This window comes from Aureibaculum marinum, assembly GCF_003813905.1.
Classification (GTDB): domain Bacteria; phylum Bacteroidota; class Bacteroidia; order Flavobacteriales; family Flavobacteriaceae; genus Aureibaculum; species Aureibaculum marinum.
In genome coordinates this window covers 1-57,671 of sequence record NZ_RPFJ01000098.1, presented here as the reverse complement: position 1 = coordinate 57,671, position 57,671 = coordinate 1, and the positions used below count along the sequence as shown (strand labels likewise).

The 57,671-nt window shown below is 29.5% G+C and carries 52 protein-coding genes, 1 tRNA gene and 1 riboswitch (1 of these 54 running past the window's edge); of the genes, 9 read left to right on the top strand and 44 right to left on the bottom strand.

Annotated features, from left to right (window positions below; genetic code table 11):
* Together EGM88_RS15325 and EGM88_RS15320 are read right to left on the bottom strand one after the other, a co-directional pair.
* Nucleotides 1-392 carry the 5' end (the start) of a phytoene desaturase family protein gene (locus tag EGM88_RS15325; RefSeq protein WP_123899292.1) on the bottom strand. It extends 1,105 nt beyond the left edge of the window, so 392 of the gene's 1,497 nt are visible here — the first part of the coding sequence; the start codon lies at nt 390-392; the stop codon falls past the left edge of the window.
* A gap of 48 nt (nt 393-440) precedes the next feature.
* Entirely contained in the window at nt 441-1,343 is a 903-nt protein-coding gene (locus EGM88_RS15320) for a MerR family transcriptional regulator (RefSeq protein WP_123899291.1), read from the bottom strand.
* A 104-nt stretch (nt 1,344-1,447) separates the two neighbouring features.
* Here EGM88_RS15320 and EGM88_RS15315 point away from each other — a divergent pair, with 104 nt between their 5' ends.
* Nucleotides 1,448-1,942: an RNA polymerase sigma factor gene (locus EGM88_RS15315; RefSeq protein WP_123899290.1), complete on the top strand. Its 495-nt coding sequence runs from the start codon at nt 1,448-1,450 to the stop codon at nt 1,940-1,942.
* Between the two features lie 4 nt (nt 1,943-1,946).
* Entirely contained in the window at nt 1,947-2,579 is a 633-nt protein-coding gene (locus tag EGM88_RS15310; protein ID WP_123899289.1) for a hypothetical protein, read from the top strand.
* On the opposite strand, the gene EGM88_RS15305 is transcribed toward EGM88_RS15310, so the two are convergent.
* Nucleotides 2,565-3,185 (bottom strand): L-threonylcarbamoyladenylate synthase, encoded by a 621-nt coding sequence (locus EGM88_RS15305; RefSeq protein ID WP_123899288.1) that lies wholly within the window; start codon nt 3,183-3,185, stop codon nt 2,565-2,567. The two genes, EGM88_RS15310 and EGM88_RS15305, sit on opposite strands and share 15 nt — an antisense overlap.
* A 30-nt stretch (nt 3,186-3,215) precedes the next feature.
* On the opposite strand from EGM88_RS15305, the gene EGM88_RS15300 reads away from it, so the two are divergent.
* The gene (locus EGM88_RS15300) at nt 3,216-4,106 is read left to right on the top strand and encodes an alpha/beta hydrolase (RefSeq protein WP_123899287.1); all 891 of its coding nucleotides are present in this window, start codon (nt 3,216-3,218) and stop codon (nt 4,104-4,106) included.
* Nucleotides 4,107-4,137: 31 nt separating this feature from the next.
* Here the strand turns inward: EGM88_RS15300 and EGM88_RS16120 are convergent, their stop codons facing one another.
* From EGM88_RS16120 to EGM88_RS15280, 5 genes are all read right to left on the bottom strand, one after another.
* Complete coding sequence (locus EGM88_RS16120; protein WP_262696521.1) at nt 4,138-4,263, bottom strand: hypothetical protein; 126 nt, start codon at nt 4,261-4,263, stop codon at nt 4,138-4,140.
* Nucleotides 4,264-4,287: 24 nt separating this feature from the next.
* Nucleotides 4,288-4,998 (bottom strand): hypothetical protein, encoded by a 711-nt coding sequence (locus EGM88_RS15295; protein ID WP_123899286.1) that lies wholly within the window; start codon nt 4,996-4,998, stop codon nt 4,288-4,290.
* 3 nt (nt 4,999-5,001) lie between these two features.
* Nucleotides 5,002-5,751, bottom strand: a complete 750-nt coding sequence (gene lptB, locus EGM88_RS15290; protein WP_123899285.1) for an LPS export ABC transporter ATP-binding protein — start codon at nt 5,749-5,751, stop codon at nt 5,002-5,004.
* Nucleotides 5,752-5,925: 174 nt separating this feature from the next.
* Nucleotides 5,926-6,753: a twin-arginine translocase subunit TatC gene (gene tatC, locus EGM88_RS15285; RefSeq protein WP_123899284.1), complete on the bottom strand. Its 828-nt coding sequence runs from the start codon at nt 6,751-6,753 to the stop codon at nt 5,926-5,928.
* Between the two features lies 1 nt (nt 6,754).
* Complete coding sequence (locus EGM88_RS15280; protein ID WP_123899283.1) at nt 6,755-7,720, bottom strand: KpsF/GutQ family sugar-phosphate isomerase; 966 nt, start codon at nt 7,718-7,720, stop codon at nt 6,755-6,757.
* An 82-nt stretch (nt 7,721-7,802) separates the two neighbouring features.
* Here EGM88_RS15280 and EGM88_RS15275 point away from each other — a divergent pair, with 82 nt between their 5' ends.
* A complete protein-coding gene (locus EGM88_RS15275) occupies nt 7,803-9,995 on the top strand; it encodes a RecQ family ATP-dependent DNA helicase (protein ID WP_394336881.1) in 2,193 nt (730 codons plus the stop codon).
* Nucleotides 9,996-10,222: 227 nt separating this feature from the next.
* Here the strand turns inward: EGM88_RS15275 and EGM88_RS15270 are convergent, their stop codons facing one another.
* The 4 genes from EGM88_RS15270 to EGM88_RS15255 form a co-directional block, all read right to left on the bottom strand.
* Nucleotides 10,223-10,924 (bottom strand): ZIP family metal transporter, encoded by a 702-nt coding sequence (locus tag EGM88_RS15270; protein WP_123899281.1) that lies wholly within the window; start codon nt 10,922-10,924, stop codon nt 10,223-10,225.
* Nucleotides 10,921-11,646 (bottom strand): class I SAM-dependent methyltransferase, encoded by a 726-nt coding sequence (locus EGM88_RS15265; RefSeq protein WP_123899280.1) that lies wholly within the window; start codon nt 11,644-11,646, stop codon nt 10,921-10,923. Before EGM88_RS15265 ends, EGM88_RS15270 begins: the two co-directional genes overlap by 4 nt.
* Nucleotides 11,647-11,770: 124 nt before the next feature.
* Nucleotides 11,771-12,685, bottom strand: a complete 915-nt coding sequence (locus EGM88_RS15260; protein WP_123899279.1) for a bifunctional metallophosphatase/5'-nucleotidase — start codon at nt 12,683-12,685, stop codon at nt 11,771-11,773.
* Nucleotides 12,685-13,434: a 5'-nucleotidase C-terminal domain-containing protein gene (locus EGM88_RS15255; RefSeq protein WP_123899278.1), complete on the bottom strand. Its 750-nt coding sequence runs from the start codon at nt 13,432-13,434 to the stop codon at nt 12,685-12,687. Before EGM88_RS15255 ends, EGM88_RS15260 begins: the two co-directional genes overlap by 1 nt.
* Before the next feature lie 235 nt (nt 13,435-13,669).
* Between EGM88_RS15255 and EGM88_RS15250 the strand changes: the two genes are divergently transcribed.
* On the top strand, nt 13,670-14,050 hold the full coding sequence (locus EGM88_RS15250; RefSeq protein ID WP_123899277.1) for a Fur family transcriptional regulator: 381 nt from the start codon (nt 13,670-13,672) through the stop codon (nt 14,048-14,050).
* Nucleotides 14,051-14,076: 26 nt separating this feature from the next.
* On the opposite strand, the gene EGM88_RS15245 is transcribed toward EGM88_RS15250, so the two are convergent.
* From EGM88_RS15245 to proC, 4 genes are all read right to left on the bottom strand, one after another.
* A complete protein-coding gene (locus EGM88_RS15245; protein WP_123899276.1) occupies nt 14,077-14,268 on the bottom strand; it encodes a hypothetical protein in 192 nt (63 codons plus the stop codon).
* An 80-nt stretch (nt 14,269-14,348) separates the two neighbouring features.
* Nucleotides 14,349-15,548: a glutamate-5-semialdehyde dehydrogenase gene (locus tag EGM88_RS15240; RefSeq protein ID WP_123899275.1), complete on the bottom strand. Its 1,200-nt coding sequence runs from the start codon at nt 15,546-15,548 to the stop codon at nt 14,349-14,351.
* A 29-nt stretch (nt 15,549-15,577) separates the two neighbouring features.
* Nucleotides 15,578-16,363, bottom strand: a complete 786-nt coding sequence (gene proB / locus EGM88_RS15235) for a glutamate 5-kinase (protein ID WP_123899274.1) — start codon at nt 16,361-16,363, stop codon at nt 15,578-15,580.
* Nucleotides 16,356-17,210 (bottom strand): pyrroline-5-carboxylate reductase, encoded by an 855-nt coding sequence (gene proC, locus EGM88_RS15230; RefSeq protein WP_262696523.1) that lies wholly within the window; start codon nt 17,208-17,210, stop codon nt 16,356-16,358. The genes proB and proC overlap by 8 nt, the downstream gene beginning before the upstream one ends.
* Nucleotides 17,211-17,389: 179 nt before the next feature.
* Here proC and EGM88_RS15225 point away from each other — a divergent pair, with 179 nt between their 5' ends.
* On the top strand, nt 17,390-18,553 hold the full coding sequence (locus tag EGM88_RS15225) for a THUMP domain-containing class I SAM-dependent RNA methyltransferase (RefSeq protein ID WP_123899272.1): 1,164 nt from the start codon (nt 17,390-17,392) through the stop codon (nt 18,551-18,553).
* Nucleotides 18,554-18,606: 53 nt separating this feature from the next.
* Here the strand turns inward: EGM88_RS15225 and EGM88_RS15220 are convergent, their stop codons facing one another.
* Nucleotides 18,607-20,103 (bottom strand): MDR family MFS transporter, encoded by a 1,497-nt coding sequence (locus EGM88_RS15220; protein WP_123899271.1) that lies wholly within the window; start codon nt 20,101-20,103, stop codon nt 18,607-18,609.
* Between the two features lie 215 nt (nt 20,104-20,318).
* A riboswitch (PreQ1 riboswitch) is annotated at nt 20,319-20,363 on the top strand.
* Between the two features lie 4 nt (nt 20,364-20,367).
* On the opposite strand from EGM88_RS15220, the gene EGM88_RS15215 reads away from it, so the two are divergent.
* The gene (locus EGM88_RS15215) at nt 20,368-21,003 is read left to right on the top strand and encodes a 7-cyano-7-deazaguanine/7-aminomethyl-7-deazaguanine transporter (protein ID WP_123899270.1); all 636 of its coding nucleotides are present in this window, start codon (nt 20,368-20,370) and stop codon (nt 21,001-21,003) included.
* Nucleotides 21,004-21,071: 68 nt separating this feature from the next.
* Here the strand turns inward: EGM88_RS15215 and EGM88_RS15210 are convergent, their stop codons facing one another.
* From EGM88_RS15210 to EGM88_RS15180, 7 genes are all read right to left on the bottom strand, one after another.
* On the bottom strand, nt 21,072-21,689 hold the full coding sequence (locus EGM88_RS15210; RefSeq protein ID WP_123899269.1) for a MarC family protein: 618 nt from the start codon (nt 21,687-21,689) through the stop codon (nt 21,072-21,074).
* 27 nt (nt 21,690-21,716) lie between these two features.
* On the bottom strand, nt 21,717-22,478 hold the full coding sequence (locus EGM88_RS15205) for an exodeoxyribonuclease III (RefSeq protein WP_123899268.1): 762 nt from the start codon (nt 22,476-22,478) through the stop codon (nt 21,717-21,719).
* A 196-nt stretch (nt 22,479-22,674) separates the two neighbouring features.
* Nucleotides 22,675-24,435 carry an APC family permease gene (locus EGM88_RS15200; protein WP_123899267.1) on the bottom strand — a complete coding sequence of 587 codons (1,761 nt, stop codon included), beginning with the start codon at nt 24,433-24,435 and terminating at the stop codon, nt 22,675-22,677.
* A 58-nt stretch (nt 24,436-24,493) separates the two neighbouring features.
* Complete coding sequence (locus tag EGM88_RS15195; RefSeq protein ID WP_123899266.1) at nt 24,494-25,390, bottom strand: 3-hydroxyacyl-CoA dehydrogenase; 897 nt, start codon at nt 25,388-25,390, stop codon at nt 24,494-24,496.
* Nucleotides 25,391-25,407: 17 nt separating this feature from the next.
* On the bottom strand, nt 25,408-25,623 hold the full coding sequence (locus tag EGM88_RS15190; RefSeq protein ID WP_123899265.1) for a hypothetical protein: 216 nt from the start codon (nt 25,621-25,623) through the stop codon (nt 25,408-25,410).
* A gap of 40 nt (nt 25,624-25,663) precedes the next feature.
* Nucleotides 25,664-26,122 (bottom strand): hypothetical protein, encoded by a 459-nt coding sequence (locus EGM88_RS15185; protein WP_123899264.1) that lies wholly within the window; start codon nt 26,120-26,122, stop codon nt 25,664-25,666.
* A 185-nt stretch (nt 26,123-26,307) separates the two neighbouring features.
* Nucleotides 26,308-26,381, bottom strand: a tRNA-Met gene (locus EGM88_RS15180).
* 177 nt (nt 26,382-26,558) lie between these two features.
* Between EGM88_RS15180 and EGM88_RS15175 the strand changes: the two genes are divergently transcribed.
* On the top strand, nt 26,559-26,945 hold the full coding sequence (locus EGM88_RS15175; protein ID WP_123899263.1) for an START-like domain-containing protein: 387 nt from the start codon (nt 26,559-26,561) through the stop codon (nt 26,943-26,945).
* Nucleotides 26,946-27,005: 60 nt separating this feature from the next.
* Complete coding sequence (locus tag EGM88_RS15170; RefSeq protein WP_123899262.1) at nt 27,006-27,815, top strand: aminotransferase class IV; 810 nt, start codon at nt 27,006-27,008, stop codon at nt 27,813-27,815.
* A gap of 29 nt (nt 27,816-27,844) precedes the next feature.
* On the opposite strand, the gene EGM88_RS15165 is transcribed toward EGM88_RS15170, so the two are convergent.
* From EGM88_RS15165 to EGM88_RS15070, 20 genes are all read right to left on the bottom strand, one after another.
* Complete coding sequence (locus EGM88_RS15165; protein WP_123899261.1) at nt 27,845-28,384, bottom strand: SIMPL domain-containing protein; 540 nt, start codon at nt 28,382-28,384, stop codon at nt 27,845-27,847.
* A gap of 532 nt (nt 28,385-28,916) precedes the next feature.
* The gene (locus EGM88_RS15160) at nt 28,917-30,173 is read right to left on the bottom strand and encodes a DKNYY domain-containing protein (RefSeq protein ID WP_123899260.1); all 1,257 of its coding nucleotides are present in this window, start codon (nt 30,171-30,173) and stop codon (nt 28,917-28,919) included.
* Nucleotides 30,174-30,191: 18 nt separating this feature from the next.
* Complete coding sequence (locus tag EGM88_RS15155; protein WP_123899259.1) at nt 30,192-31,103, bottom strand: DUF6892 domain-containing protein; 912 nt, start codon at nt 31,101-31,103, stop codon at nt 30,192-30,194.
* Between the two features lie 372 nt (nt 31,104-31,475).
* On the bottom strand, nt 31,476-32,195 hold the full coding sequence (locus tag EGM88_RS15150; RefSeq protein ID WP_123899258.1) for a DUF1266 domain-containing protein: 720 nt from the start codon (nt 32,193-32,195) through the stop codon (nt 31,476-31,478).
* 5 nt (nt 32,196-32,200) lie between these two features.
* Entirely contained in the window at nt 32,201-32,458 is a 258-nt protein-coding gene (locus tag EGM88_RS15145; RefSeq protein WP_123899257.1) for a hypothetical protein, read from the bottom strand.
* A 52-nt stretch (nt 32,459-32,510) separates the two neighbouring features.
* Nucleotides 32,511-33,320, bottom strand: coding sequence for a hypothetical protein (locus EGM88_RS15140; protein WP_123899256.1), 810 nt, complete (start codon nt 33,318-33,320; stop codon nt 32,511-32,513).
* Nucleotides 33,321-33,656: 336 nt separating this feature from the next.
* A complete protein-coding gene (locus tag EGM88_RS15135) occupies nt 33,657-34,076 on the bottom strand; it encodes a hypothetical protein (RefSeq protein WP_123899255.1) in 420 nt (139 codons plus the stop codon).
* A 274-nt stretch (nt 34,077-34,350) separates the two neighbouring features.
* Nucleotides 34,351-35,004: a response regulator gene (locus EGM88_RS15130; RefSeq protein ID WP_123899254.1), complete on the bottom strand. Its 654-nt coding sequence runs from the start codon at nt 35,002-35,004 to the stop codon at nt 34,351-34,353.
* Nucleotide 35,005: 1 nt separating this feature from the next.
* The gene (locus tag EGM88_RS15125; protein WP_123899253.1) at nt 35,006-36,907 is read right to left on the bottom strand and encodes a tetratricopeptide repeat-containing sensor histidine kinase; all 1,902 of its coding nucleotides are present in this window, start codon (nt 36,905-36,907) and stop codon (nt 35,006-35,008) included.
* A gap of 80 nt (nt 36,908-36,987) precedes the next feature.
* On the bottom strand, nt 36,988-38,370 hold the full coding sequence (locus EGM88_RS15120) for a TlpA family protein disulfide reductase (protein ID WP_123899252.1): 1,383 nt from the start codon (nt 38,368-38,370) through the stop codon (nt 36,988-36,990).
* Between the two features lie 445 nt (nt 38,371-38,815).
* Nucleotides 38,816-40,675 carry a SusD/RagB family nutrient-binding outer membrane lipoprotein gene (locus EGM88_RS15115; protein ID WP_123899251.1) on the bottom strand — a complete coding sequence of 620 codons (1,860 nt, stop codon included), beginning with the start codon at nt 40,673-40,675 and terminating at the stop codon, nt 38,816-38,818.
* Between the two features lie 17 nt (nt 40,676-40,692).
* Entirely contained in the window at nt 40,693-44,103 is a 3,411-nt protein-coding gene (locus EGM88_RS15110) for a SusC/RagA family TonB-linked outer membrane protein (RefSeq protein WP_123899250.1), read from the bottom strand.
* A gap of 344 nt (nt 44,104-44,447) precedes the next feature.
* On the bottom strand, nt 44,448-46,691 hold the full coding sequence (locus EGM88_RS15105) for a GH92 family glycosyl hydrolase (protein ID WP_123899249.1): 2,244 nt from the start codon (nt 46,689-46,691) through the stop codon (nt 44,448-44,450).
* A 133-nt stretch (nt 46,692-46,824) separates the two neighbouring features.
* A complete protein-coding gene (locus EGM88_RS15100) occupies nt 46,825-48,417 on the bottom strand; it encodes an NAD(P)H-hydrate dehydratase (RefSeq protein WP_123899248.1) in 1,593 nt (530 codons plus the stop codon).
* A 101-nt stretch (nt 48,418-48,518) separates the two neighbouring features.
* On the bottom strand, nt 48,519-50,171 hold the full coding sequence (locus EGM88_RS15095; RefSeq protein WP_123899247.1) for a sodium/sugar symporter: 1,653 nt from the start codon (nt 50,169-50,171) through the stop codon (nt 48,519-48,521).
* 145 nt (nt 50,172-50,316) lie between these two features.
* A complete protein-coding gene (locus tag EGM88_RS15090) occupies nt 50,317-51,201 on the bottom strand; it encodes a carboxylesterase family protein (RefSeq protein WP_123899246.1) in 885 nt (294 codons plus the stop codon).
* Between the two features lie 58 nt (nt 51,202-51,259).
* Nucleotides 51,260-53,572 (bottom strand): beta-glucosidase BglX, encoded by a 2,313-nt coding sequence (gene bglX / locus EGM88_RS15085; RefSeq protein ID WP_123899245.1) that lies wholly within the window; start codon nt 53,570-53,572, stop codon nt 51,260-51,262.
* A gap of 56 nt (nt 53,573-53,628) precedes the next feature.
* Complete coding sequence (locus EGM88_RS15080; protein WP_123899244.1) at nt 53,629-54,408, bottom strand: carboxylesterase family protein; 780 nt, start codon at nt 54,406-54,408, stop codon at nt 53,629-53,631.
* Between the two features lie 71 nt (nt 54,409-54,479).
* A complete protein-coding gene (locus tag EGM88_RS15075; RefSeq protein WP_123899243.1) occupies nt 54,480-55,838 on the bottom strand; it encodes a glucoamylase family protein in 1,359 nt (452 codons plus the stop codon).
* Between the two features lie 30 nt (nt 55,839-55,868).
* Complete coding sequence (locus tag EGM88_RS15070; RefSeq protein ID WP_123899242.1) at nt 55,869-57,245, bottom strand: glucoamylase family protein; 1,377 nt, start codon at nt 57,243-57,245, stop codon at nt 55,869-55,871.
* Nucleotides 57,246-57,671: the final 426 nt, after the last annotated feature.

Below are 57,671 nucleotides of genomic sequence, written 5' to 3'. Positions count from 1 at the left end.
TATTTTGCAACGTCAATAAAATCTTGAAGATACTTAGAACTACCTGATTCAATAGTTTCGAATGTATTTTTTATATCAGAAAGATTATCTGATATTTTTACACTATCATTTTCTCCAAAATAGACTTGATAAGCAGGATTTAATTTTGTTAAGGTGTAGTAATCAGAAACTTTCTTATCAAAATCATTAAAAAAGTTTTCAAAAACATCAGGCATCCAATACCATGATGGCCCCATATCAAAAGTAAAATTATCTTTTTTAAATACCCTAGCCCTACCTCCTACGGTATCATTCTTTTCCAATATGGTAACTGAATATCCGGCCTTGGCGAGATAACATGAAGCGGCTAACGAAGAAAAGCCAGAACCAATAATAAGTATAGTGTTTTTCATTTTGTTTAACAAATATATTAAAAATATTAAACAAAATAACCTTTTATACTAAAATATTTTCAATATTTCTTTTAATGAGGTAACAGCATAAACATTTGAATAAGGTATTTCTTTGTTAAACTGAGAGGCTTTTAATCCTAAAAACCAAAATTTATTAGATGTACTTTTAATAAGATGATTATAAATTTTCTCCAAATATTCATCTATATTATTTTCATTTGGCTCAACTGTAAAATAAGATATAAATTGAATATCTCCAAAAAGTTGTTTAATATCTTCGACAGCTTCAATATTAATATTAGCTCCTAAATAAATAGAATGATACCCTCGTAAAATCAATTCATAGTGCAAAAACAAAAGTCCTAATTCATGAATTTCACCTATTGGTAAAAAAAGCACAAAAGTTTTGTCTTTTTTAGAAAAATTAGAAATTTGACTACGTTCAATATTAGCGTGTAGCTTTTGCATAACTAGGTTAGAAACAAAATGCTCATGCATTGGTTTTATAGTTTTACTTTGCCAAAGAAGACCAATATGATCTAACAAAGGAATTAAAACATCTAAAAATATCTCACTAAAAGATTTATATGACAACAGTTTATTATAGGCGTTATTAAATGCTGCAACATCAAAATTAAGCATAGCAACTTTAAATTCATTTTGTACACCTTGCTCTAACGCCTTATCTGAAGTTAACTCCTTTACTTTTCTTAATAAAAGATCTTCTGAAAATTCAGCAATTTTAGAAATTTTATATCCATTATTATAAAGTAAATTAATATTTAATAACTTAATAAAGTTATCACCATCATAATATCTAATGTTAGTATCGGTTCGTGAAGGTTTTAAAAGATGATATCTTTTTTCCCAAATTCTAATAGTATGTGGTTTTATTCCTGTAAAATTCTCTAAATCTTTAATGGAGAATTTAGTCTTTATATTGTTTAACATAATTTATTAAATGTAAAACAAAGTTACATTATTTTTTTAATATCTTGTAAATTTTGTAACAAAACTTAATTTTACACTACTTATAAAAAGTAATTAGCAACATAGTGAATAAAACTTTAGAGCATAAATTTATTTCAGATTTAGAAGAAAATCAAAATATAGTACATAAGGTATGTCGTATATACACGAATAATAAAGAGGCTCATAACGATTTATTTCAAGAAATCAGTATTCAACTATGGAAAGCTTACCCTAAATTTAGAGGTGACTCTAAATTTAGTACTTGGATGTATAGAGTAGCTCTTAATACAGCTATTACTTTATATAGAAAATCAAAAAGAACTATCAAAACTCAAGATTTTGAATCAGTTTTATATCGGATTGAATCTATTGATTATGATGATTCTGAAGAGAAACAACTTAAATTATTATATAAAGCAATTCATCAATTATCAGATATTGACAAAGCATTAGTATTGCTTTATTTGGAAGATAAAAGTTACAAAGATATATCTGAAATGATGGGTATTACTGAAGTAAATGCTCGTGTAAAGATGAATAGAGTTAAAACAAAATTGAAAAATATTTTAAATCCGTAACTGTATGGATCAATTAGAATTGTTAAAGAAAGATTGGAAAAATCAAGATAAAATAATTCCTAAATTATCTAAGGAAGAATTATCTAAAATTATTCATAGAAAATCTTCATCCATTGTTAAATGGATATTTATTATTAGTATTTTAGAATTATTAATACCAATTACATTGTCTCTTTGTAGTAGAAAATTAAGAGCTACAGATGAAATTGAAAAATTAGGATTAACCAATTTTATGAATATTTTTTACGGAATGGTTTTTTTAGTTGTTCTGTTTTTTATAGTTAAGTTTTACAAAAACTACAAAGCTATTTCTGCAAATTCTAGCACTAAAATTTTGATTCAAAAAATTATAAAAACTCGTAAAACAGTAAAATATTATATTTGGTTCAATCTCGCCTTAATACCAATAATAACTGTGGTTTTAGTATACCAAACACTACATTCTCCAGAAATAATTGCAAAAAATTTAGATAACTTATCTATCCTAACAATTTGGGTATTATCACTAATAATAATGGCAATTGTTGTAGGTGTTTTTTGGTTATTTTACCAATTAATTTATGGTATTTTATTAAAAAGATTAACTAAAAATTATAACGAACTTATCAATAACGAAATCAATTTACAAAATATCTAAGTTTCCTTTGCCTTCTCTAATAATTTCAATCTCATCTTGAGATAAATCAATTACTGTAGAAGGCTCATTTCCTCCATAACCACCATCAATTACAATATCTACAAGTTTTTGCCATTTTTCAAAAATCAATTCTGGGTCGGTAGTGTATTCAATTACATCATCATCATCACGAATAGATGTTGAAACTATTGGATTGCCTAATTCTTCTACAATTGCCTTAACTATATTATTCTCTGGCACTCTAATACCAACCGTCTTCTTATTTTTAAAAGCTTTAGGTAAATTATTATTACCAGGTAACACAAAAGTATAAGGTCCGGGGAGAGCTCTTTTTAAAATTTTATAGGTTGGTGTATTTATTTGTTTAACATAATCAGATAAATGACTCAAATCATTACAAATAAAAGATAAATTAGCTTTAGCCAATTTAATTCCTTTAATACGAGCAATTTTTTCAAGTGCCTTAGCGTTAGTTATATCACATCCTAAACCGTAAACAGTATCTGTAGGATATATAATTAAACCTCCTTTTTTAAGAACTTCAACAACTTTTGTGATTTCTTTAGGATTTGGGTTTTCATTATAAATTTTTATAAACTGAGCCATTGTTTAAATATAATTAATGATTGATACCATATGAAAACTATATTAAAATTAAGAAAAAATATTTTAACATTAGTTACTTTTTTGCTACTATTACTTTTAATAATCTCTTGTTCTGATGAGAATTCTACACCTGAACCCATTTTAGAAAAATCAGAATCTCTAAATGTTTCTTATGGAGCTCATGAAGAGCAAAAATACGATATTTATTTACCAAAAGGAAGGACTTCTGAATCTACAAAAGTTTTTATTTTAGTGCATGGTGGAGCTTGGGTTGAGGGAGACAAAAGCGATATGAATGCTTTTGTTAGTGAATTACAAAGTCAATCACCAAATTATGCTATTGTTAATTTAAATTATAGATTAGCTTCTGAAGGTAATAGTCCTTTTCCTATGCAAATAAATGATATTAAAGCAGTAATAGCTCACTTAAAATCAAAACAAGACGAATACCAAATAACGAATAAATATGCCTTTATAGGAACTAGTGCAGGTGCACACTTAGCAATGCTTTATAGCTATGCTTACAATGAAAATAAAGAGGTTGATATGGTTTGTAGTATTGTAGGGCCTACAAATTTTACGGATGATGCGTATGTTAACCCTACCGAATTGACTTATTTAGTATTAGCTCTTCAAGTTCAAAGTATAACAGGGGTATTATTTGCTAATGACATGCAGTATTATAAAGACATAAGCCCGTATCATGTTGTAACCTCTTCTGCTCCGCCGACTATTTTATTTTATGGAAATCAAGACCCATTAATTCCATCTTCACAAGGAATAGATATGCACGAAAAGTTAAATGAATTGGGTGTTACTAATGAATTTACAATTTATGACGGTGAAGGTCACGGTTGGGAAGGTGAAAACTTATTGGATACCACAGTTAAATTAAGAGCTTTTATTAAAACTCATTTTTAAAGATACTTTTTTATCTCGTTTCTTTAATTTTTTAATCATTTATTACTTGTTTTGTATTTAACTGGCCGTAAGAAACCATTTTAAGAGTTGCTTTATTTTCTTTATCTAAGTCAATAAGACCTTCCATAGTTAAATAACCAACAAAATCAGATTTCAAATCAAGACTAAGATTTAATGAATGTTAATAGGTTCCTTTAAAGTCAAAGGTTAAAGAAAATGAATTATTATCTTCTTCATTATCAATTATTTTAATTTTAAAAGTAAAAGCAACTATAGCAATAGTATCATCCCCTCTCGTTTCCACTTTTATTAATTCCAAACTCCCTGAACCCTCATCAAAAGTTCCAAACTGTAACAATTCATTTAATTGATTTTTATTCAGATGTTTTACTTCATTTAATCGTACTTTTTTTAAATATTTTTTAGGTTTATTAGTGATACTGGGAATTTCATTTTTTAAGAGTTCTTTAATTTCTTCATTATATTTTTCAATATTATGAATCTTAAACTTCCCTCTTTTTTTAATAAACTCAACCTCTAATCCAGTTAAAGCACTTGAAGTATTTTGAGTCATTGACTGACCCAAAATACTAAACTGAACATCAAAATAATCTCGTTCAAATTTTCTAATCAACTTGTTTTTAAACCAACGGTCTGTATTTGATGCGTTTAAAATAAACTTATCAATTACACCATTAATTGTTGTGTCTTTTGTGATTAAAAACACTTTGCCTTCTGAAAGTGGAATATAAGAAAATTGAGAAGTAATACTTTTCCCATAACAGTCATTACAACTGTTATTCAAATTATAGCTTTTTGTACTATTTTGAGCTAAAGTAAGTTGTGAGACAAAATAAACAACATTACAAATAAGGACTATTTTCCGTAACATTACTTAAGTTTTTTTTAAGTTTTGTCTGGCTTTTTTTAGTTGAAAGCTCTCTCCTAAATAAACTTTTCTTACCATCTCATCTTCAGCTAATTCTTGTGGTGTACCTTCTTTTAAAATACCACCTTCGAACATTAAATATGTTTTATCTGTAATGGCCAGAGTTTCTTGTACATTATGGTCTGTAATTAAAATTCCTATATTTCTATCTTTTAGATGAGAAACAATACTTTGAATATCTTCAACCGCAATTGGATCAACTCCCGCAAATGGCTCATCTAATAAAATAAAATTAGGATCAGAAGCCAATGCTCGTGCAATTTCAGTCCTTCTACGCTCACCTCCTGACAATAAATCTCCTCTATTTTTTCTTACATGACCTAAACTAAATTCATCTATTAATGATTCTAACTTTTCTTTTTGTTGTTTTTTTGAAAGGTTTGTAAATTGTAATACTGAAAGTATGTTATCTTCTACAGATAGTTTTCTAAATACAGAAGCTTCTTGAGCCAAATAGCCTACTCCTTTTTGAGCTCTCTTGTACATTGAATCATCTGTAATATCTTGATTGTCTAAAAATATTTTACCGTCGTTAGGCTTTATCATACCAACAATCATATAGAAAGAAGTAGTTTTTCCTGCTCCATTAGGCCCTAAAAGCCCAATAATTTCACCTTGTTCTACTTGTAGTGAAATTCCTTTTACTACTTTTCTACTACCATATATTTTTACAATATTATCTGCTCTTAAAATCATTAGCTTCGATTAACAATTTTTATATTTAACGTGTATAACTTCCTTTAAAATAAAGGATGGTACTTACACTTTTATTTTCAATTTATTGTTCTCTAAAATGAAATTAAAAATAACATTTTTAAGAAATATTTTTGAACTATAAAACTTATGTACCTGTAAAAGTAACTAATTTTATTATGCCTTTGCAGCACGTTTTTTCTCTTTTCTAGCAATTACGGTAGCAATAATAATACTTAATTCATATAAAATTGCCATAGGTATAGCTACTATAAATTGACTAATTACATCTGGCGGTGTAATAATTGCAGCTAAAAGTAGTAATACAACAATAGCATATTTTCTATATTTTTTCAAAAATTCTGGTGTTACTAAGCCCATTTTAGCTAAAAAAAAGATAATGATTGGCATTTCAAAAATTAAACCTGATGCCAATACAGATGCTCTTAACAATCCAATATATGAATTTAAATCAATATTGTTATTTACTTCATCTGCCACTCGATAAGAACCTAAAAAATTTACAGATAATGGAGTAAGTAAAAAATAACCAAACAAAACACCGAAGAAAAATAAAAGAGAAGAAATAATAATAAAACTTCTTGCGTATTTTCTTTCACTAGCATAAAGTGCAGGTTTAATAAATTTCCAAATCTCCCATAAAATAAAAGGAAAAGCTGCAATAAAGCCAACAGTAATAGAAGTCCAAATATGAGCCGAAAATTGACCTGCCATGGTTCTACTTTGAACCAAAAATGGAATTTCATCAATACACAATCCTTCTGTACCAAACTTTTGAGATAGATTACACAAAAATTTATAAGTATAAAATTGTGGATCTTTTGGGAGTAAAATTATTTTTTCGAATATAAATGACTTCATTAAAAAAGCTACTGAACTCATTATAAGTATAGCCAAAGTAGAACGTACTAAAGTCCACCTTAATACTTCAAGATGATCTAAAAAGGACATTTCTTTTTCTTCTTTAGACTTCTTTTTTGCCATATTAAATTATGCCTTCTTTTATTAAATCATGTAAATGTACTACTCCCATATAACTATTATCATCTACAACTAATAATTGTGTAATATTATTACTTTCCATAATATCTAACGCTTCAATTGCCATAGCTTCAGAAGTTATAACTTTAGGATTTTTACCCATAATATCTTTAGCTGACAATTGAGTAAAATTGTCATTGTTTTTGAGCATACGTCTTATATCTCCATCTGTAATAATACCAACAACTTCATGATTTTTGATAACCGCTGTAGCTCCTAATCTCTTTTCAGATATTTCTATTATTACATTAGTAATAGAATCTTCTGGGGCAACTGCGGGTTTTGTATTTTTCTCAATTAAATCTGCCACTCTAAGATATAGTCTTTTCCCTAAAGTACCTCCTGGATGGTATTTTGCAAAATCTTTGCTAGTAAAATCTTTCATTTCTAACAAACAAATCGCTAAAGCATCACCCAACACTAGTTGTGCTGTGGTACTAGTTGTTGGAGCCAAATTATTAGGACAAGCCTCTTGCTCTACATACGAATTAATTACAAAATCTGCTTTATTAGCTAAATAGGAATCTTTGTTACCAGTTATAGCAATAATTTTATTTTTTGAGTCTTTAATTAAAGGAAGTAATACTTTAATTTCTGGAGTATTTCCACTTTTAGAAATACAGATTACAACATCATCCTTTTGTACTATACCTAAATCACCATGAATAGCATCAGCAGCATGCATAAATATTGCTGGTGTACCCGTCGAGTTTAAAGTTGCTACAACCTTTGATGCAATATTGGCACTTTTGCCAATTCCTGTTACAATTACACGTCCTTTTGATTTTAGTATAAATTTAACTGCATTTTCGAAATCTTTATTCAAAAATTTTATTAAATTCGCTATCGCCTTACTTTCGATAGTTATGCTATCTTTGGCAATCGCTAAAATGTCTTTTTTAGTGTTCAAATTAAGAATTATTTATATTAAAAAATAAAGTAGTATCTTTAGTTGCAAATGTATCTAAAATTATAGATAAATAATAATAAGAGTGACAAATTTAAACTTACACGACGCATTAAAACAATATTTTGGTTTTTCAAAATTTAAAGGATTACAAGAAGATGTTATAAAAAGTATAATTAATAAAGAAGATGTCTTTGTTATTATGCCTACAGGAGGAGGAAAATCTTTATGTTATCAGCTCCCTGCTTTAATTCAAGAAGGTACAGCCATTGTTGTTTCGCCATTAATAGCTTTGATGAAAAATCAAGTTGATGCTATTAGAGGTATTTCTGAAGATGAAGGAATTGCTCATGTACTTAATTCTTCTTTAAACAAAGGAGATGTTGCTAGAGTAATGAACGATATTAAAAGAGGTGTTACAAAGCTACTATATGTAGCCCCAGAATCTTTAACAAAAGAAGAATATATTGACTTCCTTAAAACTCAAAAAATCTCTTTTGTTGCTATTGACGAAGCACATTGTATTTCTGAATGGGGACATGACTTTAGACCAGAATATAGAAATTTAAAAAATATTATAAAGCGGATTGATAATGTACCTATTATAGGATTAACTGCTACTGCAACTCCTAAAGTACAAGAAGATATTTTAAAGAATTTGGGCATTACCAACGCTACAACTTATAAAGCTTCTTTTAATAGACCTAATTTATTTTATGAAGTAAGACCTAAAACAAAAGATGTTGAAAAAGACATTATTAGGTTTGTTAGACGTTTTAAAGACAAATCTGGTATTATTTATTGCTTAAGTAGAAAAAAAGTTGAGGAAATTGCACAAGTTTTACAAGTAAATGGAATCAAAGCTTTACCATATCATGCTGGATTAGATGGTAAAACTAGAGCTAAACATCAAGATATGTTTTTAATGGAAGATGTTGATGTTGTTGTTGCTACTATTGCATTTGGAATGGGAATAGACAAGCCTGATGTTCGTTTTGTGATACACCATGACATACCTAAAAGTTTAGAAAGTTATTATCAAGAAACTGGTAGAGGTGGTAGAGATGGCGGTGAAGGACATTGTTTAGCTTTTTACTCCTATAAAGACATAGAAAAATTAGAAAAATTCTTGTCTGGGAAACCTGTTGCAGAGCAAGAAATAGGACATGCACTACTCCAAGAGGTTGTTTCTTATGCCGAAACTTCGATGTCTAGAAGAAAGTTTCTATTGCACTATTTTGGTGAAGAATTTGACGAAGTAAATGGTGAAGGAGCGGATATGGATGACAATGTTAGAAATCCGAAAAAGAAAGTAGAAGCTAAAAATGAAGTTAAAATATTACTTGAAATAATCAGAGACACCAAAGAAGAATATAAATCTAAAGAGATAGTTAACACCTTAATTGGAAAATCTAATGCGTTATTAAAATCTCGAAGAACTGATGAACAAGCCTATTTTGGAATTGGTAAAAATAAAGATGCAGCATTTTGGATGGCATTAATTCGTCAAGTTTTAGTAGCTGGATATATTACCAAAGAAATTGAACAATATGGTGTATTAAAATTACCAAAGAAAGGTTTGGATTTTATTGAAAACCCAACCTCTTTTATGATGTCTGAAGACCATGTTTATAATGATGATAATGACACTTCAATTATTACAAATGGAAAAGCTTCTGGTGGCGGTGTTGATCAACAACTGATGACCATGTTAAAAGAGTTGAGAAAAAAAGTAGGTAAAAGAAAAAATGTACCTCCTTTTGCCGTTTTTCAAGATCCTTCTTTAGAAGATATGACCATAAAGTATCCAATAACAATTGAAGAGTTGTCAAATGTACATGGCGTTGGAGATGGAAAAGCAAAAAAATATGGCAAAGAGTTTGTAGAACTAATAAAACAATATGTAGAAGATAATGATATCACTAGACCTGACGATCTTATTGTAAAAACAACAGGGGTTAACTCAGCCTTAAAACTGTTTATCATTCAGAATACAGATAGAAAATTACCTTTAATTGATATAGCAAAATCAAAAGGATTAACCATGCTAGAGCTTACCAAAGAAATGGAACGCATTGTGTATTCAGGTACTAAAATTAATATTAATTATAGTATTGACGACTTGTTAGATGAAGAACAACAAGAAGAAATACACGATTATTTTATGGAAGCTGAAACTGATAAAATTCAAGATGCTCTTGATGAATTTGATGGTGATTATGACGAAGAAGAATTACGCTTAATGCGAATTAAATTTATTAGTGAAGTAGCAAATTAATAAAATAATATACATTCTAAAAATGTAATAACTCAACTAACTAATTAACTTTCTGTAAACAACTTACAAAAAAAATACTCCATAATTGGTTTAGAGTCAGTTTGCTGTAAACTTAAAAAATGGAATTTTGTAAGTTGTTTATTTTTTGTTGTTAAACCAATTTATCACTTCAACGTAATAGTAAATAAACTTCTGAATTTACATTAACCTAATAACAAGTACTAAATTTAATGAACATGTCCTCCTAGTTGAGTTCCTAAAAAAGCTATAGCAAAACCTAGTAAAACAGCAATAAATTTTCTGATATTAAATTTGTGATTTTGAGAACTTTCAAACAATATTGCAGTTGCTATATGTAGAAAAACTCCAATAATTATTCCTGTAATTTCTGTATGATAATTTTCAAAAAACGAAATATTATCACTAAATAAAAGTCCTAAAGGACTCATTAAAGCAAAAACAATTATGAATATATAAATTAATGATTTTGATAAATTTGATTGTATTAAAAACACAAAAAGCACTACTGATACTGGTATTTTATGAATTACTATAGCCCAAAGTAATAAATTATCTTTTGCAATGTGTAATGGTATTCCTTCTAAAAAAGCATGTATTGATAAGCTCAAAAACAATAGCCATGGTACTTCTTTAATATGTGAATGATTATTAGAATGTATATGACCGTGTTCTGCTCCTTTAGAAAAATATTCTAGTATCGTTTGAACTAAAATACCAATTAAAATATAAACACCTACATTTTTTTTATGAGATGTAAATACTTCTGGCAATAAATGTAATACCGTAATAGACAACAAATACGCACCACTAAAAGAAAGAAAAAGTTGAATAATCTTAGCATTAGGTTTAACCACAACTACAATAAGTACACCAACAAAAACAGACAATATTAAAGCAACAAAATTCATTCTAAAATTAAGATTAGACGACTAGAATTATCAATATTAAAATCATCTAGTAAATAAGAGCCAAAAGTATGCTTTAATTTTAACCCTACCGCTCTAAAATATTTTTTAAGTGTTTCTAAAGGTAAAAACTTTATATTCTCAGTATAAAAATGTTCTCTCCCATCAGCAAAAAAACGAATATTTTTCACAATAGCATTTCCATCTACTTCTCTACTTATATGAAAATCAATATCGTTTTTTGTTATAATCTCTTCACTAACAATTGATTTTTTAACAAAATTAACATTCATAAAATCTATAACCAATACTCCATTTTCTTTCAGCCCATCTTTTAAATTTTGCAGTACTTGAATATTAGTTTCATCATCATTAAAATAACCGAAGCTCGTAAACAAATTGAATATAGCATCAAATTTTGTTTGAAAAGGATTTCTCATATCATGCACCTTAAATTGTAAGTTTTCACTTTCAAATTGTTTGGCAAAGGTTATATTATTTTCTGAAAGATCAGCCCCTACAACTTGATACCCTAATTGGCTTAAAAACACAGAATGTCTTCCTCTACCACAAGGTAAATCAAGAATTTTACTATTTTTTTCAAGCTTAAGAAATGAAATGAGATGCTGCATAAACATTTGAGCCTCATCATAATTTCTATCTTGATACAAAATATGATAATATTTTGTGTCAAACCAATCTTTAAACCACTCTGTTTTTTTCATTTTACTAGTTAAAAATGCAAAAGTAATGAATTGAATTTAGGTGTATGTTCACATTATAAATTAATAATACCTATTCAGCTTTATATTTTATCACAGTTCACATTACACATTAATTATTAGGTAATTACACTAAAATAGTTGTTCCTTCTGATGTTTTATTATTCTGTTCATCAAAATAAAAATCAATTCTACCTAAGTTTAAACCATAAGCACCAACTTGATTTACAAGCATATTTTTTCCATCTAAATTTTTTACAATGGTAGGTTTAGGTAAAAAAGTATGCGTATGACCTCCAATAATTAAATCAATATTATTTGTAATCTTAGCTAAATTTAAATCAGAAATTTTATTAGGATTATTTTTATAATAATAGCCTAAATGTGACAAACAGATAATCAAATCACACCGTTCTTCATTTTTAAGCCTATTGGTTATATCTTTTGTTATTTCAATGGGATCTAAATACTTGGTTTCTTTGTACATTCTTTTATCCACTAAACCATCCAACTCAATACCCAATCCAAAAATTCCAATTTTAATTCCATCTTTAAAAATAATTTTGTAGGGTTTTACATGTGTATCCAAAACCGTATTTCTAAAATCGTAATTAGCAGAAACAAAATCAAAATTTGCATTGGGCAATTGTTTAAATAAGCCATCTATAGAATTATCAAAATCATGATTGCCAATAGTTGCTACATCATATTTTAGCATACTCATAAGTTTAAACTCAAGCTCACCTTCATAATAATTAAAATATGGTGTCCCTTGGAAAATATCTCCTGCATCCAATAACAATGTGTTACTATTTTCCTTCCGTATTTGTTCAATTAAAGTAGCTCTTCTTGCCACTCCTCCTCTATTAGCATATCTATTATGATTAGGTTTAAAAGGTTCTATATGACTGTGAGTATCGTTAGTATGCAATATAGTTATATGGCGTTTTTGATTTCCAATAAATGAAGGTAATGTTAAACCTCCCACCATTGCAAGTGTTGAAAAACCACCTACTTGTTTTATAAAATTTCTTCTTTCCATTAGTCTTCAATTGTTACACGATTATCTATCACAGCTGTTAATGTATCCACTTTTATAAAATAATCGATGATAGCATCTCTTACTTTATAATTAAATTTCACTAGTTTTTCTGGACTTTGAAAGAATTTCATTTTATCTCCACCACTTTGTAAAAAGTCTGATGTTAATACATTGTATGTCGCATTGTTATCAAAATTCTTTCCATTAATTTTTAAAGAATACTTGTTTTCTTTTAATGTGAATTCAATATTTTTTGACAAGGGGTGTGCTGTTTTACTTTCAATAAAGTAATTGATTAATGCTTCTATTTTATCTCCCGTAATGGTAACAACTACAAGTTCATTTTCAAAGGGCATTAACTTAAAAGCATCTCCTTTAGTTACCTTTCCTGAAGCAATTGTAGTACGAATTCCTCCATAATTAAACATAGAAAAATCAATAGAAGTATTTGTTTCCTTTTTATAAATAGGGCTAGCCATTTCAAAACATAAATCAGCCATTAAATTACCTAAAGTAGTTTGCATAGCAATGCTTTCTTTAGTTAAATCTTTTGGCGTATAGGTTAATGTAGTTTCCATTTCTCTGATTAATTTTTCTTTATAAGGAGCTACAATACTGTCTATTTTTACAGAAGATTGAATGGTACTGTCAATGGCAATGTTTTTTGCCGTAATTTTTGTAATATTTGGATTCGTTTTTTTACATGATGTTACTAAAAGTAGAAAACAAAACAGATGTAATAATTTCATTATTATAATATTATATTTAAGTAATTTAAAAATTTATAGAATAGTACTCTAGATTCTATTAATTCTCCTCTAGATTCCGTAAGAATATAGTTAAAATTTGTAACTGCTAGGTTAGCTTTAAAAGATTTACTAACGTCTTGTAATTTTATCATAAAACCACACTGTTAATGCAACAAAGTTGCGAAAATATAAAATTGAATTTGTAATTGCAACTAGAGTGCATTAATTTTGTATCATGGGAATTGTAAGAAAAACAAAAGGAGTAACAACAATACTAAAATTTTTTAACCAAAAAGGTGAAGCAACATCTGTTGTACATTTAATAGATTTATTAAAAGATAAAATGAATAAAACAACGGTCTATCGTATTTTAGATAGATTAGAACATGATGGAATTATTCATTCTTTTAATGGGAAAGATGGCTTAAAATGGTATGCTAAAAGTATCGGATGTTCTGCTGACCAACATCTAGACGAACACCCACATTTTCAATGTACAAAATGTGATAAAGTTGAGTGTTTACCTGTAGAGGTTAAAATACCGACTATAAAAAATCATAAAATAGATTCTACAAATATTCTTCTACTGGGAAAATGTGAAGCTTGTTCTGATTAAAAAAAATTGTAAAATCAGCTAAACTTCTATTTTGCCAACACAATTTCTTCACAATCTTTAACTTCACCATAATAGGTTTCTCTATATTTATGCAGTGTTTTTATTGGAATGCCAAGTAAGTACTTTTTTATATAAGTTACTCTAGCTTTAAGTTGTCCCATTTTTTTTGTATATCGTTTTTCTATCCTAGTTCTCCTTCTTACAAACAAGATTTTCATTATTTTTTTATTTTATATAGTTTTAGTAAACATCTTACTATTTAAAGTACCTTAATTAAGTAATCTAATTTTAAGAATTATTATTCTCTAATTTGACCATTCCCAAACATAAAGTATTTATTTGTGACTAATTGCTTTAATCCTAATGGTCCACGATGATGGAGTTTATCTGTACTAATGGCTAGTTCTGCTCCTACTCCCATTTGCCCACCATCAGTAAATCTAGTTGATGCATTTTGATATACCGCTGCACTATCTACTTGTTGCATAAAATCTTCAGCTTTTTGATTATCAGTTGTCATTATAGTATTAGAATGTCCTCCAGAATACTTATTTATTAACTCAATCGCTTCAGACATTGAGTCTACTGCACCAATACAACATTTCATAGCCAAAAACTCTTCATACCAAGTTTGATCATCTGTAATTAATACTTCATTTGTCAAAACTTTTTTAACGGAATCATCAACCAAAATAGAAACATTATTATCTGTTAAAACCCGCTGTAACTCTTTTAGTTTATCATTATAATTTTTAATATTTTTATTGATTAAAATATTATCTAATGCATTACAAGCTGAAATTTTATCCGTTTTAGCATTCAGTATAACTTTAAGACTCATTTGCCAATCTGCATGTTCATCTACATATAAAAAGTTATTTCCTCTTCCACTTACAAGTACAGGACATTTTGCGTGTTCTTTTACAAATGCAATTAATTTTTCACCACCACGAGGCACAATTAAATCTAATTTTTCGGTTGGATTTTTTAAATACGCTTGTGTCTCTTTCCTATCCATATTTAATAATTGAACAGCATTAGTAGATAATCCATTTTCTGTTAACGCTTGATGCCAAAAATTGACTAACATAGCATTGCTATGTATTGCCTCTTTACCTCCTTTTAAAACAATTTTATTATTTGCCTTAAATGCAAGTATACTAGCCTCAATAGTAACATCTGGTCTTGATTCATAAATAATCATAATAGTACCAAATGGAGCTGTTTTATTTACAATTTTTAATCCGTTAGCTAAGGTATTTTCAGAAATTATTTGATTTACCGGATCTTCTTGAGCTTTAACTTCTCTTATAGATTGAATTATTCCGTCAATTTTTTTGGAATTTACAATCAATCTATCATACATCGCTTGATCGTTTTTAGTAAAAGCTTCTAAATCCTTTTTATTAGCTTCTAACAAGGTTTCACGGTTTGTATCTAAGATTTGTATCAAAGACTGCAATACCTTATTTTTTATGTCTGTAGTAATAAGTTTCATAAATTCAAAATTAGTTAATTTAATTAAAGTTATGATGATTTAATTCCTTTTGCGACTTTGGTTCCTACATTTTTACCATCAATAATATCAATAATTGTATTTTCTTTTTTTCCATTTGCAATATATGTAGGTATATTTTTAGCTGCAGTTTTTTGAGCATAATTCAATTTTGATCCCATTCCTCCTCGCCCTTCTGCCTCTCCTTTATTGCTCTCTTGAATGTATTGTTCTACATCTTCTTGGACACCTACATTTGTTATCAATTTACTATTGTTCGAGTGTGGATGTCCATCATAAAGACCATCAATATCCGACAAAATTATAAGCTTATCTACATTTAATAATTGAGCCACTAAACTAGCCAATTCATCATTATCAGAAAACATAGACATGGTCACAGAAACAGCATCATCTTCATTAGCAATAGGTATAACACCTTCAGACAATAATCCTTCATAACAACTAATCATATTTTCGCGATGAATGCCAGGATTAAAATCGCGTTTGGTAGGCAAAACTTGTGCACATTTCATTCCGTAATCATGAAAAATATTTTGGTACAATCGCATCATTCTTGGCTGACCAATAGCCGAATACACTTGCCTTCGCTGTGGTTTATTTTTAATTTTAGATTTTCCTAAAATTTCTTTTCCTGCAATTGCAGAACCAGAAGATACTAATACACAAATAATATTACGCTCATATAATTCTGCAATTTGACGTACTAAATTACGTAATACTGGTCTTACAATTTTATTGTCTTTGTTGGTCATCACATTCGTACCAACTTTAATTACTATTTTCTGATTATACATTTTTTGTCTCGTTTTCTTTACCCATTTCTACAGCACGATTAAAAGCAGCGAATGCAGCTTCTTTTATCAATTCATTTACATTATTTTCTTCCATAGAATCTAAAGCAGCTCTTGTGGTTCCTCCTTTAGATGCCACTTTTTCCATCCAAGAATTTGGGGAAAGAGAAAACTGGTTAAATAACTCTACAGCACCGGTAAAAGTCTGGCTAACCAACACTCTAGAAACATTTTCTGAAAACCCCATTTGTAAAGCAGCTTCCATCATACTTTGCATAAAATAGAATACATAAGCCGGACCACTACCTGAAATACCTGTAGAAGCATCAATAAAATTTTCAGAACTAACTTTTATAGATTTTCCTGTAGAATCTAATAAACTTTCTACCATTAAACGTTCAATTCTAGAAACTTTATCTGTAGTTACATAAGAAGTTAAACCTTTACCTACCTGAGCTGGTAAATTAGGCATTGCTCTCACAATTTTTTCTAATCCGGTTAACTTAATTATTGTTTCAATGGTTACACCAGCCATAATAGATATAATTATTTGTTCTGGATTTAAAAATGTAACCATTTTACTAAAAAGTTCTTCTGCATGATATGGTTTTACTGCTATAAAAATCAAATCTGCCTCTGGCAAACAGTCTTCCAAATTTTTATAGGCATCAAAATGTGATATTTGATGTAATTTCTCTAACTTTTCATCACTTGTATCTAAAATCATAATTTGATTCTTTTTTAACATTTTTGATTTAGACATCCCTTCAGCATAAGTTAACCCCATATTTCCAGCTCCAATTACTAATACTTTCATTTGTTTTACTTTAAAGTTATTATTTAAGAGTATAACCTATAAAAATAGTTGACTATTCCAAATCATGGACTCAATAATTTTTAAGAATTATGATACTATCAATCTTCAAAGATTTTTTTATAGAATATTACAAGATATATGGAAAACTTCTTTAATAAATGTATTTTTGAACTCTTATTGACTTTTATTTAGATTAAAAAACACCTAATAGCATGAATGAGAATTTTAAAATGTTAGCCAAAACCTTATTTGGTTTTGAAGAAATATTAGCAAAAGAGTTACGTAACTTAGGTGCCATGAATGTAAAAGTTGGAGTTAGAAATGTAACTTTTGTTGGTGATACAGGTTTTATGTATAAAGCAAACTTAGCTTTAAGAACTGCAGTTAGAATCTTAAAACCAATTAGACAATTTAAAGTTAGTAACGAAGACGACTTATACAATCTAATACAAACTATAAAGTGGGATAATTATATTGATGTCAATCAAACTTTTGCAGTAGATGCTGTAGCTAATGCAGAAAATTTCACCAATTCACACTATGTATCTTTAAAAACTAAAGATGCAATTGTAGATTATTTTAGAGCTAAAGTAGGTAAAAGACCAAATATAGATTTAAACCATCCGGATTTACAGATAAATATTCATATTCAACATAGAGATTGTACCGTTTCTATTGATAGTTCTGGTGATTCTTTACATAAAAGAGGATATAGAAGTGCAACTAATATTGCTCCTATAAATGAAGTATTAGCGGCAGGATTGGTTTTGATGACAGGGTATGATGGTACACAACATTTTATTGACCCTATGTGTGGTAGTGGAACTATATTGATTGAAGCGGCGATGATTGCGAATAATATTCCTGCCAATATTAATAGAAGAGAATTTGGTTTTGAAAAATGGTCTGATTTTGATCCAAACTTATTTGATACCATTAGAAATTCTCTCTTAAAAAAAGTTAGGGAATCCTCAGCAAAAATAATTGGATACGATAAAGCCCCTTCTGCAATTTATAAAGCTCAAGATAATATTGAAAATGCCAATTTAACAGAGTTTATTACCGTTAAACAAGAAAATTTCTTTAGAACAGAAAAAGAAATTGAAGGGAAAACAATTATACTATTTAATCCACCTTATGGTGAACGTTTAGAAATTGATGTTCCTGTTTTTTATAAAGAAATTGGCAATACGTTAAAACGTGGTTATCCTGGTACCAATGCATGGCTTATCACTTCTGATTTTGAAAATGGACTTAAAAATGTAGGATTACGTACTTCAAAACGCATAAAAGTCTTTAATGGTAAATTAGAGTGTAGGCTAGTAAAATATGAAATGTATGAAGGTAGCAAAAAAGGAAAATACATGAAAAATTGAGCATATTTACAGTGCGACCATATTTTTTAACTTTTAAAGATTACTATATCAATTTAAAATTCATCTATACTTGGAAAATCTTTTGGGGTTATCAATAACACTGTTAGTGTAAACAATCCTAATAAAAGTAATCCTATATATACTAAATGTGTTGCATCAAAGAATGAGTGTTGTAAATAGTTTTGAATTGAAGCATCTGCATCTGCAGACTGTAATACTTCAACTACTTCATTTACTCTTGGTAAATCATTTTTTAAATTTTCAGGAGCGTTAGTTAATTTTTCAAATAACTTTGAATTAAAAATGGTTGCAAAAATAGCAGCACCTAAACTTTGACCAAAATACCTTGAAAACATACTTGCACCAGTAACAACACCTCTTTGCCCCCATTTTACTGTTGATTGAACGCCTACCATTAACGGTGTTGAGATTAATCCAAATCCTGCTCCCATAAGTAATTGAATACCAACTAAAGTCCATATTGAACTAGGAAAAGGAACAAACAGAAATATTAAAACAGCCGTTATAACTATAGAAATGCCACATAATGCTGTATTTCTAAATCCTATACGTAAATATAATTTTCCTGATAAAGAAGAAGATAAAGGCCATGTTACACTCATACTTGCTAATATAAAACCTGCAACAATTGCTCCTACACCCAATATTGATTGTGCAAAAACGGGTAAAAACATACTTGGGCCCATGGTCATACAACCCATTCCAATAGTTGCTAAATTTGCACCAACAAGCACTCTTTTTTTCCATACCCATTTGGGTATGATTGGATTTTTTGCTGCACCTTCTATTTTACGAGTTACTACAATTAATAGTAAAGCAATACTTATAAATATTAATGTTTGGTAAGACATCCAATCCCATAATTTACCTCCTTCCATCATTCCAAACATAATAAATGCTCCAGTAATTAATAATGCAGATGCACCTAACCAATCTATCTCTGTATATTTTACTGATTTTTTTTCTTTAAGAAATAAGCTAATCATTGTAATTGAACCAATACCCACTGGAAGATTGATTAAAAAAATCCACCGCCAAGAAACATAATCTGCTAAAGCACCTCCAATAGCAGGTCCTATAAGAGCCGAAACACCCCAAACACTAGATAACCATCCTTGAATTTTAGCACGCTCTTCAATGGTATAAATATCTGCTGCAATAGTATTAATAGTAGCTACCATGGCTCCTGCCCCCACGGCTTGAACTCCTCTAAAAATAATTAAACTAACCATATTCCAAGCTCCAGCACATGCTGCAGAACCCAATAAAAACACTATTACTCCATAAATTAAAATGGGTTTACGGCCATAGATATCGGCTAATTTTCCATAAATAGGAATTGTAATTGTTTGAATTAATAAATAAATTGAGAACAACCAACTGAATAAAGAAAAACCACCTAAATCGCCAACAATTTGAGGAATAGCAGTAGCAACAATTGTGCTATCCATTGCTGCCAATGCCATAGTTGTCATTAAAGCCGCCAATATTAAACTCTTTCTTTTTGGGCTTTGTTTATGGTTATTCATAAAACTATGTTTTATACTAATCTGACAGGCAAAGGTAAAGTTTAAAACAAAGATTATTAGTTCTTATCTGATAAATTATTTGTAAAAAAATTATACAAACCTTGTACTTTTTGACATTGTTTAAACTCACTATTTAAAATTAAAAAGATTGTATTTTACTACTGTAAAACAATAAAAAAGTAGTTACTTTGCTTTTTATTTTTCCATAAAATATGGGACACGTGGTTCGAAATTCTCCCACGATAAAAAACTAAGAAATATTATATGTCCTCAAAAAAAAATCAACAGATTGTATTTTTATTAGTCTGTTTTCATATTCTTATTATTGCTTCTAGCAATTATTTAGTTCAGTTTCCCTTGACCATTTTAGGATTTAAATCTACTTGGGGAGCACTTACTTTTCCATTTATATTTTTAGCTACAGATTTAACAGTACGTCTTTTTGGAGCAAAACTTGGACGACGCATTATTTTTAATGCTATGTTGCCTGCCCTATTGGTTTCATATTTTATAACTGTTGGTTTTAGAAATGGAAATTGGTTAGGGTATAATTCGTTATTTAGCTTTGATCTTTTTGTGGCTCGTATAGCTATAGCCAGTTTCTCTGCGTATGTAGTTGGTCAGATTTTAGATATTTTAATTTTTAATAAACTTAGGCAACATCAACAATGGTGGCATGCCCCTTTAGCTTCGGGTATTATTGGTAATTTAATGGATACCGTTACCTTTTTTACAATAGCTTTTTATAAAACTTCAGATGTTTACCTCTCTGAAAATCTAGTAGAAATTGCTGCTGTAGATTATTTATTTAAAATTATAATTAATGCCTTATTTTTTCTCCCGTTGTACAAAGTAATTTTAGATAGCTTTTTAAAAAGATTGCACCGTAGAATCTCATAACAATAGATTTTATTTTACAATATATTCTCCCATTACACATATTATTTTATTCTTTTTTAAGGTGTTTTTCAATTCAAATCAAATGCTATTTTAATGCCTTCAATTACCATATTTGTACCTATAATAGCAATAATTAACCCCATAATTTTATCAAGAACCCCAATTATATTTTTTCCTATTTTTTCAACTATAAAATCACTAAGTCGAAAACATACGTAGGTAAGTAAACACATTAATCCAAAAATAAGAATTACTAAAATAATGTGCACTAGCTCGGCATCCGTAACAAAATTCATTGCAGTTACAATAGATCCTGGTCCTGCAAGTATAGGAATGGCAAGTGGTGAAATGGCTATTTCTTCATTTATAGCAACTTTTTTAAGGTGTTTTGCCGTTGGTTTTACAGATTGAAGCATTTCAAAACCAATAAAAAACACTAAAATACCACCAGTAATTTTAAAAGCAGGAATAGTAATACCAAAAAAATCAAATATAAATTTTCCTAAAACAACAAATAAAGCAACTATTATAAATGCTGTAACCGTAGCTTTTCTACTAATCCGTTCTTTAGTTTGTGAATCAGCATCACCAGTCATGGAAATAAATACTGGAATACCTGCAATAGGATTCATAATAGCAAAGAAACCTGTAAATACTGTTAGAGCAAATGTAAATAGACTTTCCATTTAAAATATAATTATTTTTTCTTGTAATTACTCAATTTCTAATCCAATTGGACAATGATCGGATCCCATTACATCAGAGTAAATAGTTGCATTTTTTACGTTTTTTATTATCGATTCACTGACTAAAAAATAGTCAATTCGCCATCCTGTATTACGTTCTCTAGATTTAAAACGATAGCTCCAATACGAATAAGCAATTTGAGTAGGATTAAAATATCGAAAAGTATCAATAAATCCTTTTTTTATAAAATTATCCATCCCATCAATTTCAATTTGAGTATAGCCTGCTGTTTTATTGTAATTGGATTTGTCATTTTTTAAATCAATAGGTTGATGAGCAACATTAAAATCGCCACAAACAATTACAGGTTTTATTTTTTCTAAATCTTTTAAATAGGTTAAAAAATCTTCATCCCATTTTTTTCGATACTCCAAACGATCTAATTTTTGTCCAGAATTAGGCACATAAACATTTACCAAATAAAAATCTCTATACGTTACACATTGTATTCTTCCTTCAGCATCATGCTCTAAAATTCCCATATCATTACTTACCGATAGTGGCTCTGTTTTACTCAATATGGTAGTACCAGAATATCCTTTTTTTTCTGCAGAATTGTAATATTTATAGTAATTGCCCATTGGCAATAATGCTTCTTCAACTTGTTTGTCTTGTGCTTTGGTTTCTTGCAGACATACTATATCTGGACCTAACTTTTTAATTGATTCGAAAAAATCTTTTTTTACAATAGATCTAACTCCATTAATATTCCAAGAGACAATTTTCATTATGTAATTTGTTTTAATTAAGCTATTTATTAATGTGTGAAAGTTTGTTTAAGTTCTATATTTTATAAAGACCATAGTTTAATAACTTTTTTCTTATAAAACAATATTACACAATATATTTTTTAATTGTAATATCTAATTAATAAATCACCATTAACTTTTATGATTATTAAAAATACTCTTATAAAATCAGCGATTAAATAATTAAACGTACCCCGCCTAATTCTTCTATTTTATAAGGAAAATGATCTCCTGGAGAACCTATAAACATAAAATTAATTGGAATATCCCATTCTTTTGATAGTTTGTTGATTAATTCTGGTCCAAATTGTTCTTTAAGTTCTATAAATTCAATTTTTATTTCAGGATATTCTCTATCTACTACTTTAATATCATTTCTAAATTGTTTAGAAATTGTATTTTCTTTCATAGATGCAGTAACCACTTTTAACTTCTTTGTATGTTCATTTTTTTGAATGTATAAGAGTACTTTATTCAAGGTTTCTACATTATCATCTTTAGTAAAATAAACAAATTCTTGTGAGTTAATATCATCAATTACTGATATTATTTTATTATCAGCTTTCATTACAAAACTACGCACTGGGTCAAAAACAGAATGAATAATTTTAAGAAGTAATTTCAACAATACTGTTCTGTTAAGCATCACCGTTATAAATATTATTGCGGGAATAAAATATTCAAGAAAGATGGCTACATTGCTTGGATCTCCAGCTTCAGGTTTCATGGAAATATTACCTATTAAAGCAAAAACAACCGCAGATATGGCTATTAAAATTGCCAACCAACCTGCTTTTTCAGGTCTTGGTAAACTATTTCTTTTTACTTTTAATAATATATTACCAATTCCAAAAAGTGTCATTACCGATAAAAAGGAAATGGTATATACACCAGCTAATAGCTGTACATCTCCTTTGGTAATAAGTAAAACAGAAATAGTTAAGAATAAAAAAATAAGAATAATTCTATAAGAACTTCCTTTTTTATTTTTCTTTAAAAAATATTGAGGTAAAATTCTATCTAAAGCCATCCGCTCAAGCAATCCTGAAACGCCAACAAAACTTGTTAATACAGCCCCACTAAGTACTAAAAAAGCATCAATACCAATTAAAATGGCCAACCAATTGCCACCAACATGTGATGCCATTTCTATCAACAGTGTGTTTTGATAGGTTTCACTTTGCAAAATAGGTATTGAAAATAAAGAGAGTGCAAAAAGTGCTGCAAGCGGATTTATAATACTCACTACCATCCACATGTTTTTTAATGTTTTAGGAAAAACTCCCATTTGCTGTTCTTCTACAAAGTTTGCAGAACTTTCGAAACCAGAAACACCTAACATAGAAGCTGCAAAACCAAGAAAAATAGCTTTGGTTATACTTCCTCCTATAATTGGTAGTCTCCAATTTTCTAGAAACTGTTGCAAGCCATTATTGACAAGAAAATAGACAATAAAAGTACTGAGCACTGCAAAAGAAGTCAAATGAAAAAGAAAAATACCAATAGCTACTTTTGCAGATTCAGAAACCCCTCCAATAGTAAGTACAGCAAAAAAGCCTAACAATACTACGGTTGCTATTATTATAGGGATTGCAGGAACCAAATGATGAAGATAATGAATGGCTTCATTGGCCGAAATTACGGCAGTAGCCATGTAAGACAACAAGGTTAAGGTAGCAGCAAAAGATGCCATAAATTTACTTGTTGTATTTAACAAAGCGTTATAGGCTCCACCGTTTAAAGGCAAGGCCCCAACTACTTCTCCATAAATTTTTCGAAATAAAAAAAGTACAAAAGAGACAATAAGTAAGGTTATCCAAGCATATTGCCCTGCAAAAGCTATAGCTAAAGCAGATACGTATAGCACAGATGAACTAATATCATTTCCGCATATTGCTGTAGATGCTAATACATTTAGTTTTTTATGACTTTTCATGAGTGTCTCATACTTATAAATTAAAATATTTAACCCATTTCAATAGAAACCAACACTTCTATTTTAAAAAATCAACATCCTTATAAGCAGGATTTGGATATTTATAAAAACCTTCTCCTGTAGCTACTCCTAATTTATTTTTATCAATATAATGCTCTTTTAAATAGTTTACCGTTTTTATTTTTAACTCATCTTGAGTTTTCTCTGCAGCTATTTTATCAATATTATATGCTGTTGTAATTCCAACAATATCAAGAATACCAAATGGACCAATTGGTGCTCCTGTTGCTTTCATCCATGTCTTATCTATCGTTTGAATGTCAGCAACTTCAGTGACCAATAATTGAGTTGCTGCACTTAATAATGGTACCAATAACGAATTTAGAATATACCCAGGCTGTTCTTTGTGTAAAGGTAAAGCCACCATTCCAATAGATTTTGCAAATTCTACAACATCATTAAAAACTTTTTTGTCTGTTGCACTATGACCCATTATTTCTGCCGTATTATGTATCCAAATGGTGTTGGCAAAATGCAATGCTAAAAATTTTGAAGGTCTGCCCGTGGCTTCTGCAAACTGACTTGGTAGTAATGTAGAAGAGTTTGTAGCAAATACAGTTTTTTCAGGTGCCACTTTGGCTAACTTTTTATAAAAATCTATTTTAATGGATGGATTTTCTGGCACAGCTTCAATAAGTAAATCTGTATCTTTAACTGCTTCTTCCAAATTAGAAGTATAATGCAAATGTTTACATGTAAACTCTATTTGTTGCTCTGTTGCATTTACATCTCTTTTATAGGCTTCGCTAAGATTACTAAATTTAGATTTTGCTTTTAAAATAGCATCGTCATTAATATCATAAACGGTTACATTAAATCCGTGAAATGCTGTTTGAAAAGCTATTTGATACCCTAAAACACCACTTCCTGCAATGGTGATATTTTTATAGTTCATTTGTTATAAAATTTTAATTATTCTTTAATTTTTTCTTCTTCTAAATAACTTTCCAATAAGTTTTTTAGACTTTCTAAATAGTTATCCATAACCCTAATATCCATCTGCGGATGTTCAAGTGTTGGTATAGTTAATGGATTTTCATCTAAGGACCTATAAAGTTCAGGATAATTAGTTTCTAAAGTTGTAGTAAGTTCTGTTATTTCTTTAAGTATGTTTTGTAGCGTTTTCACTATTGAAGTTGTTTACGGTTATTATTAAATTCTTATAAAACTATTTGTTAACAGTATTTAGTTGATGTACTAGCTGTTCATGATCCATAATATATTCCGTAATTCTAAAAACTTCTTTTCTATTGTTTCTAAAATCTTTTACAAATTGAGCCAAGCTATCTTCAAGAATTTCATGTTCAATTTTAAATTTATGAGCATCATATGCAAAAGGATTATCAATTAATTCTGCTAAATACTGTAAATGTTTATTCGTTTTCTTTAAAAGTGAAGCACATTGTTTATCTACATTTAGTAGATTCACTTCAATTTCTAAAACCTTATCTACATTATCTTTTTTAGAAATTAATAGAAAATACTTATCAATTAAATGATGTAAAAACTTTAAATCGTCTTGATAAAACAAAAGGTCAGATTTCCAATATTCGGTTAGAATAAAAAGTTGTTTCCAATTTGCGTGGTGAATGTAATTGTCTTTTGGTCTATTTCTAAAATCATACATTGTTTTGAAATTAATCTCTTTTAAAGAGAACATTTATACTTTAAAGATACATACATGTTTATCCAAAAGAAATGACCTAAGTCAGTATAAAAAGTAGTGAAGTATTTATAATGTAACCCGCAATGTTATAAGAATTATTATCATAAAAAAAAGGCTTTCAGTTAAAACTGAAAGCCTTTTTAATGTAGCGAGATCGAGATTTGAACTCGAGACCTCCGGGTTATGAATCCGACGCTCTAACCAACTGAGCTACCTCGCCAAATAATATTTTCAAACTTTAATACTAATGTTCTTTAGAGCACCATCAAAATTTGAGTGTGCAAATATAAAAACAAATTTTTCAGTGGCAAGAATTCTTTCTAATTATTTTTATCAAAAAAGTTTTTTTTAATTTAAGATAATATATATATTGCTCAGCCAAGATAAAAATTAACCTATGGCAGATAAAGTTAAATATAGTATAGAATTTGTAATGCACTCTTCACCTGGTTTTTTATACCAATATCTTTCAACTCCAGATGGATTAAGTGAATGGTTTGCTGATAATGTTAATTCAAGAAGTGATATTTACACTTTTATATGGGACGGTTCAGAAGAACAAGCTAAAAGATTGTCTTATAAAACGAACGAAAGAATAAAATACAAATGGCTTACCGATGAAGAAGATAACACTTTTTTTGAATTTAAAATTGTTGTTGACGATTTAACCTCTGATGTTTCTTTAGTAATAACTGATTTCGCAGATGATGAAGATGAGGTTGAAGAAGGAAAAATGTTTTGGGAAAACCAGATTGCAGAATTAAAACAAATAATTGGAGCTTAATATTTTAATTAAGCTAAAACTTATAAGCCTTGATTTTTCGAGGCTTTTTTTATAACTGAAATGATAAATTACAACGGTAATATATTAGAAACTCCACCTAATTTAAGTGTTAACAACAGAGCTTTTAAATATGGTGACGGTTTATTTGAAACTATTAAAATAAAAAATAGTAATGTTGTTTTTTTAGAAGATCATTACTTTAGATTAATGGCATCTATGCGAATGCTTCGTATGAATATTGCTATGGAATTTACTTTAGAATTTTTTGAACAAGAAATTTTAAAAACTACTAAAGCTAATAACTTAACAGATGCCCGAGTACGTTTTACGGTTAATAGAAAAGATGGTGGATTGTATTTGCCAACTACCAATAATACTCATTTTTTAGTAGAAGCAAGTCCGTTAACTGTTCAATTAAAAAATAAGTATGTGGTTGATTTATTTAAAGATTATTATGTCTATTCTGGTGTGTTATCTACCCTAAAAACCAATGCTAAAACGCTAAATGTGGTAGGCAGTATCTATGCCAATGAAAATGAATTAGATAACTGTATTTTACTCAATGAAAAAAAACAACTGGTAGAGGCTTTAAATGCCAATATATTTTTAGTTAAAGGTAAAACAATTAGTACTCCTCCCCTTTCAGAAGGATGTATTAAAGGCGTCTTTAGAAAAAAACTAATAGAGTTTATTTCTAAAGACGGTGAGTTTAATATTGAAGAAAGAGAATTGTCTCCTTTTGAGCTTCAAAAAGCTGATGAAGTTTTTTTAACCAATGCAATAGTTGGCATACAGCAAGTAACCAACTATAGAAAAAAAACTTTTACTACTGACGTTTCTAATTATTTACGAAATAATTTTAATCCTTAAACAAACTATTTTATTGATATGGTAACTTTTTATTCAGTTTTATAAACAACTTTTAAATCAAAAAATTCATCATACACATTATAATTAGACCAATAATTATTAAGAATTCTATTATCTGATACCGATACTATTTCACCAACTTTTTTATTAATTTTTGAAGCAATTATTTCTGCTCTTTTTTTTGCATCAGCTAAGGCTTCATCTATCAATTTAGTATATGTATCCTTTTCAATGATATATTTACACTCAATTAAATTAACATAAATACCAGAAACTCTAATATCTAATAATTTACTCATTTCCTTTTGAGATGTACATTCATACTTTAATAACGTACCTTCCATTTGATTACTATTGGCACGATATTCAAAAGCATCTTCTACAAATTTACTTACATCAATTCCATTTTCAACTAATGCTAAATAATATTGATTTTTAATTTCTGCTAAATCAGAACCTTTTTCATCTCCATAAGGGTTCTGATCAACTACTATACTTATTTTTACTCTATATTTAGAAATTTTTCTTTCTATTTTTACACTTCCTACTACTTCTATTGTATTGTTCATATTCTATTAATTTATAAATAAAAGGTATACATGTTAACGCTTTTGTATTTGATTAGTTGTGTGGTTTTACTATTAATTTTGTAAGTGAAAATTGAATTAAACTTTGCAAAGATTATTGGTAGAATCCTAAATTTTGTAATAAATTTTATACATTGTTACAATCTGATTTATATTGTTTTATCTCTTTCTAAATAAGTATAATAGTTTTGTTATATTTAGGTAATTCCATTTATAAATTCAGCTATTTATAATTAAACATTTTTTCTCTTACTATAACCAAATTAAATATTTAGGACTTTAAAAATAAGCACAAACCTTTGGTGAACCAAAAAAGCAATTATTTTTATGCGGTTTAAGTTTAAAACGTTATTTTTTATAAAATGTTTATATTTTCCAACTTCCCTACTCTGTATCATAATCCTCTTACATACCAACAAAAGTTGTTCTGTTCAGTAGAATAATTATATTCAAGGTACCAGTTAAATATTTCTCCAAATAAAAACATGCTTTGGTCACTTTTATTAGTATTATTTTAATACTTTGTTATGGATCGTATTACTTCTATTTTCCTTTTTCTGTTGTAACTATATTGACCATTTTTATCCTCCAAAATAAATTCGCCCATAAATGGATTTACTTCAGACTCATATTTTAAAACTTTAAAGGTCTCAGCATCTAGTTCTAGTTTGTTTTCGTAATGAAAGATATTATTTTTATCAAAAATAAATCCATTTTTATTTAAGGTATAATTATTTACATCAATAGGAATTACTTTATCTAAATAAAATATATTGTTTTTGTCTTTACCATAACAAAAGTCTAAATAAGTAAATGTGCTACTATCTGCTAGTTCTAATTTTATAAGTTCTTTATTTTTATAAATGAATACAGCGTTTTTATCTTTCCAATATACCGTGTCCCATTTTTCCTTTACATAATTAAAACTATCTCCATCAATTCCTTCTATCGCAATCCATTTCCAAATAGCATCCGGATTGTTTTTGGTAAAAGCACCGACTTTGATTGTACTTGGTGGTGAGTTTGGTGCAAGTATTGCACTAAAGACAAAATTTTTATCGGCCTTAATTCCTGCAACGTCCCTAAATGAAACTGGGTCTGATTGAGGGAGTTCTATAATTTGATTGGTATGCTTTCTAAACTCAAATACCCTATTGTCATAGGTATAAAAATTATCAAATAAATGAAATGGGTTTTCCTTTGTCGCTTTTGCAATTTTATTGGGCCTCTCTATTTCATCAATATACGCTAGGTATCTTTTATAATAATTTTTAAAGTTTTTATAAAAATAATTTCTTTTACTTAATGCCTTTTTAGGTTCGGGAAATGCATTGTTTTCTGAAAAAGACCAAAATTTATCCATTAAATTTTTTACAATATCTGATGGTAACTTTTGACTGATTAGCTCTACTGTTCTATCTGTAATTTTATAGGCTTCTAACACCTCAGGAAATGTAGAAGAAACCATAGCGTATTCAATTGTTTCAGGACTTTTTAATGCACTGATAATAGGTAAGGTATCTATGAGTGGATCTAATAATGTTTTGTCAAAATAATTCAGCACATATGCAATAAAACATTTTTTAGTTTTTAAATTATAATTTAATATAAATACATTACCAGGATTATTATTGCAGTTGTATAGCAGTTCACAAAAATAATACCCAAGTTTTTTATTATAAGAAGCTTTTTCAAACTTATGATTAAGAATTTTTTTTATGCCCTTTTCATCAATTTCAAATTCAATAAAGATTCCTGTTGGTTCTGCCATTATTATATATTGTTTTGTTTATAACCATTCTGATTTAATGCCTATTTGATTTAATTCATCAACCACATTTTCCTTTGCATAACATAATACTGCTTTTTTTAAGTTTGGAAACTGTTTTACATCTTCAATATTTTCAATATCCCAATAATCTTCCCAGCCTTCACCAAACCTTAATAACTGCATATAAATATCATTGCCTCCATCTTGATATATTTCGGTGATTTCGGATGCATATTTTTTGGGAATTGGTAAATCCTTAAAATATTGAGTTACCTCTGGGATGGGTTCGTACCCTTCTTTTTCAATATCTATCTTTCTTTTGTCGTACCATTCTACAAACTCATATAAGTCAAATTTGGGCTCTAAAAGCTCTTTGCTATACATCAATTCCTGAATAATGGATAGTTTAAAACCAAAATCCGTAAATTCAATGAGTTCTTCATCCAGTTCTTTAATAGCATATTTATCTTTTGTCAATTCAGGTTTTACTGAGTCTTTGTCAAAAATTTCATTGTATGAAATACTAATCAAGCAAGGACTCTTTTTACCTGTATAAGTAAAGTGCTTGACCTCATATTTCCGCATCGTAATATTGTCAAAACATTTTTTATTGATTTCAATACCATCCACAATTATTTTTCCAGTGAAAAAAGGTTTTTGTTCTGCCTTGGATTTAGTTTCCATTGGATTATAATCTGTATACAAGGTCAAATGATTTGCTCGACCGTTTGGGTGTGGATTCGTACTTATCCCCAACTCTTTCCAGTGAATTTCATTTCCTTTAGATTCAGATGGTTTCCCTAGATATTCCGCGAGCATGTTACTATGTATCGGCAATTCAATACTTTTGCCATTAATATAAAGTTTATCGTTAGCAATGCTAATTGTAAGGTGTGAAGATTTATTTTTTTTGTTAAATATGTCAAACATAAGTTCTATGTTATTAATAAGTTGCGTAGGTATAGTGAAGCTTGCTTATTTTCTCAAAATCGTATTATATTTAACAGTTAAAAAAGCCATCGCAACCTCTGCTTGTTTCTCTGTTTAACCTCCGGAATTAGTAAAAGTGTACTAATCCCGAGGAATTTATTAAGGGAAATACGAGTAGACCTATACCAAGAAATTAATTTTACATGGAGTTTTAAAACAATATTTATATTTTACTTATTATAATATTGTCAATTTCAACACCTAATAAACTGTATCTTTTTGTTTGGTTATTTCCTTTTATTCGATCACTTGTTAAAACTTATAAAACGGAATGTATATTCGTCTTTTTTACCAAAAAGGAAGTTTAGTATTTTAATTAAAAGGGAAATTTGAATAAACGCTTAAGTATTCTTTTTTTCCAAATAAAGTTTTTCCACTTAAAAGTTGTTCAGATTCTATTATAACATCGTCTAAATCAAAACCTTGCATTGTTCTTCCTAGTAAAAATGAAATTGTATAGTTTTTCCAATTTGAACCTAAACTTTGTGCTACTTTTACTGCTTTATTTATAAGTTCCCAACATTCTTGTTCTGATAAATACCCACACCAAAAACACCATTTTGTTAATGATACAGACCTACAAGTATCCCAAGCAAAAGTTGATTTTGTTTTCTGAACTTCTTCTAGTTCTAATTTTAAACCTTTAGCAATTTTCTTTTGTATTGTAATTAAGTCAGAGGAAGGCTGTTCTAAATAGGGGTCAAATTCTTTACTTCTTTCTAAAGAAATTAAATTATTTATTGTTTCAAATGCTTCTTCTTTATTTGTTATTTCCCAAGAATCTCTAAGTCCGTTTTTGTACGTATCTATAGAATCCTTTGGTTTAATTTCTAATATATCTTCACCTCTATGATAAAAAAGGATTGCTCCAAAAACTAATGCATGTTTTTCATTTCTATTTAAGGGTTTAATATTAGCAAATTTCTCAAGTTGTTTTTTCTTTCTTTTTCTTACAAAAGTAATTGCAAAGATTAAGTAAATTGCAGAAACGATTGCAATTCCTCCCATAATGTAGTAAGTATTTTCGCTCATAATAATTATAATTTATTTTTAATTGTTTGTATTCCTGAAATTAATGATAGAAGCCCTATAACTTCAAAATATGCAAGAATTGTATATTTTCCACCAAAGTTATAAACCAATTTAAACAATTTATTCATATGCACTTCTTTACCAGCTTCTTCCATAGATTTTATGTCTAAAAAAAAGTAAACCCCACCCACAATCAGTACAATTCCAATTAAGAAAAGCCATATTTGATATTGCTTTTCTAAAATGTTGATAAGTTTACTCATATTTTGCTTTTAATGTTTTGTACCGAGTTTGTATATATTGTTGCAACTGATTCTATTCTGTTCTATCTTTGTTTATAGCACAAGTTATAGATTTCATTATCAAGTCATACAACTCACTTGATAATCTATTATATTCTTCTTCAACTTCTTTTTTATCAAACCACATATCATTCCAAGACCCCATCCCTCCGAATACAAATGCTTTACTCGCTGACATTAATAATTGTCGGTTTTGCAAATCATAATTGTCCAAAATAATTAAGTCATTGTGATAAAAGCCAGATTCGGGATTCTTATTATCAAGAGTTTCCTGTGCTTTATCAAATATTTGTCCCCAATTTTCTGTTGCATGTTGATTAGCAAATTCAGATATTTTTTCAAGACAAGTTTTTAATTTTTCTCGTATTTCGTTAATGTCTAATTGTTGATTTATAATTGAGTTTTTTTCAATTACCTTTCCGTATGTTACTTGCCAAGGTTTTTCAGCCAAATTCTTATCGTGATTCCATCGACTAATCCATAAATCTGAATGATTCGTATACATTGTTTCTATAAACCAATTTCCTCCACCTCCAACAAAGCCTGCCATTTTATAATCGTCTTCTTTAACTGTTTGATAGTAAAGTCGAAGTTTTAAGCAATTTTCAGATTTTAAATAATCAAACCATTCAATTGGATTTTTAGAAACAATAATTTCTTTTTTAGAATTGAAAATGTTGTTTTTATTTATTTCTCTGAAATCAACAAAATCACAATATTGAAAAGTTGAGTTTTGTGGATAAAAATCAGTTAGTTGTCCTTTTTTCAGGTATTCATTTCCGAAAGATGTTATTGCAATAATTTGATCTAATGTTCCTGTCATTCGTTTTTTTTAGCTTGTTGGTAACAACTATATAAACGCATTGAGTTTATATAATTTATCGGGTCAAATTTAATTTTTTTTTAATATTTATTAGATTTTCTATTGAAAACTCAATCTGAAAAAGACAGTCTTTAACAGATTGAGTACCTTTAACTAACCTATAATTCAAAAATTTAATAAAACATTTATTTATATAAGAAATATTGGTAATCATAGCAATTTTCCCTATTAACTATCGGTATTTTTTGAATTGAAATTACTTCAATTTAGGTTTGTTTTTTAAGTTTTAAAATAGATACAAAAACCTTTTGAATTAAATAATTTATAACATTAGGTTTACATAAATATAAATGAAGCCGCTATCATCCATGCCCCAACAATAAGACCTAATACGCCAAGTTTACCTTGTTTGGGTGCAATTGCCTGACGTATCGCAGCTGCCTTTTCTTGAGCCTTAGAATTATTACCTAAAAATAATTTATTAATTTGTCCATAGCCTAACATAAATCCAAGTCCAGCTTCAACCAAACTCCCTGCTAATAGCGTAGCCCACCAAATTGGTGCAGATGACAACCACCCTATATTTAAAAAAGTAAAGACAATACCCCAAATACCCCAGAAGCAAAACACAAGACCTATCCATCCTTGATAAGGTTCAACTTTAGCTAACAACTCTGCCGCATTAGGCTTTTTAGATAAGATTAATGAGGGCACCGCAATGATGCTCAATAGTACTAATGAAATTCCGTAAATCATAATATTTCTTTATTGGTTATTAATTTGATTACAAAAGTGCATTAGAATACCCTGGTTTAAAACACCAATTTAGGTTAAAATCACCCCCCTGAAAATTGGGGCATAAGATTACTTTAAAACCATTGCATATAGCAAACAATAAAATTTAGTATTTAAGCTTAAATATAAAAATCAATATAAAGGTAAAATAGTAAATGAATAGATTTATATACTCACAAATAGTAACAAACAAAACTCAATAAACTGTAACTAAATACTTTAAACTAACAATTTATTAATCTAACAATCCTAATTGTATGGCATATTTAGTTAAGCCTGCAAGATTTCGAACTTCTAATTTTGAAATTAAATTTTTACGATACCCTTCAATAGTATGTTTACTTAAAAAAAGTTTATCTGCAATTTCTTGAGTAGTGTATTCTTCTGCTATAAGTTTTAATACTTCTTTTTCTCGTTTGGTAAGTGAAGAAATGACATCTTTTTCTTTATTGAACATACTATCCATATAGGCCTTTTTTATGCTCTCAGAAAAATATTTTTCTCCTTTAACTATAGTTTCAATTGCTTGGATAAGCTCTCCTTTTTCAGCATTTTTAGGTACATAACCGTCTACATTATCTTCTGTTAGCACATGTATCGTTTTAGAATCATGTCTCATGCTAACTACTAAAGTTCTGATAGTAGGAAATTTTGTTTTAATATGTTTATTAAGTTCTATACCTGTTACATCTGGCATATTTATATCAGTTATTACCAAATCAACATCCTTTCCGTTACAATTATCTAAATATTTAATTACATTTTGACCACTATTTGCAGTCATTACTATTTCAAAATCTGATTCATTAGCAATAATACTTAACAAACCATCTAAAAACATTTTATGATCGTCTGCTATTATTAATTTATATTTTCTTGATAATGCCATATTATAAAGGAATTTCTACGGTAACTGCTGTACCATGATTAATTGATGAATCTATATTTAGTTGAGCGTTTAATTTCTCTAAACGACTTTTTATATTTTGTAATCCAATACCAGTTGGTGTTTTCGTTGTATCAAAACCAACACCATTATCTTCAAACAACAATTGTAAGGAATTATTATGAATGTTTAAATGAATTTCTACATTTTTTGCCTTCGCATATTTTAGTGTATTGGTTAGTAACTCTTGAATTATATTAAAAACTTCTACTTTAATATTTTCTTCAAGAGCATTAATTTTATCTTCTGGATAAGGCATAAATACAATATCTAAATCTGCCGATGTATCTAATTTATTAATATACTCGCTAATTAAAGTTGTAAAAGCATTCTGACTAAATTTACTAGGAATTAAATTGTGTGAAATTTCTCTTACTTGTTGGTAAGTTTCATCTAATTGAGAAACAATAGTTTCTTTAAGTGACGTTTTATCAACTAAATTGTTCATTTGCATTTTTATTGCAGCTAAATTACCTCCAATGCTATCATGTAATTCCCTTGCAATTCTAGTTCGTTCTTCATCTTGGGCTTCAACCGAAGCTTTTACTAGTTTTAATTCTTGCTCTCTTATTAATGAACTTACTTTTTGTTTATTAAGTTCTTGCTGTTGCGTATTAAGTTGACTTTGAGCTTGAAGTTTTTGGTAGTACACTATTAATAAGGCAATTATAGGAATTAGTAAAATTAAAAATCCGATTAAAAAAGCATATTTTATTGTTTTTTGTCTTTTTATTTCACTCTCTTTTAAGAGTTGCTCTTCTCGTAAACTATTAATCTCATTTTCTTTTTGTAAGGTCTGATATTTTACTTCAAGTTCTTTAATTTCTTTACTTTTTTGCTCTTTAATTATTCTATTAGATACACTTACATATTGAGTCATTAAGGCATAGGCATTCTTATAATCTTTCATTTCTCTATACAAATCAACTAAACTTTGAATTACCTGTTTTTCCAATTCCATTCTATCCCATTGCACTGTATTTATATGGGCAATAGATAAAATTATTTGTGCATTATGATAATTTTTTAAGTCTTTATAAAGCTGACCAATCCTTAATACAGCATCTACATACAAATCGTAATATTTATTTTTATTGGCATTATTTTTTACCTCTTCGAAAAGTTTTAATGCACTGTCGGTATTTTTACTGACCGCCTCCATGGTGCCTAAATTCAATTTAATTTTAAGAGCTAACTTTTTATCAGGCGACTTTTCTAAATCTAATAAGGCTTCATTATAATAAGGTTTACTTTTATTGATATCTCTTTTGAGGTAAAAAATATCTCCATAATATTTTTTTGCTAAGCCTGTAAAGTAAGTGTTTTTACTATTTTCAATTGCATTATCTAATAATGGAGTAGCTTTATCAAAGGCTTCCTCCATAATATATACAGATGCCAACCCTAAAGAATGTGTGAAATACAAATATGGACTTTCTGATATTTTAGTAATTTCTAAGCCTTGTAAATAGAATTTCATGGCTTCTTCATATAAGCCTTGTAACATTTTTCCTTTTGCTAAAATACTATAGGCTTTTGATAAATGAAGATTGTCAATTACACCATCATCTTGATTTTTCTGAACTTCATCTACTAGGTATTTTCCATAATAGTTTATGGAATCTGTATTTCCTAACTCTAAATGAATCTTGGCTATAGATTCAATATAAAAGGCTTTATCTTTAAAGTTATCAGCTCTATTTAATTGCTGATACAAGGAGTCTGGAGCCCTATCAAAAGTTACGGAAAATACTGTATAGGTACTGTTGCCACCATCATCCTTTTGTCCGTAGGTTAATGAAGATAGAAATAAAACTATTATTAGCTTAAAAATTACTTTTGGCATTCTGCTAAATTAAAACAAAAAATCACTTTGGTAAAAAACCAAAGTGATTTAATTTATAAACTATTATATGTATATGTGAATTAAATATTTAATTCGTCAAACAAGGTAATTAATTTTTTATCTGAAGGTCTTGGTGCATTTGAATTTACAATATTTCCTTCAGGATCTATTAAAATAAATCGAGGTATTCCCATAATTTGATAGTCTTTTACAAACTTAGAATTCCAAGAATTATCTGCAAACAACTGAATACCTTTCAATTCTCTTTCACTGACCATATTCTTCCATTTTTCATAATCTTTTTTAGCATCAATTGACAAACTAACAAATTCTATATTTTTATTATGATATTTTTTTTCTACTTCTTTTAAAAATGGAACTTCAGCAATACAGGGTCCACACCATGTTGCCCAAACATCAATATATACATATTTGCCTTTTAGGTCGTCTAAAGAAGTAGTTCCTCCTTCATAATTCTCATAATCGAAAAATTTTGGGGAAGGCTGTCCTTTTGCTACTGCTTTTAATTTAGTATAGGTTTTTGTTATTTCTTCTTTATGCTTTTGATCAGTAGAACTTTCCATAAAAGTTTTATAAAAAGTCTCTAAATCATCAGTATATGTAATATTAAATTGTGAATAATTATAAAGCAATTTATTTTTTATAACTTCTTGTGGAATTGACGAAAAGGTATTTAAAAATGCTAAATCTCTAGACAAAGTAGAATCTGATTCCATTAAGTCATTGGCTTTTTTAGTATAATGAGAAGATACTAATGAAGCATAATAATTTGAAAATATAAAATCTTCTTCATTGGTATAATCTAAACCTTCCTTTTCTTTTAAGAAATCATCAGAAACCTTAAAGTCAGGCTTTTTTGCATAATGTGCATGGTAAGACTCATACATATTTAAAGATGCTAAATATTCATATTCTAAATTTCTTTTTTCTTTTTCAATATATTCTGCACTTATTCCTTTAATAGAGTCTAATAATGCAATTGATGTCGTTTTTATTTCTTTGGCTTTACTTTTATATGCATCTTCTTCAAGTTCGAAAAAAGCATTTCCTTCTCCTTTAAGGTCTGTTGTTTTTCTAGATTTAATTAATAAATAATTACTCACTTCTACCCCATTTCCAGAATATTTCACTGTTTCTGTAAAATTATCACTATCGTATTCTATTGTTATATTATTTCCTTTTTGAACGTAAAAAAAAGCTGGTGTTTTACCATCGAATAGAACAACATGACCAAAATTACTTCTTAGTGTATCAATAAAACTACCATCATCTGAAACAGATAGTGTATCTATATAAGACCGATCATAACTATTTAAAGTTACTACTCCATCTGGCTTATTTGTAATTTTTCCAGAAATAATTGCATAATCTATATTTGCATTATCCTTTTTACATGATATTAATAAAAGAAGAACAAATAACCCATAAAGTGTTTTTTTCATATATTTTAAAATTAAGGTTTGTAAGAAAACAAATATAAAGAAAACATTTAACTACACTCTAGTTTTAGTTGACACAAACCTATGTCTACTAAATTTTTACTAAAAAATTTTCATTAATTCTATAGTATACTTTAGATGATTAAAACAGAATAAGAATGTTTTTCAAGAATAAGTGATTAAAAAAAGAGTTGAACTTCTCCAACTCTTTTAAAATACTAATTCAAATTACTCAACTTATTATTTATTAAATTTTTATAAAAAATGTAAAGATTAATTATTAATTAAATGTAAAAAAAAGAATTTCTATTGGTTAAATTTTTCGACCAATTACATCTTTTTACCTCCAAATAACTTATTCAAAAAAAAGAGCCCAACTAATCGGGCTCTTTCAAATAACTAACTCAAATAATAAATACTCTGAAAATTAAACTTTAATTCTCATTTACTAATTTTTAGGTCCTGCCCCATATTGAGGGTTTTCCATATCAAACCAATATCTTTGTGTGTTTAATATCTCAGGATCATTGGTTCCTGGTGTAATACCTTGTTCTTCTAGAGCTGCTTTTTCATTAGCATAATTTTTACTAGACTCTAAAGGTTCATTTATTTTGAATCTACGTGGCACCGTTAATTCAACACCTCCAGCTAAGAAAGGCTCTCTTGGCAGTACAGAACTACCTGCTTTAGGTATACCTGAACGACGTACTGTAGTCCAAGTATCACCAGGTGTTGCCGCATGATTAATCATTTGTTGAATATATACTTTTTCTAAACCATCAGTACTTAAATCGTAGGCAGGTTGACTTAATAATTCAGTAATCTCACTCTCTCTTAACATTGTTGCACCAGCAGCCGCTAGTGTTCCGTCTTGATAAACTGGATCTTCTTCATAATAAGGATATCTATGATCTTTAGCTAAAAGATCCATTCTTCTTACTGATAATTCAACACCTTTATTAAAGTATTCTTGTGCATCTTCAGGAAGATTGGCTCCTAATAATTTAAACTCTGCTAAATATAGATTTGTTTCTGCAGAACTACCAAAAATCACATTTAATGGAGGATAATTATCTTTTAATTGAATTAGACGTCCTCCTGGTTTTGTTGGATACGTATGACTGTAACCTGTACGGGTTAATCTTTCAGAAAAATTTGAAGTTGAGGTATACTGTTTTTCAACTCCATTTACACTTATTCTATTTCTAATTCCTTGACTAAAATAAATATCATTTTCAGGAACAAATTTTGCGTCAGGTGCTAATGGTACTCCAAAGTATCTTACCCAAGGTTCACCTGGACCAGACCATCCTGAAAAATTACCATCAGCGTCTAATACTACATATTGCTCTACATAAGGAGGTAACTCTTTACCAGCATCAATAAAAGCTTGTACTACTTCTCCATTAAAATCATTCTTATCAAACAATACTCTAGTTCTTGGATCTTTATTGGCTACCATAAAATCAATTAAATTTTTAGCTCCAATACCTGGTTGTTGTGTATTACCAGTTCCATAATATTTGATGCTTCTTTGATAAATAAAATCATCATCTAAATTTTCCATATATCCAGCTGGAGAATTAACAACTTCTTCTACAATTGAAATAGCTCTAGCTCTATCTTTATTTACCAATCTGGCTGCAATTCTAAGTTTAAGTAAATTAGCAAATTTTGCCCATTTGGTATAGTCACCTCCATAAATTAAATCTTGAGATCCCATGTCTATTTGATTTTCAGATAATAAATCAGGAATAGCTGCATCTAATTCATCTAACCAAGTATTAAAAAGTTTCTCTTGATTATCATAAACTGGAGTAATAAGAGGTGGAGTTGTATAAGGTGCCATAGCCCCTTCGCTATACACTAAAGACCCTTCTAAATCTGTATTAGACATAAATGTATGTATAGCTATAGGAAATGTCATTGCTCTAATAGCTTTGTGAGACACCTTTTCCTCTTCTGGTAATGCATCTATACGTGCACGAATATCTCTAATATTTGCAAAAAAGGTAGGATATGTCTCTTGAGTTTCATAGTTATCCATTTCAACCATAAGTTCAGTATTACCATCACCATAAGCAGCTGTAGTAATTTGACTCCATGGATATATATAGTCAAAATTATTATAGAACCATATAGTATAATCGTTATTATACATCTGTTCGATAGTCTTAGTAACTTGAAACCTTGTATCTGCTGATGAAAGTTCCGAAGGGTTACTATTGGTCTCTGCAAAGTCATCTTTATCGCATCCTACGACAAATATAACTGACAGTGCTAATATGTATTGAAATATTTTTTTCATTTTTATCTGTTTTTATATTAAAAATCTAAAAGTATAGTCATCGTATAACTTGCCATATATGGAGAAAAAGAACGTTCTCTAAATGATTCTGTACTAGAAGTACCTCTAAAGCTTTCTGGATTAATGTCATTTGGCATTGAGTTATATAAATAACCTAAATTTCTACCATTAAGACCTAAATAAATATTACTAGCACCTATACTTTTACTTACACTTTCTGGTAAATTATAACCAATAGAAATATTACGTAAAGCAATATATTTTAATTCTGTAAACCAATCAGGGTTAACTACACCTTGTCCCCAAGAGTTAATTCTATAGTTATAATAGCTAGCATGAGTAGGCTCTACATAGCCAGCTTCAAAAGCTTCTTGATACGTCATACCTCCTACATTAACAGTAGCTCCATTAGGTGCTGTCACCATTTGTCCATCTTCAAAAACACCATCAGGAATAATACCATCTGAGAAAGTTGTCCCTTGTAAATCTGAATATTGAGATGTCCAAGTAACACCGCCATGCTCTTCATCTCTACCTCTTAAAGATTCCTCTAAATATCCATAAGCAGTACCGTAACGGCTACTATATGATGCTATATGACCACCATAACGAGCATCTAATAATATTGAAAGAGAGAAATTTTTATATCTAAATTCATTATTCCAAGAACCTTCAAAATCAGGTTGTATTTTACCTACTTCTTTTACTTCACCTGATCTTTGGAAATATGCACCACGTCTTGAGTCTACCCAAGTTAAAAGATTCTTTCCATTATTAGGACTATCAATTGGATTACCATTAGCGTCTGTAGCTTGATATTCTTTGATAGCTGAATCAGACATTAAAACACCATATTCACCACCTTCATAAGCTACTGAACCAATACGGAAGTTACCATAATCTATGCTACCTCCTAATACTTTATAAGCTCCATAGTCTTCATGTAAATCTTTTACTTTAGTAGTATTGTTCCAATAGTTAAACGTTGAATTCCAAGAAAAATCTTCTGTTTTAATAGGAGTACCTGTTAAAGACAATTCAATACCACTATTGGTTAATGTACCTACGTTAGTTAATAAACCACTATATCCAGAAACTGTTGGTAAAGGTACTTCACCAATTTGCTCTGTAATTGTTTCATCATAATAAGAAAAGTCTATTCCTAAACGATTTTTGAAAAATCTAAGATCAACACCAACTTCAAAGGAGTTTTTAAGTTCTGGTTTTATACTTCTATCAACCAATACAGGATTTACTGAATTTGTATATGCAAAACCATCACTTAACTCATAAGTTTCTCCTGTGTATCCTTTATTGATAGCATAAGGGTCAGTATCACTACCTACTTGTGCCCAAGAAGCTCTTAATTTACCAAAGCTCATCCAATTAGGAATATCTAAAGTTTGGTTAAATAACCAAGAAGCAGAAATAGAAGGATAGAAATATGAATTATTTCCAGTTCCATCAGTATATACAAGTGCTGATGACCAGTCATTTCTACCTGTTATTGTTAGATATAATTGCTCTTTATATGCTAAATCAGCCATAAAATATAAAGAGTTTATTTGTTTTGTACCATAATCACCACCTTCTGACAATAAAGTATTTTTTGAATTTCCAAGATAAAATCTACCAGGTACAATTAATCCGCCATCAGTTCTTACTCTTGTATAAGATTTTTCTTGATCCCAAATTTCTCCTCCAAGTAATAAGCTACCTGTAAGGTCTTCAGTAAGATCTTTACTAAAGTTAAAAGTTAATTTACCTGTTTTACTAACATCATCATCGTGACGCAATTCATAATAACCACCTTCCATAGCATATCCACTACCTAAATCTTTTTGTTCATATTTAGTGTTGTAAATATTCATATTACCTTCAGCTGTAATGGTAAGCCAATCTGTAACATTTGCAGTTAATCTTACTATTGGTCTGGTAACATGTTCAGTTCTTGATTGATTGTTATTTTCATAACCAAACCATAAACCTCTATTGGGTGCATTAGCATATTCATCGCCATAAGCAGAACTACTAACACCACCATGAGATCCTAACCAATATTGTTCTTGTTTGTATTTACTTGTATTATAAATTCTTTCAAAAGTACCATCAAAGAAACTTTGTGAAATATCATTTCTTGGATTTTTAGAAATAGAAGTAGTATAAGAAATACTAGCATTAGCTGTTAACCAAGGAGCTAAATTATAAGAACCTGAAAACAATAATGCATTTCTATTAAAACTATTATTTGGTAAATTACCTGTTCTAGTATTGTAAGAATCTGACAAGTAAAAATTCCCTTTATCATTTCCTCCACTTAAAGATACTGAAGTATTAGAATTAAAACCATCTTCATAAGCATCTTTCATATTATTTTCATTGGCAGAATAAGGTATTACATTACCATCATAATCCACAATTGGTTGTCCATCAAATTTAGGTCCATAACTTAAACCTCCTCCAGCGTGATTAATTAACGTTCTATCACCATTATCATTATAATAGAATTGATTGGTATCATAAGCGTAATAATTTCCATTAGCATCTTTATTACCATAATTTATATAACCGGCCAATGTACCAGGACCATATTCATTTTGTAAAGCTGGTTGTTTATATACATGATCAACACCAAAAGTTTGTTTTACAGAAACTCCTAATCCCTTTGCTCCAGCTCCATCTTTAGTTTCAATTAAAACCACACCATTTATACCTCTAGAACCATATAAAGCAGTAGCTGCTGCACCTTTTAATACAGATACACTTTTATAATCATCAGGATTCAAGTTTTTTAAGATATTACCATAATCATTAGCACTTGAACTCCAATCTGCACTTTCGTTTGATGTGTTATTCTCTAAAATAACACCATCTACAACAAATATAGGTTGGTTATTTGATGAGTTTAAAGTTGACACCCCACGAACTTGAATTTTTGAATTACCAAAAAGACCACCATCTGAACTACCAATACTAACCCCTGAAACTTGTCCTTGCAAAGCCTGAACCGGATTTACAGTATTGGTTTTAGTCAGTTCTTCACCTTTTAACTCTGTCATACCATAACCAAGTGCTTTTGCTTCTCTTTTAATACCTAAAGCTGTTATTACAACTTCTTGTAGAGCTTCTGCACTCTCTGCTAATGAAACATTAATTGTAGTTTGACCTCCTACAACAACTTCTTGCGTAGTATAACCAATAAAAGAAAACTGTAGTGTAGCCCCTTCAGAAACTTCTATGCTGTAGTTACCATCAAAATCTGAAGTAACTCCATTAGTTGTTCCTTTTTCAATGATGTTTACACCTGGTAGCGTAGCTCCGTCGGCAGCATCAGTAATTGTTCCTGTTACCGTTCTGGTTTGAGCAAACAAACTATGCGTAGCAAATATGCCAACCAGAAACAATAAACTAAAAAATTTTTGAATCATGTTTATATTTATTTTAAGTTATGAATCAAAGTTAAAATTCTCTTAAATTTTCACATAATAATTTAGACCAACGGCTAGTTATAGAAGTCGTACAACAAATACAGAACAATTAGTTTATATGAATAACAGAACAATTATTTGATTTTGATAGAGTTAAAAAAATAGTTGGATAAAAAAAAAAGGAAATTAAAAACATATAACCATTTTAATATCAAATAATTACATGTTTCATTTTTATATAGTTGTATTTTTAACTTTTTTACATTAAAATTTTCAACCCATCTTACAGACAATTATAACTTAGCACATTACCAATTGAAAAAATTAACCAAAAGAAGTTAAAATTACTCGAGTATAAATTTTAATTTATTATTACCATTTACCAAATCTAAATGATTTATAAAAAAACTTTTATGCTTTTCTCCATTTAATAAAATCTCTTTGATCGATCCTACCCCTTCTTTTTCTATAATTAAAACTCTACCATTATAGAATTTTGGATCTAATTCAATAGTAATTTTATCAAATACTGGAGTTGATACTGTATAAATTGGATCAGCCGGAACAACCGGATAAATACCCAACATACTAAAAATTACCCAAGCAGACATTGTTCCTGTATCATCATTACCAGGTAATCCATAAGGAGCATTTTTAAAATATGATTTTCTTAGAGCTTCAACCATATTTTGCGTACGCCATTCTTCCCCTTTTACAAAATTAAAAAGATATGGATATGCTATATCTGGTTCATTGGCCATATCAAAATGTCTTTCACTAAACACTTTTTGCAACTGATTTGTGAAAGATTTTCTTCCTCCCATTAATTTTATTAATCCTTGAGTATCATGACTTACCATAAAAGAATATTGCCAAGAATTGCCTTCAATAAAACCAACATTTTTAGCAAAATTAGCTCCATCAGTAGGATTAAAAGGATGGTGCCACGAGCCGTCATCATTTTTGGGCCTTAACAATTTATAGTCTTTATCAAATAATTTTCGATAGGAAATTGAACGCTCTCGAAATCTTTTTTCATCTTCTTTTTTTCCAAGAGTTTTTGCCAATTGAGCTATAGCAAAATCAGAAATATTATATTCTTGTGTAGTTGATACCGAACCACCATCAGAAGTTGTTAAATATCCTTTTTCAATATAATTTTTAATTCCAGGTCTCAGTGGATTTTCATATAACTGATCTGCACTTTTTATCATAGCTTCATACGCCTTTTTAACATCAAAATTACGAATGCCTCTAAGGTAAGTATCCGCCAAAACAATACCTGCCGGATCTCCAACCATGGTTGTAGTTTCTGTTGAATTCAGTTCCCATTTTGGCAACCATCCACTTTCATCATAAATAGCTAACATACTATTTACCATGTTCAGTTGCTGATCTGGATATACCAATGACATTAAGGAATGTAAATTTCTATAGGTATCCCAAAATGAAAATACAGTAAATCTTGTTCCTTCTGTTTTTAATGTTTCTCGTGTACCCATTTTAGGATACTCTCCATTGGTATCATTCAATGTATTTGGATGAATTAAGGTGTGGTATAATGCGGTGTAAAATACCGTTTTATCATCTTTTGTTCCTCCTTCTACAGAAATTTTTGATAATAACCTATTCCACTCCAATTGTGTTTTATGATATACTTCTAAAAATGATGAATCAGCTATTTCCTTTTGTAAATTTTCTCTTGCATTTTCTATACTTATATAAGAAACTCCAACTTTTACTTCTACTTTAGTTGGTTTATCAAAATTATAAGAAAAGTAACCACCAATACTGTCTCCAACAACTTCTTTATAATAATTTTTATAGAATCTTTCTTTACCATTATACCCCATCCATTGGGCTTCTACACCAGTTTCTTTTCTTGTTTTTTTCCATACCCCAAATTCATCGCTTTCTATATCAACCTTAACAACAAAATATACTGGATATGTTTCTTCTGGTTTATAGTAACAAAAACTACCTACTGTTCTAAAACCTTCTATTTCGGTAGAAGAAACTGTTTTAATCATTCCTCCTTGCTCATTGGTTAATCCCAATCCAAGATTAACAAGAATATTTGCTTTTCCTGCAGGAAAATGATATCTGCTAATACCCGCTCTAGTTGTAGCAGTAGTTTCTACTTTAACTTTAGATTTATCTAAGACAGTACTATAATATCCTGCTTTGGCAATTTCATCTTTATAAGTAGTTCCATATTTTAAATGGTTAGTCTCTAAATTACCAACAGTTGGCATCGTAATTATTACGCCCAAATCTGGACATCCAACGCCACTTAAATTAACATGAGAAAATCCAGTTAAAAATTCATTTTCATAAACATAAGGATTTGACAACCATTGACTGTCCTTCTCCAACTTATTTTTTTTACCTGCAACATTAAAAGGAGAAATACTAACCATTCCTCTAGGAGCGATGGCTCCAGGATTTGTTGCTCCAAAATTTGAAGTACCTATGAACGGATTCACATAATCTACTGGGCGTTGTGCACTTAATAAAAAACTAAAACAAATAGTACAAATAAAAAGAAGGGGCACTTCTTTTTTTTGAAGAATAAATTGAGGGAACATTATTAATGTTATTATTTGCGTTAACGCAGGTTAGCATTTAATTTTTTTCAAAATTATCAAAATAAATCGATCTAAATTATAGAAATACTAAGCAGTTATTAACAACAGAAGCTATCATGTATTTAACTTCTTGTTAAATATACATTTCCTCATCATCATTATTTTTAGTTTTTTTAGTATCGGTTGTTTGCTCTGGATTTGATTCTGCTATTGGTGGTTCTTTTTTAAACAAGTCCATTATAGCACCAGATAAATTTTTAATAATATCAGATGCAACAAAAGTTTCATAAACTTCAGTTTCCATACCTATTTCGGCGGTTTTTCCATGAAGATAAACTCCCAGTAGAGCGGCTTCAAAAGGATGGTATTTTTGAGCAATAAGCCCGGTAATAATTCCAGTAAGAACATCTCCACTACCTGCCGTTGCTAATGCAGGATTCCCTGTTGAATTAAAATACAACTCACCTTCATGAGCTATAGCTGTAAAGGCCCCTTTTAAAACCACAATAATTTTATGCTTTTTAGCAAATAGACGTAATTTTTCTAATTTATCATAATCATCTTTCCATTTACCAACCAATCTTTCAAACTCTTTAGGGTGTGGCGTTAAAACAGAATTTTCAGGAATCAATTCAATTAACTTCTTATTTTTTGATATGATATTAATAGCATCTGCATCTATCACTAATGGAATTTTATTCGTATTTAAAAACTTTTTAAATCCATTGGCTGTGGTAGTTTTTGTTCCCATTCCCATTCCAACACCTATTACACTTGGCAGCACTTCAAAGTTAAAATTTTGCAATTCATTATCTCCATCAACTTCAACCATTACCTCTGGAATTGAAGTTTGCAAAATTTCATAACCACATTTTGGTATGTGAACAGTTACCAATCCGCTTCCCATTGTTAATGCTGCTTTTGCAGAGAGCGATACTGCTCCAATTTTACCAAAACTACCGCCAATAATTAATGAATGACCAAAATCACCTTTATGAGAAAATTTATCTCTAAAACGATAGATAGGCTTAATTTCTTCTTTAACAAGCAAATAATTAGAGGTTTTGGCATTGTAAATATATTCCTTATCTAATCCTATTTCTAATACTTCCCATGTTTTTGTATAAATTCTATTTTCTGGTAATAAAAATGCTAATTTAGGACTCTGAAAAGTCAACGTATGATACGCTTTTATAACAGAATCTTTATCTGTTACAGCTTTTTCAGCAAACAAACCCGAAGGAAAATCTATAGATAAAACATAAGCATTAGAGGCATTAATATGTTGTATTACCTTTTTAATAAAATTCTCAGGCTTTCTACTTAAACCTAAACCAAAAATAGCATCAACAACCATGTCATTTTCAGATATTTCTGGCAATTCAGTTTCACAAGTAATCATATCTGCCCATACCCCAATTTCTTTTAATCTATCATAGTTTTTAAGAAAAACATCAGAGCGTTCATTTCCACAATTAATTATGTTCGTTTTTACATTGTAACCGTACTGTTTTAAATGTCTAGCAATAACTAAACCATCTCCTCCATTATTTCCTGTACCACAAAAAATTTGTATATTAATTTGACTTCCTTGTAATCTAGCATGTATCCATTCAAAACATAAAATACCTACGTGCTCCATCAAATCGATAAAACTTATGTTCTTATTTTTTACTGTGGCGGCGTCTGCCTCGTATAATTGTTTAACTGAAAGTATTTTTGGCATTACAAATTATCTTTATCTTATAAAAATAAACAACATTTTCTAAATTAGAAATAGAAAATGTTGTTTATCTGTTAAATTTTATTTGTTATTCTATTAACTATCTAATTCCAGAAAACGGAATAAAGAGCTACTAAAATTATCATCACGGCAAAAGCCCCTATATTAAAAACTGGATCTGTTTTAAACAATCCTTTAAACAATGTAATTCCTTTAGAGTCATCTTCACCTTTATTTTGGAATAAACTTACCAGAATAATTACAATCATTGTTAAAATACAAGTATATCCCATTTGATTCATAAAAGGAATGTCAACAAAAAGTGAACTTGTTGACCATCCATTCGGAGCCACTTTAAAATACATAGCAATTGGTATAGAAGCTAAAGCACCTATTATTGCAGCTTTATTTGTTGTTTTTTTCCAAAATAGACCTAAAATAAATACAGCTAATATACCAGGACTAACGATACCAGTATATTCTTGAATGAATTGAAATGCTTGATCTAAATTACCAAGTTGAGGAGCTAATAATGCTGCTATCAGTAACGCAACACCTGCAGAAATTCTCCCCATAGTTACTGTACTTTTATCATTAGAGCTTTTATTTATATATTGTTTATAAATATCCATTGTAAAAATAGTAGAAGTAGAATTTAGCATTGACGCTAGAGAAGAGACAATAGCAGCCGCTAAGGCAGCAAATGCTACTCCTTTAAGGCCTACAGGTAAAAACTGTAACAACCAAGGATATGCCTTATCTGCTTGTTCTAAAGAAGGTAAATTTTTAGTACCAGCTACACCTAAATTTGCCATAATTTCAGGGTCATTAACCATAACATAAGCAGCAATACCTGGAATTACTACAATTAATGGAATTAATAATTTTAAAAATGCCGCTAATAAAATCCCTTTTTGGGCTTCTTTTAATGATTTAGCAGCAAGAGTTCTTTGAATAATATATTGGTTAAACCCCCAGTAGTATAAATTTGCTACCCACATACCTCCAACTAATACAGCAATACCTGGTAGGTTTTCATATTCAGGGTTTGATTTGTCTAATATCATAGCAAAACGTTCTGGAACCTCTTCATAGATTGTTGATAACCCTGCTACAAAACCATTTCCACCAGAAACTGTATCCAAGGCCAAATAAGTGGTAACCAACCCTCCTAAAATTAAAAATACAACTTGAATAACATCTGTCCAAGCCACAGCTGACAACCCTCCATAAAGAGAATAAGCTGCAGCAAAAGCCGCTAAACCTATAACACCATAAACCATAGGTATACCCATGATTGTCTCTAAAGCCAAGGCTCCTAAATATAATACTGTGGTAAGATTTACAAATACATACAAAGCAATCCAAAAAACAGCTAAAATGGTTTTAAGATTTGTAGAATAACGTTTTTCAACAAATTCTGGAATTGTATACAACCCTTTTTCTATGAAAATAGGTAAGAAAAATTTACCTACAATAAGTAGAGTAAGAGCAGCCATCCATTCATAAGAAGCAATGGCTAAACCAGAAGCAAATCCTGAACCTGACATTCCGATAAATTGTTCTGCAGAAATATTAGCAGCAATTAAAGATGCTCCAATTGCCCACCAAGGCAAAGATTTACTAGCTAAAAAATAATCTTCTGCATTCTTTTGATGCCCTTTTTTATCTCTTGATACCCATAACCCTACACCTAAAATAAGAAATGCATAAGCTATGAATATAAAATAATCCCAAAAATCGAAATGTGCGGTCATAATTCTATTAATATTATTAGGTTAATTGTAGTACAAATATTGCAATTTTTATCAAGAAATCCTTAAAAAAACACATGAATAATTAAATTCTAATAACAAAATTTACATTGTATTATTACAATAATTATCTTTAAAAATTTCAAGTTTAAATTTTACTCTTTATTTTTTTTATTTGAATTGTTTCACCATCTAAAATTGTCTTCTTAAAAAAGTTTAAAACATTATCTAAATCATAAAATGGAATTCCTGCCATTTCATGCATCCCTCCTTTTACAACATAAAAATAATAAGATGTTTCTAGTTCGTTTAATTTTCTTATTATGGTATTAGAACCATCTAACATAAAGTATCCTGGCTTATTAGTATCGCAATAGTGATGTGGTGCCGTTCCAAATGGGACTAAATTATCATCTGTGCCATGAAACAATACAGTAGGAATTGAATTATCTTTGGTAATATAATTGGCATTTACAACTGCTCCTGCTAATGAAAAAACTCCAGCAAATTGAACCGTTTTATATTTTTCTAAATCTTGAATAAAATGCTCTCTCATAAAAACAGCATTTAAAATTGCTTCTGCTCCTGCACTGGATCCTCCTGCAATTATTTTACTAGAATCTATCTTAAATTTTTCTTTATTCTTAACTAAAAACAAGGCTGCATCCATATAGTCTTCTACTGCTGCTTTAAAGGTATTATTTTTTTCTTCTTTAGGACAATCACAGCCAAAACCAGTCAATGTTCCTTTTCGCGTCAATCGATATGAAATTGAAACCCCAACAACCTTATGTTTAGTAACGTACTCAGCTAATTTCTGTTCTGAAGGATTATCTCTAGTACCGCCTCCAAATCCGCCTCCATGCATCCACAACAATACTGGAAATGCATCTGTAGTTTTAGATTTTTTAGGTAAATAGACATCTAACATCAAAGTATCTGTACCTTTAATAGCATATGTATAGGTAGTTTTAGTTTGTGCATACGATGTACAAAAAAATAAAAAAGTTAGTAAAGCTACTATAGTTCTCATAAAATATGAATTCAATTGGGTTTCTTTTAATTATTCATTTTTAATTTGTAAGCTCTTTTTATTTTTTAAGTATAAAACTGTGTTTAAACTCAAAATCAGACGAACTTGCAATACCAATTTCAAATTCTCCAGGTTCAGCAATAAATTCCAAATTACTATTATAAAATTTCAAATCTTCTACTGATATAGTAAAATTAACTGTTTTACTTTCTCCCTTTTTAAGAGCAATTTTTTTAAATCCTTTTAATTCTTTAACTGGACGTGTTACACTACCAACTTTATCTCTTATATATAACTGAACCACTTCTTCTCCATCATAATTTCCTGTATTTGTAACCGTAACACTTGCATTTAGTATATCAGAAAAAGATATTTCTTTTGTAGATAATTGCAAATCGCCATATTCAAAAGTGGTATAACTCAATCCATATCCGAAAGGATACAGCGGTTCATTTTTTACATCCAAATAATTACTTCTGAATTTTTCGAATTTTCCTTCTTTATTTCCTATTGGTCTTCCTGTGTTTTTATGATTATAGAATATAGGAACCTGTCCTACATTCATAGGAAAAGTAGCGGTTAATTTTCCTGAAGGATTAACAGCTCCAAATAAAACATCTGAAATGGCTAAACCTGCTTCACTTCCTGGAAACCACACGTTAAGAATGGCAGGGACTGTCTTATGCTCTTCTACTATTGCTAAGGGTCTTCCTGTAAATAACACCATAACCACAGGCTTGCCTGTTTTTAATAACGCTTTTAATAAATCTTTTTGAACTTGTGGCAATTGAAGGTTTGTTACACTACTACTTTCTCCACTAGATTCAGCACCTTCACCAACTGCAGCAACAATAACATCTGCCTTAGATGAAATTTCAATGGCTTCATCTAATAATTCTTTATCACTTCTTCCGTCTCTTGGTATTTCTTTACCAAACATAGTGACACGTTTTTCCATTTCTAAATCGTGATGTAAATTACTTCCTTTAGCATAAAGAATAGTTGCTTTATTCCCTACCACAGTTTTTAGACCTTCTAATAAAGGAATAGATTTTTCTTGAATAGTAGCCACACTCCAAGTACCAGCCATATTTACGGCTGTATTAGCTAATGGGCCAACAAGGGCTATAGTTCCTGATTTTTTTAAAGGCAATACCTGGTTTTCATTTTTAAGTAACACCATAGATTCTGCACTGGCTTTTCGAGCAAAATTTCTATTTTTATCAGTAAATACTTCTTTTTTAGCACGATTTATATCACTGTACATATATGGGTTATCAAACAGTCCTAATTTATATTTTGCTGTAAGTATTAAACGAACCGCATTGTCTATATCATCCATACTCACTTTACCTTCTTCTAAAGATTTTTTTAACGTTGTTAAAAATCCTTCTCCTACCATATCCATATTACTACCTGCTTTTAAAGCCATCGCGGAAACTTCTTGCAAATTACCCATACCATGAGCAACCATTTCATTAATCCCCGTATAATCTGTGACAACAAAACCATCGAAGCCCCAATCTTTTCTAAGCAAATCTGTAAGCAACCATTTATTGCCAGTTGCAGGAATTCCATCAATTTCATTAAAAGAAGCCATTACTGAACCAACACCAGCATCTACTGCAGCTTTATAAGGCGGTAAATACTCGTTATACATTCTAATTCGACTCATATCAACAGTGTTATAATCTCTACCTGCTTCTGATGCCCCATATAAAGCAAAATGTTTTACACAAGCCATAATAGTATTATTTAGGCTTAAATCATCGCCTTGATACCCTTTTACCATAGCTTCAGCAATTTTTCCTCCAAGATATACGTCTTCACCTGAACCTTCAGAAACCCTACCCCATCTTGGGTCTCTAGAAATATCAACCATTGGAGAGAAAGTCCAGTTAATACCATCTGCAGAAGCTTCTTGAGCAGCTATTCTTGCTGTTTTCTCAATCAAATCCATATTCCATGAAGATGATAACCCTAATGGAATAGGAAATGTAGTTTGATATCCATGAATTACATCCATTCCAAAAAGTAAGGGTATTTTTAAGCGGCTTTTTTCTATAGCAATTTTTTGAATTTCATTAATACTTTCTGCTGATTTTATATTAAAAAGACCACCTACTAAGCCTTTTTCAATTTTACTACCAATATCAGAATTTGTTGCTTGTCCTGTGGTTATTTGTCCTGCACTTGGTAAGTTTAATTGCCCTATTTTCTCATCTAGAGTCATTAACTTCATTAAAGAGTCAACACGAGCGTCTATAGATAATTTAACTTGAGTGTTTACTATCTTTTGACCTTGACAAGATGTAAAAAGAGAAGTAATAATTATAAAAAATAAAGTGTTTCTTAAGTTTAATAATTTCATTTTGTTTAGTTTTTCTAATGAAACAGTTCTAATAATTTACAGGACTGACAGTAATTTTATTGTTTTTTATTTGAAAATAACCAAGAAAGTAATTCAGGTTCTGCAAAAGCAGCATCCCAACTATTATGATTGGCTTTACTATACAAATTAAAATTTGGTTTACCTCCATATTTTAATAATGATGAAACCATATTAACTGATAATTGAGGATTTACAACATTATCTTCAGCTCCATGAAATACCCACATTGCTGTGTTTTTTGCATAACTTTTTGCTAATTCTGGATTTCCTCCACCACATATTGCAAATGCAGCTGCAAATAAATCTGGTTTTCTACTTAACAATTCATACGTACCCATGCCCCCCATTGAAAGACCACCTAAGTAAATTTGATTTTTATTTATATATGAATTTTTAACCAACTCATCTAAATATCGCATTACCAAATGCATTGGTTTTGAAGGTTTAGCTTCTTTGGGAAAATTTATTGACAAAGGTTGAGTTGATCGGTCTATTTCAACACTAGCCCAATATTCATTTTCTTTACACTGAGGAAAAACTACAATAGCTGGATACTTTTGTATGGAGTCTTTAAATAATTTACTACCATGAACGAGTTGTTTTTCATTATCATTACCTCTTTCTCCAGCTCCATGTAAAAAAACGACTAAAGGATAACTCTCCTCTTTATTAAAATTTTGAGGATATAATACTCTTAGTTTTAATGTATCTGTACCTTCTACAAGATATTCTCTAACATAATCTTGCTTTTGTTGAGAAAAAATTGTCGTAGAAATAAGTGAAATTAGTAACAATAATAAATTTTTATATTTCATAATTTGTATTTTTTAAATTTAGATTAAATTTAATAATTTTTAAGGATACAAAGGTTCTAATTCTTTATTGTTTAATAACTAAATCCTAATTTATCTAATCCTTTTTTAATATCATCATTTTGCATAAATAGACTCCATAACAACCCTGTTCTATAATTTTCTATCATAATAATCTGAGGACCTTGATCTATGGCCAAATATGCCTTTGCCACCCAGTCATATTCGGGACTAAAAGCATCATAAAAACCTGCTTCCCCAAATAATTTATCCTTATTTTTATAAAAATAATGCATTGCCTTTAATGACTCTTTAGGTGTATAAGGTATTGAACTAATTGCTGCTGTTGGAGAAATAACTCCACTATCATTATCAGGTTTATGTGCCTTATATCCAATACTTCCATCTGCATTTCTGGTATAGCTAGCCGTTAACCCCCAACAATTTTCACCATACCCTTTAAATTGTTTTGGATTTTCTAAACAGTATTGATAATTAATATTAGAATGACTTACGTTCAATTGCCAATAATTGCCATATTGATCTGATAAATTTTTAGGATTTAATCCCAAAAAAGAATAATGTGCAAAAAATAAAGGACCTCCATATTGAGAAGCTCCTACATGGTTTAAAACTAAAGGAAATCCATACTGAGTAACTGTTGATTTTATAGCTCCATTCATAGCCCAACCTGCATCATAAACCTCTTTTGAAATACTATATTCAGGCGATGCGGCAGCTAAAATATAGGTTATTAGGGTTTCATTATGTCCGTTTAACTTGAGATTCATATCAAAACCATAATTAGGACTCCAATGCCAAAACAAGGCATTTGTATCATTGGTATACCAGTTCCACTCTACCCCTTTCCATAATTCATCAGCCTTTAAAGCGAGTAATTTTTCCGTTTCACTTCCATTTTTAAAATACTCTTTAACACAGAGTAACCCTTGTGCCAAAAATGCGGTTTCTACAAGGTCTCCACCATCATCTTTAGTACTAAATGGTTTTACTTTTCCTGTATTTCCATCTAACCAATGAGGCCAAGCCCCATGAAAGCGGTCTGCATTATCTAAAAATATAAGTATTTTTTCTATCCTCTCAACAGCTTCTGACCTTGTAACATACCCTCGTTCTATGCCTACTAAAATTGCCATCAATCCAAATCCAGTACCTCCTGTAGTAACTGTATTTGCATCATGGTATGGGTCTTCTGGAAAATACCGTTCTCTGGCAGCACCAGAATTAGAATGAGCAACATTCCAAAAGTATTTAAATGTTTCTTTTTGGGTTAACTCAAGTAATTCTTCATCAGTAATTGTAACATCAGAATTTACTGGCTCAGGAGGTGTGTATAAATTATCCTTTCCACAAGAAGTAATAATGACCGCAATTGTTAAAATGATGAAATTTAATTTTATATCAAATTGCATATGAACAAAGGTTTTATTAAAATTTTATAGTTACTCGAGATATGGACTCGTAAAACCTAATTTTTTTAATCCGTTTTGGACTTCTTTATTTTTCATAAATAAATTCCACAATAATCCTGTTCTATAATTTTCTATCATTACAGGAATTGGACCTTGATCAATTGCTAAATATCTTTCTGTTTTCCAATCACTATCTAAAGCAACAGCATCATAAGGGCCATATTTACCTATATATTCAGGCATGTCTTTATACAAATGTCTTAACATTTTCATACTTTCTTTAGGTGTATATGGAAACGATGATAAAGCGGCTGTAGGAGAAATAACTCCTAAATCATTACTTGGGTTATGACCTGCATACCCCTCTGGAGAATAACTAGAGGTAAAACCCCAAAAATTTTCACCATATCCCTTATAATTTTTAGGATTATCAACTGCATATTTATAATGAATCATTGCATGGTTTCGATTCAATTTCCAGTAATCACCATAACTATCTTTTAACCCTTTCGGATTTAAACCTGTATAAGAATAGTGTGCCCAAAACAGAGGACCAACAGGAGTTCTACCATCTGGATAATGATCTAATTCAGTTTCTAAACCATAAAAAACTGTATCTTTGGTTATATTACCATTTCTTGCCCAACCTTTATGATATACTTCTGGTGTAATGGAATGTTTAGGTGAACCTGCAGCCAATACATACATGATTAAAGCTTCATTATATCCTTTTACAGGAAAATTCATTTGCCAATCATATTCCGGTGACCAATGCCAATACAATACATTTTCACCTTTTGTATACCAGTCCCACTCAACTTCATTACAAAGTTGCTCAATTTTAGCTACTAACTGTTTTTCTGATTCATTTCCTTCTCTAAAATATTCTGCAACAGTCAATAATCCTTGGACCAAAAATGCAGTTTCTACCAAATCTCCACCATTATCTTTTTTACTAAATGCTAATACTTTTCCAGTTTCTCCGTTAATCCAATGAGGCCATGCACCATGAAAACGATCTGCTTTTTCAAGAAAATTAACAATTTTTACATATCTATTAAAAGCATCTTCTCTTGTAATAAAATTTCGTTCAACACCTACTAAAATAGCCATAAGCCCAAAACCACTACCTCCTGTGGTTACTGTATTTTTGGGTGAGGTAGGATAAACATTATCCATATGAATACGCTCACGAGCTAGCCCTGAATTAGGTTCTGCCCCTTCCCAAAAATAATTAAATGTTTGCCTTTGTATAAGATTTAATAACGATTCGTCTTCAGCTGTAAGATTAAACTCTTCTGTTTGTTTTTTTTCTTTAGTTTTGGCATCTGGTTTATTCTTTTCTGTACATGAAAAAATCAAAACGCTAACTAAAATTATAATATAAAAATGGTTGTATGTTTTCATTGGTAATCGTGTTATTGTACTGGGCATCTCTTGAATTGTCTGTACTATTATAATTTATTATTTTTACAGAAGAGACCTAATAAACCCCAGTACAGATAAAAAGATTCTATATTAATTTTGACTACAATATTTGTTTTCTAATGAATTAGTAAACACATTTTAAATTTTAGCTGCACTCAATTAAGAATGCAGCTAAAAAACCATCCCATCCAGGTTTTAGTTGGAATGGCAATTACTAACTCAAAATAATTATCTTCTACATTATAGCTTTAATCTCTTCAGCGGTCAATGCTTTGTCATAAATATATAATTCATCCATTTGCCCTTTTTCAGTTTTATGACTCCATCCTGAGAAATTAGGGTCTCCTGACATTATTACTAAATCTCCTACATTACTCCAATCTATTCCTGGAAAATCACTTTCTC

Excerpts from the sequence above, each read along its gene's own strand:
- EGM88_RS15320 (WP_123899291.1), bottom strand. The coding sequence starts at position 1,343 with ATGTTAAACAATATAAAGACTAAATTCTCCATTAAAGATTTAGAGAAT.
- EGM88_RS15310 (WP_123899289.1), top strand. The coding sequence starts at position 1,947 with ATGGATCAATTAGAATTGTTAAAGAAAGATTGGAAAAATCAAGATAAA.
- EGM88_RS15305 (WP_123899288.1), bottom strand. The coding sequence starts at position 3,185 with ATGGCTCAGTTTATAAAAATTTATAATGAAAACCCAAATCCTAAAGAA.
- EGM88_RS15300 (WP_123899287.1), top strand. The coding sequence starts at position 3,216 with ATGAAAACTATATTAAAATTAAGAAAAAATATTTTAACATTAGTTACT.
- EGM88_RS15295 (WP_123899286.1), bottom strand. The coding sequence starts at position 4,998 with ATGTTACGGAAAATAGTCCTTATTTGTAATGTTGTTTATTTTGTCTCA.
- lptB (WP_123899285.1), bottom strand. The coding sequence starts at position 5,751 with ATGATTTTAAGAGCAGATAATATTGTAAAAATATATGGTAGTAGAAAA.
- tatC (WP_123899284.1), bottom strand. The coding sequence starts at position 6,753 with ATGGCAAAAAAGAAGTCTAAAGAAGAAAAAGAAATGTCCTTTTTAGAT.
- EGM88_RS15270 (WP_123899281.1), bottom strand. The coding sequence starts at position 10,924 with ATGAATTTTGTTGCTTTAATATTGTCTGTTTTTGTTGGTGTACTTATT.
- EGM88_RS15265 (WP_123899280.1), bottom strand. The coding sequence starts at position 11,646 with ATGAAAAAAACAGAGTGGTTTAAAGATTGGTTTGACACAAAATATTAT.
- EGM88_RS15260 (WP_123899279.1), bottom strand. The coding sequence starts at position 12,685 with ATGGAAAGAAGAAATTTTATAAAACAAGTAGGTGGTTTTTCAACACTT.
- EGM88_RS15255 (WP_123899278.1), bottom strand. The coding sequence starts at position 13,434 with ATGAAATTATTACATCTGTTTTGTTTTCTACTTTTAGTAACATCATGT.
- EGM88_RS15250 (WP_123899277.1), top strand. The coding sequence starts at position 13,670 with ATGGGAATTGTAAGAAAAACAAAAGGAGTAACAACAATACTAAAATTT.
- EGM88_RS15245 (WP_123899276.1), bottom strand. The coding sequence starts at position 14,268 with ATGAAAATCTTGTTTGTAAGAAGGAGAACTAGGATAGAAAAACGATAT.
- EGM88_RS15240 (WP_123899275.1), bottom strand. The coding sequence starts at position 15,548 with ATGAAACTTATTACTACAGACATAAAAAATAAGGTATTGCAGTCTTTG.
- proB (WP_123899274.1), bottom strand. The coding sequence starts at position 16,363 with ATGTATAATCAGAAAATAGTAATTAAAGTTGGTACGAATGTGATGACC.
- EGM88_RS15225 (WP_123899272.1), top strand. The coding sequence starts at position 17,390 with ATGAATGAGAATTTTAAAATGTTAGCCAAAACCTTATTTGGTTTTGAA.
- EGM88_RS15220 (WP_123899271.1), bottom strand. The coding sequence starts at position 20,103 with ATGAATAACCATAAACAAAGCCCAAAAAGAAAGAGTTTAATATTGGCG.
- EGM88_RS15215 (WP_123899270.1), top strand. The coding sequence starts at position 20,368 with ATGTCCTCAAAAAAAAATCAACAGATTGTATTTTTATTAGTCTGTTTT.
- EGM88_RS15210 (WP_123899269.1), bottom strand. The coding sequence starts at position 21,689 with ATGGAAAGTCTATTTACATTTGCTCTAACAGTATTTACAGGTTTCTTT.
- EGM88_RS15205 (WP_123899268.1), bottom strand. The coding sequence starts at position 22,478 with ATGAAAATTGTCTCTTGGAATATTAATGGAGTTAGATCTATTGTAAAA.
- EGM88_RS15200 (WP_123899267.1), bottom strand. The coding sequence starts at position 24,435 with ATGAAAAGTCATAAAAAACTAAATGTATTAGCATCTACAGCAATATGC.
- EGM88_RS15195 (WP_123899266.1), bottom strand. The coding sequence starts at position 25,390 with ATGAACTATAAAAATATCACCATTGCAGGAAGTGGTGTTTTAGGGTAT.
- EGM88_RS15185 (WP_123899264.1), bottom strand. The coding sequence starts at position 26,122 with ATGTATGATTTTAGAAATAGACCAAAAGACAATTACATTCACCACGCA.
- EGM88_RS15175 (WP_123899263.1), top strand. The coding sequence starts at position 26,559 with ATGGCAGATAAAGTTAAATATAGTATAGAATTTGTAATGCACTCTTCA.
- EGM88_RS15170 (WP_123899262.1), top strand. The coding sequence starts at position 27,006 with ATGATAAATTACAACGGTAATATATTAGAAACTCCACCTAATTTAAGT.
- EGM88_RS15165 (WP_123899261.1), bottom strand. The coding sequence starts at position 28,384 with ATGAACAATACAATAGAAGTAGTAGGAAGTGTAAAAATAGAAAGAAAA.
- EGM88_RS15160 (WP_123899260.1), bottom strand. The coding sequence starts at position 30,173 with ATGGCAGAACCAACAGGAATCTTTATTGAATTTGAAATTGATGAAAAG.
- EGM88_RS15155 (WP_123899259.1), bottom strand. The coding sequence starts at position 31,103 with ATGTTTGACATATTTAACAAAAAAAATAAATCTTCACACCTTACAATT.
- EGM88_RS15150 (WP_123899258.1), bottom strand. The coding sequence starts at position 32,195 with ATGAGCGAAAATACTTACTACATTATGGGAGGAATTGCAATCGTTTCT.
- EGM88_RS15145 (WP_123899257.1), bottom strand. The coding sequence starts at position 32,458 with ATGAGTAAACTTATCAACATTTTAGAAAAGCAATATCAAATATGGCTT.
- EGM88_RS15140 (WP_123899256.1), bottom strand. The coding sequence starts at position 33,320 with ATGACAGGAACATTAGATCAAATTATTGCAATAACATCTTTCGGAAAT.
- EGM88_RS15135 (WP_123899255.1), bottom strand. The coding sequence starts at position 34,076 with ATGATTTACGGAATTTCATTAGTACTATTGAGCATCATTGCGGTGCCC.
- EGM88_RS15130 (WP_123899254.1), bottom strand. The coding sequence starts at position 35,004 with ATGGCATTATCAAGAAAATATAAATTAATAATAGCAGACGATCATAAA.
- EGM88_RS15125 (WP_123899253.1), bottom strand. The coding sequence starts at position 36,907 with ATGCCAAAAGTAATTTTTAAGCTAATAATAGTTTTATTTCTATCTTCA.
- EGM88_RS15120 (WP_123899252.1), bottom strand. The coding sequence starts at position 38,370 with ATGAAAAAAACACTTTATGGGTTATTTGTTCTTCTTTTATTAATATCA.
- EGM88_RS15115 (WP_123899251.1), bottom strand. The coding sequence starts at position 40,675 with ATGAAAAAAATATTTCAATACATATTAGCACTGTCAGTTATATTTGTC.
- EGM88_RS15110 (WP_123899250.1), bottom strand. The coding sequence starts at position 44,103 with ATGATTCAAAAATTTTTTAGTTTATTGTTTCTGGTTGGCATATTTGCT.
- EGM88_RS15105 (WP_123899249.1), bottom strand. The coding sequence starts at position 46,691 with ATGTTCCCTCAATTTATTCTTCAAAAAAAAGAAGTGCCCCTTCTTTTT.
- EGM88_RS15100 (WP_123899248.1), bottom strand. The coding sequence starts at position 48,417 with ATGCCAAAAATACTTTCAGTTAAACAATTATACGAGGCAGACGCCGCC.
- EGM88_RS15095 (WP_123899247.1), bottom strand. The coding sequence starts at position 50,171 with ATGACCGCACATTTCGATTTTTGGGATTATTTTATATTCATAGCTTAT.
- EGM88_RS15090 (WP_123899246.1), bottom strand. The coding sequence starts at position 51,201 with ATGAGAACTATAGTAGCTTTACTAACTTTTTTATTTTTTTGTACATCG.
- bglX (WP_123899245.1), bottom strand. The coding sequence starts at position 53,572 with ATGAAATTATTAAACTTAAGAAACACTTTATTTTTTATAATTATTACT.
- EGM88_RS15080 (WP_123899244.1), bottom strand. The coding sequence starts at position 54,408 with ATGAAATATAAAAATTTATTATTGTTACTAATTTCACTTATTTCTACG.
- EGM88_RS15075 (WP_123899243.1), bottom strand. The coding sequence starts at position 55,838 with ATGCAATTTGATATAAAATTAAATTTCATCATTTTAACAATTGCGGTC.
- EGM88_RS15070 (WP_123899242.1), bottom strand. The coding sequence starts at position 57,245 with ATGAAAACATACAACCATTTTTATATTATAATTTTAGTTAGCGTTTTG.